This is a genomic window from Aeromonas bestiarum (genome assembly GCF_028751155.1).
Taxonomy (GTDB): Bacteria; Pseudomonadota; Gammaproteobacteria; order Enterobacterales; family Aeromonadaceae; genus Aeromonas; species Aeromonas bestiarum.
The window spans coordinates 272,501-329,404 of sequence record NZ_CP064746.1 but is presented as its reverse complement, the minus strand read 5'-3'; the positions used below and the strand labels follow the sequence as shown (position 1 = coordinate 329,404).

Below are 56,904 nucleotides of genomic sequence, written 5' to 3'. Positions count from 1 at the left end.
GCGTACCGCTTTGAGCTCTTTCGGATAGGCGCGGATGGTGACCAGGCCCGCCTGCGGGCTGGTGATGACGGCACGGCCATCGCCACTGCCGATCAGCATCTCCAGCGAGGTGCGCAGATCGGTCCAGTAGTCGCTGTTGGTGTCTGTCTCTATGCGGGTGCCGTTGCTGTTATTGGAACCGGCATTGCCGTTGGAGGCATTGCTGCTACTGCTGTTGTTACTGCCGCCGTTGGCGTTGTCGAAGCTGCTGTTGTTGCTGTTGTTGCTGTCGTTAGAGGTCACCCCCCCCGTGCTGACCGAGGTACGGGACAGGCCACGACGGGACATCATCAGGTAGTTGACCGGTATGGTTTCGGTGCGCAGCCCAGCCGGATAGACGTGGAACACATTGCCCTTGCGCTGCACGTCGAAGCCATACATGTCACCCACCACCGCCAGCACCTCGGGCAGGGTCACGTCCTTGAGCTCGACGGAGATCTGGCCGGCCACGCCGGGATGCACGGCCACGCTGTAGCGGGAACCCTTGAACAGGGAACCGAAGAACTCCACCGCATCCACATCGTGGGCGGCGATGCGCAGCCGCTGTTCCGGCATGCTGAGGGCCTGGGGCGGCCGGTTCATCTGCAGCAGTTCGCTCTGTACCGACTTGGGCACGGTCGCCAGTGCCCCGACCTTGTTCTGCTCGGTCATGGCGTGCTTCAGTGCGTCCTTGGCCTGCACGGGTTCGGGGTGCCGGTAGCTGGTACAGCCTGCCGCCAGCACGGCCACAGAGATCAGGCAGAGATGATTTTTTTTCATGTAATGAGTGCACCCTGACTTGCAATTAAACTCGACAAACCTTGCCCTACCCATCCCGGGCGGGGCGCGTTCAGATACGGACCTTGCTGGCGAACAGGGTCAGCGCCTGGCGCTTGCCCCCCTTCTCCAGCACCACGGCATCTGCACTGATGGCCACCAGTCGATATCCCTCGACCTGCTGGCCCACCCGGTAACTTTTCCCGTTGAGCACCGCCAGTGCCGGGCCATTGCCCAGCATCACGCTCTGCAATGTTGGCAAACCTGCGCTCTGGCTGGCGGTAGCCCCCGCCTGACTGTTCATCCCGTCCAGCGGTTCCGTGGGATCCTGCAGCACCTCGGCCTGGGCCACCGAGCCCAGCAGACAACACAATAGCGTCAGCCATCTAACCACGAATAAACTCCTTGCTGGTGCTCAGGGTGTAGATTTCCATCTCCACCACGGCCTTGGGATGCTCCTGCACCTGGTAGTCAAACTGCTTCCAGTAGAAGTGGCGGGGCAGCGCCTCCAGCGCCTTCAGGTACTGATAGACATCAAAGTAGCCGCCCTCCAGCTTGAGGCGGATACCGTGCTTGAACAGGTTGATGCGCTGATCCCCCGCCATCAGCGGCTGGGGGGCGAGGGAGGTCAGCGCCAGCATGTGCAGATTGGTGGAGCGTGACAGCAGGGCCTCCAGCACGGCCGGCATCTCGTGGGCCTGGATCAGGTCCACCGTCTGGGCCTTGAGCTCGGCATCCAGCTTGCCGATATCCCCCTCGACCCGCACCAGCTGCTCGCGCACGTTCTGATCGGGATCCCGCGCCAGCCTGGCCTGCTTGCCCAGGTTCTCGAGATCCATGATCTCCAGATCCCGCTGGGCCGTGGTCAAGGCCACCCTGTCCTGCTCCAGCCGCAGGGCGGCGCCATCCAGCCAGCCATAGATGGCGCCGGCACAGACCAGCACCAGACCGGTCAACAGGATCAATACCCGCTCGCGCTGGCTGAGGGCGGCAATCTTGTCCGCCCATGCCTGCCATTGTGCTTTCAGGCTCATCAGGGCTTCTCCCGCTCGATGCCGCTGAGCTGGAAGGCCAGCCGGCCCTCCTTGTCGCGGCTCAGGGTCAATTCACCAAACTGCTTGCCCGCCAGCGACGGGGTCTGCTTGAAACGGTTTACCCAGGCGGGCACATCCTGGCTGCGGCCGGCAAAGCCGGACAGATTGATCCGCCCCTCGGCGATCTCGATCCGCTGCAAGGAGAGCTGCCTGTCCCGAATGCGGGAGAGATCGGCCATCAGACCGGCGTAGCCCTGGGATTTTTGCAACGCCAAACTGCCCAGCTGGCGCATCAGCCCCTGCTTGGCGGTCAGCTCCTCTTGCCGGGTGGCAAGCTGCTGTTGCAGCAGGGTATTGGCCTGGTGACGGGTCAACTCGGCATCCAGCCGCTGGGCCTCGCCCCGCTTGACCTCCAGCGCCGCGCGCACCTGCGCCAGCTCGCGGCCGACCCCTTGTTGCTGCCAGCCGTAGAAGGCGGCCATGCAGAGCAGCAATGCCACGCAGCCACCCCACACCAGCGCCATCTGGTTGAGGCTGGCCCACTGGCGTCTGGGGCGAAATTCGGCGCCATAGAGGTTGATCTGACGTTTCATCAGGCATCCTCCCCGAGAGCGGCGGCATAGGCCGAGAGATATTCAACGCCAGAGAGGATCGCCTTGTTGGCCATGGCGGAGACGGCGAAGCCGAAGGTCTGCTCCATGTGGCGCACCAGGGTACCGATGAAGGAGGAGGCGATGGCGAGCTGCATCTGACCCAGCTCCGGCAGCTTGAGCTGGCCGACCAGGTAATCGAGAGAGCGCTGGATCTCCAGCGCCAGGGAGTCGAGCAGCATGCTGTCCGGCTCATGCTCGCCGGTGAGGGCGGTGAAGCCGCGCAGCTGGCGGGAGAAGCAGAGGCCGCCCTGATGGAAGACCAGCAGTTGCAGATCCTGCCCCCTGGGTTGCCACAGCAGCATGCGCACCGTGTTATCGGCCTCATAGAGCGCCGTCATGGCCAGCTCGTCGCTGACGATGGCATCCAGGCTGGCGATGCCGTTGACCGCATCCGCCAGCTGTTGCACCCGCGCCTTGGGCACGCAGATCACGCTGATGCGCGGCCGGCCGGCAGGCGGCGTGGGCAAATCCACGTAGTCCATGGCGAGCTGCAACACGGGTTCATTGACGTAATCCTTGACCGCCCATGGCAGGGCGCCGGCCATTTCGGCCTCGGGCACGGCGGGCTTGTCGATCTGGACTTGCTGATAAAGGCTGGCGGCGAGGGCGACCCGCACCTTAGACTTGGCGAGGCCATGGCGGCTGAACAGCTCGCTCATGGCAGGCGACCACTCCTGCGGGCCATTGATGGCGCGGGTAGCGAACACTGGCTGGGGCCCCAGCGAGGCCAGCATGATACGATCGCTGGCCAGCAGGATCCCTACCTGACGGCTCGGGGTCGAACGTCTGAAAAGTTGTTTCATTGAAACCCGCACCTGGCTGCATAAAACGGATTAAACCTTAGCATAAACAGGGTATTAGCCTCCAGATAAATGATGGATCACTCATTGCAACCCAACTCGACCCGCTCGCAGGTGCTTGCCCTGCAGCCGACCCGGCTTCCCTCGCCGCTCCAGGCCATCTCGCACCCTCTGCTGACCGAGCATGGCGTCACGCTCTGGTGCAAGCGGGATGACCTGATCCACCCGACCATCTCGGGCAACAAGTGGCGCAAGCTCAAGTACCAGCTGCAACACGCCCGGGCGCAGGGCATAAAGCACCTGATCTCCTTTGGTGGTGCCTACTCCAACCACATACATGCACTGGCGGCGGCAGGGTGCCAATCCGGCCTTAACACTACCGGCATCATACGCGGTGAGCCGGAGGCTGCCAGCAATTCCACCCTGAGCGCGGCAAAAGGCTGGGGCATGGATCTCATTTTTGTCGACCGCCAGAGTTACCGGCGGCGGCAGGATCCGGAGTGGCTGGCCCAGTTCGCGGCACCCGATACCCTGATAGTGCCGGAAGGGGGCAGCAGCCCGCTCGCCCTTCCCGGGGTGGCCGAGCTGGTCGACGAGGTGCCCTTCTCGCCGGATCTCTGGGTGCTGCCCTGCGCCAGCGGCGGCACCCTGGCGGGCCTGATCGCCGGCAAGCGGGATCAGGAGCGGATCCTCGCCATCGCGGTACTGAAAGGCGCAAGCTTCATCGCCGACGAGGTGTGCCGCCTTCACCCGGCCGCGGCCACCACCCCCGGCTGGCAGATAGCGCTGGATTACCATGATGGCGGCTATGCCAAATTCAGCCCGGCACTCTGGCAGTGGGTGCAAGCCTTCAGTGCGCAGACAGGCCTGCCGCTGGAGCCCATCTACAGCGGCAAGGCCATGTGGGGGCTGTTTCGCGAGCTGGCCGCCGGGCGCATCCCCCGCGGCAGCAAGATAGTCTTCATCCACACGGGTGGCATGCAGGGACTCGCGGGTTTGCAAGAGCAGGGCCGGATCTGAAGGCGGCCCTGCGGTCACAGGATCAGGCGCCGGCCGGTTCCATCACCAGCCGCTCCGGTTCGGCGAACCAGGGCCCCTGCCCGGCATGGACGCCGAGGTGGCGCAGCATCTTCCACTCGTCACCGCTCTCCACCCCCACGGCTATGACCCGGGTGCGGGTGTTGGCACAACCCCCCACCAGGCTGCGCACCGCCATCTGGTTGACCTGACGGGTGTGGATCTCCCGCACCAGACTTGGATGGAGCTTGAGGAAGTTGATCTCGAACTCCTTGATATATTGGGTGCTCACCACATCCTGACCGGCATGATCGATGGCCAGCTGGCAACCCAGCATGCGCAGCGCCCGCAGCGGCCGCTTGAGTGCCTCGTAGTGGCGGGTCACCTGGGCCTCCGACAGTTGCAGGACCAGCCGCTCGTTGGTGCTGCGTGGCAGCTGGAACAGATCGAAGAAGAGCCAGCGCTGGAACTCGCGGTGCAGCAGGCTCTGGGCACAGAGGGTCAGGCTGATGGGGCAACTCTGCTCTGAGCGCTGACGCAGCAGCCGCAACGTCTGCTCCGCCACCAGCCGATCCAGCGGCAACAGCAGCCCCGCCTTCTCCGCCATCGGCATGAAGACACCGGCCTGCAACTCCCGCCCCTGCTCGTCGTGAATGCGGATCAACAAGTCCTGCTGCAACACCACCTGATCCCGCTCCTGCTGCACCGGCTGGACGTAGAAGTCGATGCCGTGCTCCTCGATGCGACGGCCGATCAGGGTGCGCCAGCGTACCGTGCCCTTGCTGCTCTGCTCCTCATCCAGCTGCTTCTCGTAGAGGAACCAGCCGGTGTGACCCTGCAGCCGTGCGCTCTTGAGCGCCAGCTCGGCCTCTTCCTGCACCTTGAGCAGGGAATCCTGCGCCTGATAACAGACGGCGCCGAGGTAGACGGCGGTCTCGACGTTGACCGCCTCGGGCCAGTGCAGCCGCTGCAGGCTCTTGTGCAGCTGGCCGGCGCCATCCACCATCTCGCTCTCGGACATGTTGGGCAGCAGCACGGCGAACACCTGGCCGGCGTAGCGGGCCTGCAGGGCACCGTTGTGCTTGCGCACGAAGGCGGTGATGGAGGCGCTCGCCTCCATCAGCAGATCCTGGCTCTGGCGCCCGCTCAGCTCGGGATCCAGATCCTCCAGCCCGGCCAGCTCGATCAGCAGCACGCCGCCGCTCATCACGCTCGCCTCCATGATGGCGCTCTCCAGCCGGTTGTCGAAGAACAGACGGTTGCCTATGCCGGTCATCTTGTCGACGAAGGCGTTGCTGCGGATGAAGTTGTCGAAACGGCTGCGCTCCTTGCGGGCATCCGCCAGCTCGGCCAGCAGATAGTCGAGGGCCTGGCTGGCGGAGACAGGCCACTCATCGGCCGGATCGTGCGCCAGCTTGGTGAGCTTGTTGTCGAGGATCAGCTGGGCGCGCTCGGCCAGCAGCTCGGCGCCCCGCAGTTGCAGCCGCAGCCAGCGAATGGAGTACCAGAGTCCGAAGATGACGATGAAGACGCCGAGGGAGATGCCGGACATGGCCCGCATGGAGTATTCAAACTCCTTGAACGGCCGCTCCAGTTTGAAGTCGGCCTGCATGCCGGCCTGATGGGAGATGGGCTGGCTATAGGGGATCAGCAGGCTCTCGTCGGTCTGCTGCTGCACGTCGCGAAACCAGTAGACCCGCTGCTTGCCCTGACGGATCTCCAGCTCCACCACATGGGCCGAACGCAGCAGGGTCGGCAGCCAGCGGGTGAGATCCTGATGGTCGTCGGCCACCTCCAGCTGCTTGTCGATGATCTCGACCAGGGAGTTGACCTTCTTCTGCTGCAGCTCCATGCCCAGCTCGCGAAAGCTGAATACCCCGCCGAGCAGCACCATGGCCATGGCGGCGATCACGCACAGGGTAATAAACGAGACAAGCTGAGTAGTCAGTTTCATGTGCCTTTCCGTATGCCCGACAACATCCATGTGGCCTCATCGTATCAGCCAACGCCGAAGCGCGCCTATGGACGAAGATCCCGCTTCTGGAATTAAGCGGGCGAGCATAACCAAATGGGCACCTGAACACCAAGCCTGACGGCAAGCCAGCCATGAAAAATGGCCACAGCGGCAGGAAACGGGAGATGGGCAACGGGAGCAGGGAATTTCAGGCAGAAAAATGGTCCCACTAAGGGGACCAAAAGAAACACTCATATCAAAACTAACACTCTGTGCTACTGACAAAAAAACAGATACAGGAGTATTGAACACACGGTGAGTCAAACCGCACCGCTACTCTAGCCACTTCAGATAAGCTGGACAATTGTCATTTATGACAGGTCAGCGATTGAATCTTCAACAGCTCATTTTATAAAACCATTATTTATCAGCACATTATAAATTCGCGCCACAAGTGTGATCGGCCCCGCTCAAATCGATTCAGCTAATGCACTATGATGATGCCACCCATATGCATCCCATCCGCACACCAGGCAGGTGCACCATGCGACCCATCCCCCCCCCTCTGGCTCAGCCTGTTGCTGTTCTGCCTGCCCCTGCTGGCCAGCCTGCCTCTCAGTCAGCTGCTCGGCGGCCCGTTGGCCCACCAGCTGTTGCAGGAGAAGAAGGAAGAGATCGAGACCGCGCTGGCGGAACGTCACCGTCTGCTGGACAACAACGTCCGTAGCCAGCTGACCCAGTTTCGGTTCGATTGCGGCGAGCAGGACATGGCGCTGCTGCGGGATCCCCGCTTCTACAACGGCCATATCCGCATTCAGGGGATCCTGCTCGCTAGCGGCGGTGGCTGTTCCAGTCTGGGGGTTGACCTGCCCTTCACCCCGATCGAGCTGCCCCCCTACGCCAACCAGGAGCCGTTCGGGATCGCCGCCACCCAGTCCCGCTTCCACACAGAGCAGGAGCTGGTCGCCTACTACCGCACCGGCGGCAACATCGTCTACTGGGTGCTGAGCAACAGCTGGAGCCATTCTCTGCTGCAATATCCTTGCACCGACTGTTTCTATCTGGAACTCGACCAGCAACCGGGGACATCGAGCCAGACCTTTCCCCGCGGCGACAGCAGCATCAAGCAGGAGGTCGGCAACCAGAGCATAGGTCTGAGCTTCCGCGATCCCGATGAACAGATCAGGCAGACGCTATGGGCGGGCAAGGCGCTGGAGCGCTATGCCCGGCAGCAGGCACGGCACTATGGGCTCTGGTATGGCGGCGCACTGGGAGCCCTGCTGGTTGCCGCCTACTGGGGGCTGCGCAACTATCGACGCTCTCTCAAGGGATTGCTGCAAGCCGGGCTGGCCCGGCGGGAGTTTGTCCCCTTCTATCAACCCATAGTGGATAACCGCAGCCAGCAGGTGGTTGGCTTCGAGGCGCTGCTGCGCTGGCAGCGGGGGCGCGAGCTGGTGCCGCCCGGCGCCTTCATCGACTACGCGGAGGAGCAGGGGCTGATCCTGCCGATGACGGAGCAACTGCTGGAGCGGATCATGACGGATCTTCCCCGGCTGGCACCGGCGCAGTGGGTCAGCGTCAACATAGTGGCCACCCACCTGGAGCAACCCCATCTGCGCACCCTGTTGCAGCGGCACGGCTGGCCCTCACCGACCCGGCTCACCTTCGAGCTGACCGAGCGCAAGCCGATCACCGATATCAAGGCGGCGATCGGCGAGATCACGGCGCTGCAGCAGTTGGGCTATCACTTCAAGCTGGATGATTTCGGCACCGGCTATGGCGGCTTCGCCTACCTGCAGCGACTCGGCATCCGCCAGATCAAGATCGACAAGATGTTCGTCGACACCATAGGCACGGACGACCTCAAGCGGACGCTGCTGGACTCCATCATCGCCTTCGGTCACGAATCCGGCATGGAGATGATCGCCGAGGGGGTCGAAACCGGGGAACAGGTCGAGTATCTGCGCCAGCACGGCGTGCATCTGATCCAGGGCTATGTGTACGCCAGGCCCATGGCCCTGGCCCGGCTGCAGATCTGGCTGCTGGCATGGCGACAAAACCATGCCGGAGAAGGCTGACACCGGTGAGAAAGGTCAACGCCGGTATTGCAGTATCTGACCGCGAAAGGGCTGGCTCAGATAGCTCACGTCCAGCGGCTTGTGCTGACTGTGCGCATAGCCCAGGCCCATCATCAGCTTGCTGAAGCGGCCCTGCTGGCCACGCCCCGGATCCACCAGGATCACCTCGCAGTGCGACTTGGCGTGCTGCTCGATAAAACCGGCCAGGGTCTCGACCTGGCCGCGCTCATAGAGCAGATCGCTGCCTATGATGAGATCGAAGCGGCCCAGCTCGGTGACGGCATCTTCCCAACCGGTACGGATGAAGGGGATCAGCGCCCCCTTGTTGAGCAGCACGTTGGCCGCCAGAAAGGCCCCCGCCTCCGGGTGATAGTCGGTGGCAGTGATGTCCGCCAGCCTGTGGTTGAGCACCAGACTCGCCAGGGCTATGCCGCACCCCACCTCCAGGATCCGCAGATCCGCCACCTCGTGCTCCACCATCAGGTGGGCCAGCACATTGCCGGAGTCCCAGACGATGCCAAACAGCGGCCAGAACGCCGAGGAGATGCCGAGCGCCTCAGCCTCTCCCTCGTCATCGGAGAACTGCTGGTTGTCACGCAACGTGCGCAGGTGGATGTCGAGTTCGCCAAACTCTATGGTGTGATAACGCAGACGCACAACAGACATGGGAGTCCCTGGTCAGGATGCCGCCAGATCCACGGAAGCATGAATTCGACCGGCATGCCCCCATGCTACGCAGTAAGCGGGCAGATACCTATCTATATCCCGACCCGACGGGGCAGCTGCGGCAGATTACATCCTGCAACAAAATGATTTTCCCCTGGCGGTACAACTCCCTTTATCATTAGCAGGCCCGCCACACCCGTAGCGGCGCCGTTTTGCCTCCATACCCCGTCGGCCCCGGCCGCTCCGAGATGAGAACCATTGCCTATGAAGTCATTTATCCGGCAAGAGATTGCCCTGTCCATTGGCCTGCTGACCCTGCTGTTTTTCAAGACGCTGGGCAGCGACCTGCTGACAGAGGCCACTCCGCTTGCGATTTATCTTCCTGTCTCGGCGGCGCTGCTTGCCATCGTCACCTGGGCCATCTTCTCTGTGGTACGCCACTCGGACGCCCTCGCCATCAAGCTGGGTGAACCCTTCGGCACCCTGATCCTGACGCTCTCCGTCATCTCGCTGGAAGTGGTGATGATCTCCTCCGTCATGCTGACCGGCGACCCCAATCCCGTGATGGCCCGTGACACCATGTTTGCGGTGGTGATGCTGGTCACCAACGGCCTGGTGGGCTTCACCCTGCTGTTCGGCGGCTGGCGCTACCACACCCAGAGCTTCAATCTGGATGGGGTCAAATCCTATCTGGTCGCCATCATACCGCTGGCCCTGCTCTGTCTGGTGCTGCCCAACTTCACCCGGGGCGGTACCATTGGCAGCATGTCGAGCCCCATGTCCTGGATGCTGATCATCATCTCCATCCTGCTCTACGGTATCTTCCTGCTGATCCAGACCCGCAGCCACAGCCACTTCTTCGTCGACAGCGACCACGAGGATTACGAAGAGCACCACGGCCCGCTGCAGAGCAACCTCTACCACACCCTCTTGCTGCTCGCCTATCTGGTGGTGGTGATCCTGCTGGCCAAGACGCTGGCGATCCCCATCAACTACGGGGTCAAGGTGATGGCTGCGCCGCCTGCGCTGGGTGGCTTCATCGTGGCCTGTATCGTGCTCGCACCGGAAGCCGTGGGCGCCATCAAGGCAGCCTTCAACAACCAGTTGCAGCGCGCCATGAACCTCTACTTCGGCTCTGTGCTGGCCACCATAGCCCTGACAGTGCCCGCCGTGCTGTTCATCGGTGCCATGCTGGGCCAGGAGGTGCGCCTCGGCCTCTCCGCCGCCGACATGGTGCTGCTCGTCACCACCCTCATGGTCTGCAAGGTCACGTTCAGCAGCGGCCGCACCAATGTGCTGCACGGAGCTACCCACCTGGTGCTGTTCGTGGTCTACCTGTTCCTGATGTTCGAGCACGAATAACGGTTCACGCTACCGCAGCAACGAAAAGACCGCCCCTGAGGGCGGTCTTTTGCTATGGAGCGAATGGGGCTTAGAGGCTGGGCAGCACACCGGCCGGGATCAGGTCGTTGTAGCTCGCCTGAGCCAGCAGCTCGGCAGCCGCTTCGATGTCCGGCGAGAAGTACCTGTCCTTGTCGTAGAAGCTGACCTTGCTGCGCAGCCTACCCTTGGCCAGCTCCAGCAGCTCAGTGGTGCGCAGGGGAGCGCGGAAATCCAGGCCCTGGGCGGCGGCCAGCAGCTCCACCGCCAGGATGCCGCGGGTGTTCTCCGCCATGTCCGCCAGCCGGCGCGCAGCGAAGGTGGCCATGGAGACGTGATCCTCCTGGTTGGCGGAGGTGGGCAGGCTGTCCACCGAGGCGGGATGAGCCAGGCTCTTGTTCTCGGAGGCGAGCGCCGCCGAGGTGACCTGGGCGATCATGAAGCCGGAGTTGACGCCACCGTTGTTGACCAGGAAGGCGGGCAGACCCGACATGCGCGAATCGATCAGCAGCGCCATGCGACGCTCGGACAGCGACCCGATTTCGGCGATGGCCAGTGCCAAGTTGTCGGCAGCGAAGGCCACCGGCTCGGCGTGGAAGTTGCCGCCGGAGAGGATCTCCTCATCCTCGGCAAACACCAGCGGGTTGTCGGAGACCGCATTGGCCTCGCACACCAGCACCTCGGCAGACTGACGGATCTGGGTCAGGCAGGCCCCCATCACCTGGGGCTGGCAGCGCAGGGAGTAGGGATCCTGCACCTTCTCGCAATTGTGGTGGGACATGCCGATCTCGCTGCCATCCACCAGCAGCTGGCGATAGCAGGCGGCGGCATCGATCTGGCCGAGCTGACCGCGCACCTCATGGATGCGGGCATCGAACGGACGACGACTGCCCAGCGCCGCCTCCACGCTCATGGCACCTATGGTGATGGCGCCGGCGAACAGATCCTCGGCGTGGAACAGGCCTTCCAGCGCAAACGCCGTGCTGGCCTGGGTGCCGTTGAGCAGGGCCAGTCCCTCCTTCGGTGCCAGAGAGATGGGCTCGAGACCCGCGATCTTCAGCGCCGTGGCAGCGTCCATCAGCTCGCCCTTGTGGCGCGCCTTGCCTTCACCAATCAATAAACAGCTCATATGGGCCAGCGGCGCCAGATCGCCGGAGGCACCGACGGAGCCCTTCTTCGGCACCACAGGATAGACTTCGGCATTGATCAGGGTCATCAGCGCCTCAAGCACAGTCAAGCGGATGCCGGAGAAGCCCCGCGCCAGCGAGTTGACCTTGAGCACCATCATCAGCCGCACAGTGGCGTCATCCATGTAGGTGCCGATGCCGGCCGCGTGGGAGAGCACTATGGAACGCTGCAATTCGTCCAGCTGCTCCACCGGGATGCGGGTGTTGGCCAGCAGGCCAAAGCCGGTGTTGATGCCGTACACCACGCGATTCTGCTCGATCACCTTGGTGACCACGGCAGCGGAGGCGTGGATCCCCGGCAGCGCGGCCGGATCCAGGCTGATATGCACCGGCTCGCGGCTGACGCGGCGCAGGGTATTGAGGCAGAGCTTGCCCGGTAACAGATTGAGTTCAAACATCTTATTTAACCCCTTTGCCCGTTGCGGTCAGCATCGGCAGATCCAGTTTCGCCTCATGGGCGCAGTTGATGGCAATCTCGTAGCCTGCGTCGGCGTGACGCATCACACCTGTGGCCGGGTCGTTGCGCAGCACCCTACCGACGCGCCTGGCGGCGTCATCGGTGCCGTCACATACGATCACCACGCCCGAGTGCTGGGAGAAGCCCATGCCCACACCGCCACCGTGGTGCAGCGACACCCAGGTCGCACCGCCGGCGGTGTTGAGCAGGGCGTTGAGCAGCGGCCAGTCGGAGACGGCATCGGAGCCATCCATCATCGACTCTGTCTCGCGGTTCGGGCTGGCCACAGAGCCGGAGTCCAGGTGATCCCGACCTATGACCACGGGCGCCTTCAGCTCGCCATTTTTCACCATCTCGTTGAAAGCCAGGCCCAGGCGTACCCGATCCTTGACCCCGACCCAGCAGATCCGCGCCGGCAGGCCCTGGAAGGCGATGCGCTCGCGGGCCATGTCGAGCCAGTTGTGCAGGTGGGGATCGTCCGGGATCAACTCCTTGACCTTCTGATCCGTCTTGTAGATGTCTTCCGGATCGCCGGACAGCGCCACCCAGCGGAAGGGGCCTATCCCCTCGCAGAACAGCGGACGGATATAGGCGGGCACGAAACCGGGGAAGTCGAACGCATTCTTGACCCCCTCCTCCAGCGCCATCTGGCGGATGTTGTTGCCGTAATCCAGCGTGGCTGCGCCACGGGATTGCAGGGTCAGCATGGCTTCCACCTGGCGGGCCATGGAGTGACGAGCGGCCTGGTTCACCTCCTGGGGCGCGGATTTTTGCAGCGCGCGCCACTGGGCCACGCTCCAGCCCTGGGGCAGGTAGCCATGGATAGGGTCGTGGGCCGAGGTCTGGTCGGTCACCACGTCCGGCGTGATGCCGCGGGCCACCAGTTCGGCAAAGACATCGGCAGCGTTGCCGAGCAGGCCGACGGAGACAGCGGTGCCGTTGCGTTTGGCCTCCTCGACCATGGCCAGCGCCTCATCCAGGCTGTGGGCCTTCTTGTCGACGTAGCGGGTCTTGAGACGGAAATCGATGCGGGTCTCGTCGCACTCGACGGCGATCATGGAGAAGCCGGCCATGGTGGCGGCCAGCGGCTGGGCGCCGCCCATGCCACCCAGACCGCCGGTCAGGATCCAGCGGCCCGCAGGTTCGCCGTTGAAGTGCTGGTTGGCCACCGCGAAGAAGGTCTCGTAAGTGCCCTGCACTATCCCTTGAGTGCCTATGTAGATCCAGGAGCCGGCCGTCATCTGGCCGTACATCATGAGGCCTTTCTTATCCAGCTCGTTGAAGTGCTCCCAGTTGGCCCAGTGTGGCACCAGGTTGGAGTTGGCAATCAGCACCCGAGGCGCATCCTTGTGAGTCTGGAACACCCCGACCGGCTTGCCGGATTGCACCAGCAGGGTCTCGTCTTCCTCGAGCCGGGTCAGCACCTCGACTATCTTGTCGTAGCAGGCCCAGTTGCGGGCGGCGCGGCCGATACCGCCATACACCACCAGGGATTGGGGATGCTCGGCTACTTCCGGATCCAGGTTGTTCATCAGCATCCGCAGCGGCGCCTCTGTGAGCCAGCTCTTCGCGGTCAACGCGGTACCACGGGGGGCACGGATGACCCGGCTCGGATCCTGACGGGGATCCAGGTGTTGCTCAGACATACACACTCCTTGTTTTATCAATGCAGCAGCATGGCGACCTGCCCTCGGCAGAGCGCTACTTGGTTAACTGATGGACCAGCCGGGCGGCCACGCGGGCGCTGCGGTTATCCTGATCCAGGTTCGGGTTGTACTCGGCCAGATCGGCGAGCCGCAGCTTGCCGCTGGCTCGGATATGGGCAATCAGGGGTTCGATGACCGCCAGCTCGACACCGCGGGCGGCGGGGGCGCTCACCCCCGGCATGACGGCGCCGGGCAGCACGTCGAGATCGATCGTCAGATAAAGGTGATCACAACGGGCGATAAAGGCATCCAGCCCGTTTAGAAGCTCTGGCAGTGCGGCCTGGGTCATGGCCTCGTCCAGCGCATACCAGACCCCCAGTTCATCGGCGCGGGCAAACAGCGCCTGGGTATTGGCTGTCTCGGCCACCCCGAGGCAGGCGTAATGAAACCCTGTGCCTTGGGCGGCGCACTGCTCGGCGATCTGGAAGAAGGGGGTGCCCGAGCTGGCCTGCTCCACCTTGCGACGCAGATCGAAGTGGGCATCGAAGTTGATGATGCCGACCCGACCCTGACCGGCCAGATGGCGGTTGAGGCCGCTCCAGCTGCCGAACGCCACCTCGTGACCGCCCCCCAGCACCAGCGGGAAGTGACCCTCATCCAGCAGGCTCGCCACCCGCTCGGCCAACCGGCCGTGGGCGGCATCGAGATCGCCGTCGTCACAGCACAGATCGCCGCTATCAAAGACGGGACGGGTCAGATGCCAGGCACTGTTGGCCAGCAGCTTGCGGATCGCCAGCGGTGCGCCGGCCGCCCCCGTGCGCCCCTTGTTGCGGCGCACCCCCTCGTCGCAGGCAAAGCCCACCAGGGCGACGCCGGGTTCGGCTGTCCCGATCAGCGGCCAGGCCTGCACCTTGTCGTGCCAGCGCAGGGCAAGCTCGCCATCTTCCGGATCCTGGCGCCCCTGCCAGACCGACATATGGGGCAGGCTGAACTTATCCATGCAGCGTCTCCTCGCCGTTGACGATACGGCTCACCAGCTGATCGACGCCGATGAGGTAACTGAGCTCGGCCGGGTGCCCGCAGTTCCAGACCAGGAAGTCCGCCAGCATGCCTACTCTCAACTGCCCCAAACGCTCCTGCTCGCCGAGCGCGCGGGCGGCGTTGCGGGTCACCCCGACCATGGCCTCGACCGGGGTCAGACCGAACAGGGTACAGGCCATGTTCATGGCCATCCGCAGCGACACTATGGGGGCAGTGCCCGGGTTGATGTCGGAGGAGACCGCCATGGGCACATGGGCCTTGCGCAGGGCGGCGACCGGGGGCAGCCTGGTCTCTTTCAGGAAATAAAACGCGGTGGGCAGCAGGGTGGCGACCACGCCACGGTGTGCCAGCGCCTGGATCCCTTCCTGATCCAGATGTTCCAGATGATCCACCGAGAGGGCGCCAAAGTTGGCGGCGAGCGCACTGCCACCTAGGTTGGAGAGCTGTTCCATGTGGCCTTTCACCGCCAGACCGTATTGATCCGCAGCCAGATAGACCTGCTCGGTCTGGGCCAGGGAGAAGCCGATGTGCTCGCAGAAGACGTCCACCGCATCGGCCAGGCCCGCCTCGGCAGCCGCCGGAATGATCTCCTGACAGATGGTCTCGACCCAGGAGTCGGGATCGTCGCGATATTCGGGCGGCACCGCATGGGCCGCCAGCAGGGTGGTCTTGACCCGGATCGGCAGCGCCTCTCCAAGCCTGCGGGCAACCCGCAGCATCTTGAGCTCGTCATCCAGCGTGAGGCCGTAGCCGGATTTGATCTCCACAGTGGTGACCCCTTCCCGGATCAGGGATTTGAGCCGCGGCAGTGCCAGCTCAAACAGCTGATCCTCGCTGGCGGCACGGGTGGCCCTTACCGTGCTGAGGATGCCGCCACCCTTGCGGGCGATCTCGGCATAGGGCACCCCTTTCTGGCGCAGTTCAAACTCTTCGGCCCGGCTGCCGGCGAAGATCAGATGGGTGTGACAGTCGATGAGGCCGGGGGTCACCAGCTTGCCCTTCATCTCCTGCCAGTGGGCCGGATAAGGGCCCTTGAGATCCTGCATGGGCACCAGGGCGTGGATCTTGCCTTCATGCACGCCGAGGGCGTGGGGCTCCAGCAGACCGTAGTCAGCCAGATCGGGGCGCAGGGTGGCGGGTGTCACGTTGAGCCAGACCCGCTCGCAGTTCAACAGTTCCTTGTTCATACCGACCTCTAAATGTATATACATTAATTTATATCCGATCTCTGGCAGGAAAGAAAGGATCAAATTCACATCTTGATAACAGCGCTGTGATTAGAGTTTAAGCACAAAAAAGCCCACCATGAGGTGGGCTCTGTTAAAAACAATATGTATATACAATCAGCTGAGGCTGGTCTTGGAACTCAGCTTGTAGCGGGAACCAGGCGAAAGCAGGCGGGCGTAGGAGACCAGGTGACCTTCCGACCAGGTACGGCGGTGCAGCAACAGACAGGGGGTGTCGACCCGCACCTGCAGCAGACCGGCCTCACCTGCGCTCGGCAGCACGGCTTCCACCACGTGCTCCATCTCGGAGAGGGGACAGACCTCCATCAGATAGCGGTTCGGCGTCTGCTGGGTGAAGTCCTGCTCGCCGTAGTCCGGCAGGCGCTCGGCATCGACGAAGCGCTCCTCCAGCTGCAGCGGCTCTCCATCGGCCTGATGGACGATGAGGCTGTGAAAGATGGGGGCGCCGACCCGCAACCCGAGCTGGACCGCCACCTTCTCGTCGGCGGCCTGGCGTTGCAGCCGGATCACCCGGGCGCTGTACTCGCTGCCGCGCTCGGCGATCTCGTCGGCTATGTTGCGAATGGCCAGCAAGGGCGACTCGGTGCGCCTGTCCGCCACGAAGCTGCCGGAGCCGGCGGTGCGCACCAGCCAGCCCTCAGCCACCAGCTCACGCAGCGCCTTGTTGACCGTCATCCGGCTCACGGTGAACAGCTCGCACAGGGCGGCCTCGGTCGGGATCCTGTCCCCCGCCTGATAGTGGCGTTCGCGGATCCCGTCCAGGATGTGCTGCTTGATCTGAAGATAGAGGGCTGGCGCCAACGGCAGGTTCCTCAGCGACGGCGGTGGGGCGGACGCATGTCCGGCCAGGCGCGGTAAACATCGGGGATCTGATCCGGCCCGCTGATGCAGAGATCCAGATCGTGCAGCAGACCGTCCTTGATGCCATAGATCCAGCCGTGCACCGCCAGCTCCTGCCCCTTGCGCCAGGCATTCTGGATGATGGTGGTGTGGCAGACGTTGGCCACCTGCTCGGCCACGTTCAGCTCGCACAGGTAATCGAAACGCTCGTGCTCATCTTCGATGGCATCCAGCTGTTCGCGATACTTGAAGTAGACATCCTTGATGTTGCGCAGCCAGTTGTCGATGAGCCCCAGCTCCTGGTTCTGCATCGCCGCCTTGACGCCACCGCAGCCATAGTGGCCGCAGATGATGATGTGCTTCACCTTGAGCACCTCGACCGCGTATTGCAGCACCGAGAGGCAGTTGAAGTCGGTGTGTACCACCAGGTTGGCGACGTTGCGGTGGACGAACACATCCCCCGGCAGCAAGCCCATCAGCTGGTTGGCGGGAACCCGGCTGTCGGAGCAACCGATCCAGAGGTATTCGGGGGCCTGCTGGGCGGAGAGGGTAGCGAAGAAATTCGGGTCCTCGGCCTTGATCCGTTCCGCCCACTCGCGGTTGTTGGTAAACAGGTCGTTCAAGAGTTTCACTATCTGCTCTCCCTACTGTGGCAGTGGCGGCAACATAACATAGACAAGGGTAACCAAGGCAAGGCCGACCAGATGCTCATGAAACAAAAACAGGGCCATCAGGCCCTGTTTTTGTGAGGGAGGCATCAGGCCTCCATGGCGTCTTTCAGCTTCTTGAGTGCGTTTTTCTCAAGCTGACGCACCCGTTCGGCAGAGACACCATAGGTATCGGCCAGCTCCTGCAGGGTGGTCTTGCTGTCATCATCGAGCCAGCGGGCGCGGATGATATGCTGGCTGCGCTCATCCAGAGTGGCGAGGGCCGAACTCAGGCGACGGGTCGCATGATCGTCCCAGTTGTCATTCTCTATGGTGGCCGCCAGATCGGACGATTTGTCTTCCAGATAATGAACCGGGGCGAAGCCGCCTTCATCTTCATCATCACCGACCAGATCGAACGCCTGATCGTAGTTGCTCATGCGTGCTTCCATCTCGGTCACATCGGTCGGGGAGACCCCCAACTCGGCTGCGACGGCCTGCACTTCATCGTGGCTGAACCAGCCCAGACGCTTCTTGGATTTGCGCAGGTTGAAGAACAGCTTGCGCTGGGCCTTGGTGGTCGCCACCTTGACCATGCGCCAGTTGCGCAGGACATATTCGTGGATCTCGGCCTTGATCCAGTGCACGGCGAAGGAGACGAGTCGCACCCCGACGGTCGGGTCGAAGCGCTTGACGGCCTTCATCAGGCCGATATTGCCTTCCTGCACCAGGTCAGCCTGGGGCAGACCGTAACCGGCATAACTCTTGGCAACGTGAACGACAAAACGCAGATGCGACATGACCAGCTGACGGGCAGCCTCGAGATCGCCGCCCTGCTGCAAACGCTCAGCCAGCTCACGCTCTTCCTCTGCGGTCAGCACAGGAATCGAGTTAACTGCCTGGATATAGCCTTCCAGACTACCTTGCGGAATCAGAGCCATAGTGCGCTGCAATGAAGTTCCCATGTTCTACCTCTTTCTTTTCAATCGAATCAGTCTAACACCCTGAGAGGGTCTGTCTACTGACCGGACGCCATTCTGCGGCCTGTATCAAACATCATAGTGAGCATGTCTGAACCGGGGTTATCTTAGGCCGGCAGGATGAATCATGAATGAACAGTCAAAAAAAGGGGGTCACAATCAAGGACCCCCGAAAAGTAGCATGCTAAGTCCATTGTTGCGGAGCTCGCAACCTTCACATGCTTGCCAAGTCAGACGAGCAAGGCAGAGGGGCCACACCCGTATAAGTTCTTCAGCACTTGTAGACTGCTTATAAATCAGAAGGTTCACAGGATCCAGAGAAGATCCCGAAGATCGGTACCGTTCAGATTACTCTCAGAACGCTGGCCGTGCCAGAAACGGCCCCTCTTTTACTTGATCCGTGTCTCAAAATCCAGCGCTTTAAAACGCTGATAAATCAATCAGGATGGTTCTATGTCGCGAATGTGGCGATGGACCGAGAACCAGGAGGCGATCAGCCCCAGCAGAGCCCCCAGCAGAATCAGATTAATCCCATCCACCGCCCCCATGCCGACCAGCCGGAAATTGCTGTTATACAAGCCCGCCAGCTCCTTTACCACACCCTCGCTCCAGATCACCATCACCTCGGTCAGCCACCAGGCCAGCATGCCGCCGATGACCCCGAACCAGATGCCGGTATAAAGGAAAGGACGGTGAATGAAGGCATCGGTCGCCCCCACCAGCTTGAGCACTTCGATCTCGGATCGCTGGTTGAGTATGTTGAGGCGCAGGGTATTGCCGACGATCAGCAGCACGGCGGAAAGCAGCAGCACGGCTATGCCGGTAATGGTGTGGCGCAACAGGTTCATGATCCCCTGCAAGCGGGTCAGCCACTGCAGATCCAGCTTGCCCTGTTCGACGCCATCCTCGTTGTTCAGCTTGTTGAGCAGCTCGGCGGCCCCTTCCGGATTCTGCCAGCGGGGATCGGGAATAACGCTCAGCACAGGCGGCAGCGGGTTGCTGTCGAGGTAGTCAAGCGCATCGCCGAAACCGGAGATCTCGCGAAACTCCTTGAGCGCCTCATCCCGGCTCATGTAGGTGACGGACTCCACCTCGGGATAGAGCAGGATCCGCTGCTTCATGTCGAGAATGCTCTGCTCGGGCAGATCCTTGCGCAGATAAAGGGAGATCTGGGAACTGGTCTGCCAGCTCCCCTCCACCACCTCGGCATTTTTCAGCAGCACGTGAAAGCAGGAGGGCAGCGCCAGGCTGACGCCAAGCACCGCCAGCGTCATCAGGGAGGCGAGCGGATTGCGCCACAGCTCGCCCAGACTAGAGAAGGCCTGACGGGCGTGGTCGACCCAGTACATCATGAACCGGCGCAGCGGCGGTTGTTTATGACGAACGATAGCCATCAGAGCATCTCCCCTGGCAAGTGGCTGACGGGCAAGCGGGCATGATCCTCACCCCACGCCAGCATAAAGCGGCACTGTGGTGGCTGCTTGTGGCGGAAAATAGCCATCAGAGCTCCTCCCCTGCCGAATACATGCGCCCCGCCTTGAGGGTCAGGGTGCGATAGCGCATGCGGGCGATCAGCCCCAGATCGTGGGTGGCAATCAGCACGGAAACGCCGAAGCGGTTGAACTCCTCGAACAGCCGCATGATATCCATGGAGAGCTGGGGATCCAGGTTGCCGGTCGGTTCATCCGCCAGCAGCAGCGGCGGCTTGTTGACGATGGCGCGGGCGATGCCGACCCGCTGCTGTTCACCACCTGAGAGCATGCGCGGCTGGTAGCGCTCCTTGCCGAGCAGCCCCACCTTGTCCAGCGCCGCCGCTACTCGCTTGTTGATGTCGGCATGGCTGTAACCGTCGATCACCAGCGGCAGTGCCACGTTGTCGAACACGGTTCTGTCCATCAGCAGCCGGTGATCCTGAAAGATCATGCCGATCTGGCGCCGCACATAGGGGATATCTCCCCGCTTGATATGACTGACATCGTCGCCGTGGAAGAAGACACGCCCGTCGGTCGGCCGCTCCATCACACTGATGAGCTTCAAGAGGGTACTCTTGCCCGCCCCTGAGTGCCCGGTCAGGAAGGCCATCTCCCCCTTGCGCAGGTGAAAGCTGACCTTCTGCAACGCCTGATGGCCGCCGCTGTATACCTTGCTGACCTTATCGAAACGAATCATAACGGATCCCTGACAGTGACAAGCCCCGACCTGGGTCGGGGCATGTGGCGCTTACCATGGCGCCTGAGCTTACTCATCGCGACTGAACAGTGCCTCGATAAAGTCGTTGGCGACGAAGGGGCGCAGATCGTCGATCCCCTCGCCCACCCCGATATAGCGGATCGGGATCTGGAACTTGTCGGCCACCGCGAAGATGACGCCGCCCTTGGCGGTCCCGTCCAGCTTGGTGAGGACGATACCGTCCAGCCCCACCGCCTCGCTGAACAGCTTGGCCTGGCTGAGGGCGTTCTGGCCTGTGCCCGCATCCAGGGTCAGCATGACCTCGTGGGGTGCCTCTTCATCCAGCTTCTTCATCACCCGCACGACTTTCTTGAGCTCTTCCATCAGGTTGCTCTTGTTTTGCAGGCGGCCGGCGGTGTCGGCGATCAGTACGTCGGCTCCGCGCGAGCGGGCAGCCTCGATGGCATCATAGATGACGGAGGCGGAGTCGGCGCCGGTATGCTGGGCGATCACTGGGATGTTGTTGCGCTGACCCCATACCTGCAGCTGCTCGACCGCAGCGGCGCGGAAGGTATCGCCGGCGGCCAGCATGACGCTCTTGCCTTCGGCCTGGAACTGCTTGGCCAGCTTGCCGATGGTGGTGGTCTTGCCGACACCGTTCACGCCCACCATCAGGATCACGTAGGGCTTCTTGCTGGTGTCGATCACCAGCGGCTGCTCGACCTGGGCCAGCATGGCACCCATGTCCTGCTTGAGCAGACCGTAGAGCGCCTCGGCATCCTTGAGCTGCTTGCGATCCGCATGCTGCACCAGGCCATCTATGATGCGGCGCGTGGTATCGACCCCCAGATCGGCGGTCAGCAGCTGGGTCTCCAGCTCTTCGAACAGCTCATCGTCGATCTTCTTGCCACTGAACAGGCCGAAGAAGCCGGAGCCAATATTCTCCTTGGTGCGCACCAGACTGCGCTTGAGACGGGCAAAGAAGCCTTCCCGCTGCGGCTTGTCCTGGGTATCGTCGTCCACCTTGGCGGCCAGCGGCAGGGCAGCCAGTGCGGCGGCTTCAGCTTCCATCTCGGCGACCAGGCGAAGATCTTCCGCTCTCTGGGCCTCTTTGGCGATACGAGCCTCTTCGGCAGCCTGCGCCTCGGCAGCGATACGGGCGGCTTCGGCAGCCTGTGCCTCGGCGGCGATACGAGCAGCTTCGGCAGCCTGTGCCTCGGCGGCGATACGAGCAGCTTCGGCAGCCTCTGCCTCGGCGGCGATGCGGGCGGCTTCGGTAGCCTGCGCCTCGGCGGCGATGCGAGCGGCTTCGGCAGCCTCTGCCTCGGCGGCGATACGGACAGCTTCGGTAGCCTGCGCCTCGGCAGCGATACGGGTGGCTTCGGCAGCCTGTGCCTCGGCGGCAATACGAGCAGCTTCGGCAGCCTCTGCCTCGGCACTCTCCTGCTCGATCAGCAGTTCATTGACGATGACGGGCTCCAGCTCGGAGGCACACTCTTCCACCACCAGCGGACCCGCGTCCAGATCGGTGGGGACACAGCAATCGTCATCGTGCGCAGCGCCAGCGGGCAGGAGATCATTCTGTGCGCTGACGGGCAATTCAGTGGGCACTACCGGCGTAGTATCGGAAACGGGGTGAGCGACGACCTCAGGCTCAACGATAATGGGGGTGGCTTGGGGTGTCTGTGGTTGGACAGCCTCAGCCTCTTCTTTCTTGCGGCCGAAACCCAGCCAGGAAAACAAACCTTTTGCCATCTAAAAAATACTCACTTCGTTGGCTGACTGCTAAGATAGCCGTCCCTCGGCGGGTCGGCATAAAAATGAACCGCCTTATACTACCACTTTATTTTCTGACGACGAAACGCGATGCCCAGAGTGAAATCCAGCCATAACAGCCCGAGCAAGAGCCCAGCCCCACAGGGGAAATCAGGCTTTGTCAGAATCATCAGCGGCCAGTGGCGAGGCCGCAAATTGCCGGTCAAGGATGTGGAGGGGCTCAGACCCACCACGGATCGCGTCAAGGAGACCATTTTCAACTGGCTGGCCCCCCATGTCCGTGGCACCCGCTGTCTGGACCTGTTCGCCGGCAGCGGCGGCCTGGGGCTGGAGGCGCTGTCGCGCTATGCCGAACAGGTGACCCTGATCGAGATGGACAAGGGCGCCGCCGACCAGATCAAGAAGAATCTGGCCGCCCTCGGCAGTAGCCAGGGCCAGGTGATCCAGTCCGATGCCGTCAGCTGGCTGCAAGGCCCGGCCACGCCGTTCGATCTGGTGTTCCTCGATCCGCCGTTTCGGCGCGAGCTGCTGCCCCAGGTATGCGAACTGCTGGAGCAGCGCGGCTGGCTGGCACCGGACGCCCTCATCTATCTGGAGCGGGAGAAGGAGATGGCCGATCTGCCGCTGCCGACCAGCTGGCAACTACTCAAGGACAAACAGGCAGGCCAAGTCTGCTATCAACTCTATCTGCGGGAGGTAAACGATGAAGCGGGTATTTAATCTATTGGCGATGGGGCTGATCCTGTTCTTCTGGTTCGGCGTGCTGGTCAGTCTGCTCGCCCCCCTGCCAGGCAAGCTCAACGGTTTTCTGCCGGTCTGCGGCGTGATCGTGATCCTGATGCACTGGGTGCAGGCCAGCATGGTCAAGGCCGCCTGCAAGCCCTACTTCGCGGTGAGCCGGCTCGAATTCGTTCAGGTGCTGGTGTTCGGCGTGTTCGGCATGGTGGAGATCCGGGCCCGACTGCAGGCCATAGTGGACGCCAAGCAGCGCGGCACAGACAACAAAGCCGGATGAACCCGGCTCTGTCATGATTTATCAGGAAGGAGTGCGCGTCACTCCTTCTCTTTTTTCCCCACGCTGATGCCCAGCTTGATCGACAGCACGGCCAGCAGCAGCAACATCATGATGAGCGAGAAGAAGTTGCTGCCAAGCTCGGGGTACTGCACCTTGACCAGCGCCGAGTGGCCGAAGCCGCCGATGAAGAGGCAGAGCAGCATGCAGAGCGGGGTATTGCCCTCCAGCGAGACGTGACGATAGTGCTGGTAGAGCTGATAGGCCGCCAGCACCAGGGCAATCATGGGGAAGAAAGAGAAGGGGATCACCGACTCGGTCAGCACCGACAGGGAGGCATCCCCACAGATGCCGATGAGCAGGGCCAGCAGCAGGGGTTTCTTCGGGATCGGATTCTGATCATGCATGGAAGTGTCCATCCTTTGACTTAAGAAAGAGGTTGGCGGCGCTTCTGGTTCTGAACCTCGGCGCCCATGGCGATCATGCGCAGCTGGCTTATGGTGCGATCGGACAGGGCCCGGCACTCTTCGCTGGTCATGTCGAGGGCATCGGCACCGGCGCTGAAGACGATGGTCACCATGGCTTCGGCCTGGATATAGGCCTCTTCCCTCGGCGCCCCCGTGGTAGCTTCGAGGTAATCGGTCAGCTCGGCGATGAAGTGCTGTATCTCCCGCGCCACCGCCTGCCGAAATGCCGCCGAGGTGCCGGAACGCTCACGCAGCAGCAGCCGGAAGATGTTCGGGTTGTTCTCGACGAACTCCATGAAGGTCTGCACCGAGGTGCTGATGACGCTGCCGCCACCGGCGATGCGCTGGCGCGCCTGGCGCATCAGCTGGCGCAGGGTCAGGCCCCCTTCATCCACCAGAGTCAGCCCCAGCTCCTCCATGTCGCGAAAGTGACGATAGAAAGAGGTCGGCGCTATGCCCGCCTCCCGCGCCACTTCCCGCAGGCTGAGGTTGGAAAAGCTGCGATTGGCGCACAGTTGGCTGAACGCCGCATCGATCAGTGTACGCCGGGTTTTTTCTTTTTGTTGCGCGCGAATACCCACGAAAACAGTCACCTTCAGGTTATCGAGGCCAAATGATAACCCGAAGGCCGAGCCGGGATCAGGTTTGTCTCCTACTTTTTTACCATTGACCCGAATTCTGGCTGCGTGGAGAATGGCGCACAGCTGTTCGCTGAAAGGAACCGAGTGAGATGGAACGCCCACCGATCATCATGACCAATACCCTGCTGTTTGCCCTCTCCGGGCTGACCGCACTGATAGCCGTGCCCTGGTACGGCATGACCCATGGCTATGACCTCTGGCAGTGGAGCTGCTTCCTGCTGCTGTTCTGTTACAGCGGCATCTCCATCACGGCCGGCTACCACCGCCTCTGGTCGCACAAGGCCTACAAGGCCCACCCTATCCTGCAGTGGATCTTCGCCATCGGCGGGGCCCTCGCCTTGCAGAACTCGGCCCAGCACTGGTCTTCCGATCACCGTCGCCACCATCGCCACGTGGATGACAACCTGAAGGATCCCTACAGCGCGGGTCGCGGCTTCTGGTACTCCCACATCGGCTGGATGCTGCGCGAGTATCAACGCGATATCTACAACGATTACAGCAACGTGCGGGATCTGCAGAACAACCCCGTCGTCGTCTTCCAGCACAAACACTATCTGGCGCTGACCCTGGCTACCAACATTGGCATCCCGCTGCTGCTGGGGCTCGTCCACGGTGATCTGCTCGGCATGCTGCTGCTGGCCGGGGTACTGCGCATGGTGATGACCCACCACACCACCTTCTTCATCAACTCCCTGGCCCACATCTGGGGCAGCCAGCCGTTTACCGACCGCAACACGGCGCGGGACAACGGCATCCTGGCCTTCTTCACCTTCGGCGAGGGCTATCACAACTTCCACCACCTGTTCGAGAACGACTATCGCAACGGCATCCACTGGTGGCAGTTCGATCCCACCAAGTGGCTGATCCGCAGCGCCTCCTGGTGCGGGCTGACCCGGGATCTGAGATCCTGTCCGGAAGAGCTGATCGAACAGGCCAGACTGGAGATGCAGCTCAAACGGGCGCAGGCCAAGTTGCGCAAGCAGGAAGACAGGGAGCTGTGGCAGGCGCTGTTGCAGGAGGAGTACGACAAGCTGAGCCAGCAGTTGCAGCACTACTACGCCAGCCGCAAACGCCTGCTGGAACAACGCAAGCGCAAGGCACTGGCCCGCTATGACAAGTTGAAGCTGCAGCTGGAGTATCGCAACCTGCACGATGGCTTCGTTGCCAGCAAGCGCAACTGGAGCCGGCTGCTGGCGGGCATCGCCTGACCATGAGCCATCGGGCCGAACAGAGAAAAAGACCGCCAACCGGCGGTCTTTTTCTGGGCGCCGCTCCGTCAGCGGGCCATAAAAAATGGGGTGACATTTCCATGTCACCCCCTCGCAAATAGCATGTTCCATATTGGAATCCGGTCCTGTCGGGTGCCTGTCCTGTTTCCTGAGTTTCCGCTACCCATCCGAAGCAGGCGCCTGCTGGAGCAATCCAGTCGGCCAGTACCCTTCACAACCCCCTTCCGCACGGCAGACAAGCCACCGTGTTTGTCCTTGCAACTGAAATATTACGCAGTTAAATAAAATAAAAAACCGTTTTATTCAGTGGAGTATGCAAGTGACTGGGCGCTCCCAGGATTCCTACATCTGAACAAACTGATTAAAAACAATACGATAAAGAAATTCATCGCCTTTAGATGGCAAACGTTATCCTCGAAGGCGCACAAGGCTTTGCGAGATCTCGCACAAGAAATGACCCGCTCACAACCAGCGCTGCAGCGGCAGCCAGTCGCTCACCCTAGCCAGCAGTCGACGCAGGGTCGACTGTGGCGCGGCAACGGAATGGGACGACCGCTGCTGCCATCCCGCCAGCCACAGCTGCAACTCGGCGCAGAGTGCTGGGCACGCCAGGTGCAGCATCAGCTCGGTGTTGAGCATCAGGGAGCGGGGATCCAGATTGAAGCTGCCGAGCAGCGCCTCTTCTTCCCCGATCAGGATCAGCTTGGCGTGCAGGCTGAGCGCCTCCCCTTCCAGCTCCGACAGGGCGATGCCCTGCCGTATCAGCCAGGGGCGATGACGCCGGTAGGCGCCATACACCAGGGGCACATCCGTGCTGGCCAGGGAGTTGGTAAGAATCTCTATGTTCACCCCCGCCTGGCGCTGTTGCCTGAGTCGACGGCGCAGCCCCCGGGTCAGGATAAGGTAAGGGCTCACCAACTTCAGGCTCCCCAGGTTGTCGGCCAGCTTGCGCCAGAGCAGGGGCGCCGTGGTCGGCCGCGACACCAGCCCCTTGCCGGGCCGGTCGAACCACACCTCAGCCTCTCCCGGATGCCAGTTCAGGGCAACAGGCTCGGCGTCAAACAGGCTGGCGGGCAGATCATAGACGGCCGCCACCTGCGGCTCGGTCAGGGTGAGCAGAAAGTCGTTCACCGCCGTCACCTCGGCCCGCAACAAGGGGCGACGCAGCAGACGGCGGATCGGGTGACTCCAGCGGCTGCGCCAGAATTGATCGAAGCCCTGCTCGGCCTGCTGGCAGAGCGGGCCACGGCAGGCGAGATCCAGATCGACGAATCGGGGCGTACCGCCCAGCCCGAAGTAGCGGTCACCTATGTTGCGACCGCCGATCACCGCCTGGCTGCCATCCACCAGCAGCAACTTGTTGTGCATGCGGTGATTGATGCGGCGAAAGCTGAACATCCCCTCCAGCAGCAGAGTCAGCGGACGCCAACCCCGCAGCCAGAAGGGGTTGAACAGCCGTACCTCTATGCCGGGCTGATGGGCCACCATCTCCAGGAAGCGGTTGTCGCCGGCATAGAGGTCGTCGATGAGCAGTTGTACCCGTACTCCGCGCCGGGCCGCATGCAGCAACTCGGACAACAGCAGCTTGCCGCTGCTGTCCTCCTCCCAGCTGTAGTACTGGGCCTGGATCCGGCAGCGGGCGCTGCGGATCAGCTGGCAGCGCACCTTGAGCGCCAGCTCGGGTTGATCAATCAGTGCAAATTCGCCGGGGATCATGGCGTCATCTGCCTGTCATGGGGAAATGGCATAACGCTGGCTACAGGCCTCGTTGGAATGTGGATGAAGGAATTTACCATGGAACTCACGGATCGCCCCGCCATCAGCCATCGACCGCAAGCCAGTCAGCCGGATCCCTCGCCGACCGGCCAGCTGGCCCCCTGGTATCTGCAACACAGGGATCAGGGTTGGGAACCCTTTGCGCCACCCGCCCAGCCTGTCTAGACGGGCCAGAAAATATCAGGGCTGGGCCACCGCCTCGATGGCTGCCGCCTTGCCCTCCAGCTGCGGCAGGCTGAAGCGATAGGCCACGTAGTACTTGTAGATGGTGCTGACGTAGTTGATGGGCCCCTGGCCGACCTCGTTGGCCACCAGCTGCTCCACGTTGCCAAACCAGACGTTCGGATCCAGCCCGGCGGCCTCCGCCTTGGCCCTGATCGCCTGCACCCGATTCGGGCCGGCATTGTAGGCCGCCAGCGCAAACAGGTGGCGGTTGAGCACATCCAGCCCGGGATCGTTGAAGTAGGTATACAGGATCAGTCGCATGTAGCGGCAGGCCGCCTCCACATTTCCCTCCAGGCTGGCGAGCCTGGCACCGCGAATGCCCACCTCGCCCCCCGTGCTAGGCAACAGCTGCATGATCCCCACTGCCCCCCGCTCTGAGCGCACGCCGGCATTGAGGCCCGACTCCTTGTAGGCCAGCGCCGCCAGCATCAGCCAGTCCAGCCGGTACTTGTCAGCCTGCCGCTCCAGCACCTGGCGTATGGTCGACAGCCGCCCCAGAGGATCCGGCGCCAGAATATTGCTCATCTGATCGCTGCGGGCCAGCAGGCGGCGCAGGGTCATGTCGCTGTAGAGGGTGCGCTTGCCCGCATCGGCCAGATAAGCGTTGACCGCCTTGAGCAGCTCGGGACTGTTGTTACGCAGCGCCCAGGCACTGCGGCCCTTGTCCCGCAGCGGGATCAGCTTGTGGGCTCTCAGGCCGCTGATCATGCCGAGCCAGATGCGCCCCTTGAAGCTGTCGGTTACCGTGAGCGGTATGATGCCGGCCGCCACCATCTCCAGCAGATCCCCGTCCTGCAGGTATTCGGGGACCGTCTCTATGTAGATGGGCGGCAACCCCAGCTCGCGAAACAGCCAGTTGAGCTGGCGCAGGCTCTCGTAATAGCTGGAGCTGGCCCGCACCCAGACCCGCCGCCCCGACAGCTGGGTGATGCGGTTGAAGGTCGGCAGGGAATGCTGGCTCACCAGCCACTCTTCGATGGGGGCGATCACCGGATCCGAGAAGGTCACCTGCTCGCGCCGGGTCGGCGTCACCGTCATGTTGGCTGCCACCAGATCGCCGCGCCCCTCGCTGAGGTAGTCCAGCAGCTTGTCCTGACGCACCGGTATGTAGATGATCTTGAGCTTGATCTTCTCCTTGGCGAGATAGATCTGGTTCAGCCAGCGCTCGAACCCCTGCAGCTGATTGACCAGGATGCCGTGCTGGGTCCCCTTGTCGAGGAAAAAGAAGCCCCGCTCATAGACCACCAGGGCCCTGAGTTCTTTCTTTTGCAATATGTGTTCGAGGTCCCCGGGTTGGGGCAGGCGCTGTGGCTTGAGATCCGCCGCCAGCAGAGGAAGACACCAGAGGGCCAGCAGGCCCCAGATCCATCGCAGCCTCATTATGTGGTCGCCTTCTGTTGGCCGACTCGCGTCGGGCAAAGCCATCTGTGGGATAACTAACTATAGAACGCAGACCCACAGCAGAAGGGTCAACACGGCAGGCGAACCCGCCGTGTCATCACTGGGCTCAGATAGAGCGGGCACGCATCTCGAAAATCAATTTTTCGGCGGTGCAGGTGAATTGCAGGCGGGCTTTCAGGATCACGCCGTTGGCGCCCTGGCTCAGCTCGCTGCTGATGCTGGCTTCGGCGGTCACCTGTTTGGCCAGCGCCTCATAAGCGGCCAGCTTGGCGCGGGCATCGGCTTCTGCCGCCGCCTCGATCACCAGATCCATCACATCGTCACCTTCACCTATGATGGTGCCGATCTCGGCGAAACAGCCGCAGCTGTCACAGGTTTCATTCAATTCGACTTTCTCGTCTACAGACATCACTCAACTCCCACTTATTTCGGCTGTACTTCATCGTCACGCAAGGCTTTACGAAAATCCTTGATGGCGGTGCCCAGATCCTCACCGGCGCCGGCCAGGCGTTTGCTGCCAAACACCACGACCACGACCACGAGCAGGATCAACAAATGCCAGATATGAATTCCACCGAGTCCCATAGGGATGCTCCTGACTGATAGATACCGATTGTTTGTATCAAAAGAAGGCGCAAAGATTGTTGGGCAAAATCAAGGCAGGTGCAAGTTTGCAAATAAATCACGCAAAAAATACGGCGACCCAGGGTCGCCGTATCACTTGATGCTACTTGTCCCCTCAACCACTACATCCTGTACCAGCCGCCATCGAAGGCGAGAGACAGTTCGAGCATAGGTTCGCCAAGATATGAAAACAAATGGTATAAATTCATCTGAGAATTGAAGGAGATTCATATCATGTTGCTGGAACAGCTGGGGCGTATCGACCTCAATTTATTGATTATCCTGCAAGTTTTGCTGGAAGAACGGAACGGCAGCCGGGCGGCCCGCCGCCTGCACCTGAGCCAGTCTGCCGTCAGCAAGGCCCTTGGCCGCCTGCGGGAAACCTTCGATGACCCCCTGTTCGTGCGCTCCGCCTACGGGCTGGAGCCCACCGCCCGCGCCCTGACGCTGCAGCAGCAGCTGCACCCCATACTGCTGTCGCTGGACAACCTGATCCAGCCGCCGGATTTCGATCCGGCCAATACCGAGCGGGAGTTCGTCATCGCCAGCATGGACAGCGCCTTCACCCTGTTCGCCCCGCTCTACCTGAGCGAGCTGAAACGGCAGGCGCCTGGCATACGGCTGCGCTATGAGGAGTGGACCGAGAACAGCCTGACCGAGATGAGCCAGGGCCAGGTGGACATCGCCTTCACGGTGCGGGAGAACTGCATCAGCTCGGATTTTCGGCTCGACACCCTGCCCAACGCCATCTGCCAGCGCTTGCTCGCCATCGATGACCTCACCTGTCTGGTGCAGCACGATCACCCGGCCCTGCACGAGCCCAAGTGGGATCTCGCCCGTTACCTGGCCTATCCCCATGTGCAGACCTATTGCGAGGGGCGGGACCGCTGGATGCTGGATCACAAGCTGGCGGGGATGGATCTCTACCGCCGGATCGAGGCGACCGTGCCCTCGTTCGAGGCGGCGCTGCGGATGGGCATGCACTCGGACATGATAGTGACCCTGTCCAGGCTCTACGCCCGTCACGCCACCCAGGTCTATCCGCTGGTGCCGCTGCCGCTGCCCATAGCGCTCGACAGCATCTCCCACCTGCTGATCTGGCATCAGCGCCACGAGGAAGATCCGGGCCACCGCTGGCTGCGGGAAACTCTGCTCGCCCTCATCATGAGCAAGCTGGAACCCTCCACCATAGAACAAGCCTGATCATGCGGCTGGCTGCGGGAGACGCGCTTCATCTTCGGCATCAGCAAGCCGGTGTCTTCCACCGCAGAACAAGCCTGATCATGCGGCTGGCTGCGGGAGACGCGCTTCATCTTCGGCATCAGCAAGCCGGTGTCTTCCACCGCAGAACAAGCCTGATCATGCGGCTGGCTGCGGGAGACGATCTTCATCTTCGGCATCAGCAAGCCGGTGTCTTCCACCGCAGAACAAGCCTGATCATGCGGCTGGCTGCGGGAGACGCGCTTCATCTTCGGCATCAGCAAGCCGGAGTCTTCCACCGCAGAACAAGCCTGATCATGCTGCTGGCTGCGGGAGACACGCTTCATCTTCGGCATCAGCAAGCTGGAAGCCGGGGCTGGCAGACAGCCCTGACAGCTAGCCCTGGCCGGTCACTGCCAGATAGTGGTGGACGCCGTCCAGCAGCATCTGCACCGAGATCATCACCAGCAGCATGCCCATCAGCCGCTCCACCGCCGTGAGTCCTCGCTCACCCAGCAGCTTGTTGAATACCTCGTAGAACATCAGGATCACGGCGCTGGCGCCCCAGGCCATCAGCAGGGCCAGCGACCAGTCCGCCATCCGGGTCGGCTCCTGGTTGGCCAGCAGCAAGAGGGAGGCGAGAATGGAGGGGCCGGCGATCATGGGAATGGCCATGGGCACCAGGAAGGGCTCCTCGCCCGCCGCCAGCCCGGTCACCCCGCCTTCACTCGGGAAGATCATCTTGATGGCGATGAGGAACAATATGATGCCGCCCGCTATGCTGACCGCCTCCTGACGCAGATTGAGGAAATTGAGGATCTGCTGACCGGCGAACAGGAAGGCCATCATGATGGCGAGGGAGAACAACAGCTCCCGCATCATCACCTTGCGCCGCCGCTTGGGATCGATATGACGCAGGATCGACAGGAAGACCGGCAGGTTGCCCAGCGGATCCATGATCAGAAACAACATGACGGCAGCGGAGAAAGTGTCCATACAACGCCCAGGCTAAGCCTTCAACAAGGAGGGGAAAGAGGGCGAAATATAACAAAGGCGACGGGATTCGGCGAGCGTCACAGACCGCTCGCCGCAGGGGATCACCCGTGGTTGCAGATCTTGTCGGCGTGGGTCTGGAAACCCTGCTCCGATTCGATGAATTTGCCGCGCTGGGCCAGGAAGGCGATCAGCGCATCAGCATCCATCTCGCTGGCGCTGCAGGTATGGAAACGGGCGTCGGCACCGAAGCGCGCATCGATCGCCTGCTTGAGGCTGGCCCGGGTAAATTGGCCACCCTGTGCCAGCATCATCTCCATCACCTCGTGACCGTGTACCGATTGAGTCATTGCAAACCTCATTAATGAACATATTTAATGTCCATTAAATCCCGCACCGCCGCTGACGACCTTGATATAGGCCAATAAATTGCTGATTTCCTGCAGGACCTGCTGGTTGTGAGGCGTGCTTTGCCGATAATGTGGCAACCTGACAAGGGGATGGCTACACTAACGCCCCTTTTTGCCATCGCAGACCGAATATAAGGACATTGGCGTCATGCTGTTCCATGGATTGGCTTTCAAGCCCTGGCGGATCTGGACCCGCCGTCCCCTCTGGTTGAAGACCCTGATCGGCATGCTGACCGGGATCGGACTGGGACTCGGTTTCAGTGAACAGGCGTTGCAGCTCAAACCCATTGGCGTCCTGTTCGTCAACACCATACAGATGCTGATGGTGCCCCTCATCTTCTGCTCGGTCATCGCCGGCCTCACCTCATTGCTCAAGGGCAAGAGCCTGGATCGGATCGGCAGCAAGGCCATAGGCCTCTATCTCTTTTCCACCGCCATCGCCATCTGCATCGGCCTCATGATGGGCTGGCTGCTGGAACCCGGCATGGGCGCCAACATGGGGCCCTATGAGCGCATCGGCATGCTGGAACAGCCTACCCTGGCCAGCGTACTGAGCCATCTGGTACCGCGCAACCCGGTGCAGGCCATGGTGGATGGCAAGATACTGCAGGTGATCGTGTTCGCGGTGGCCCTCGCCCTCGCCCTCAACGCCACCGGCCGGCGCGGCCGCCCCGCCATCCTCTTCTTCACCTCGCTGGCGGAAGGCATGTTCAAGCTGACCCAGATGGTGATGGCGCTGGCCCCCTACGGCGTCTGCGCCCTGATGGCCTGGATGACGGGCAAATACGGGGTGAGCCTGCTGCTGCCGCTGCTCAAGGTGATCGGCGCCGTCTATCTCGGCTGCCTGCTGCACGTGCTCGGCGTCTACAGCAGCCTGCTGATCCTGCTGGCCCGGCTCAACCCGCTGCACTACTTCAAGAGCATCGTCGATGCCCAGGCGGTGGCCTTCACCAGCAGCTCCAGCAGCAGCACACTGCCCATCAGCCTGGCCTGCGCCGAGCGCCGGCTCGGGGTCTCCCCCGCCATCACCGCCAAGGTGCTGCCCATAGGCGCCACCATCAACATGGACGGCACAGCCCTCTATCAGGGGGTGACGGCACTGTTCGTGGCGCAGGCCTTCGGCGTGGATCTGCACATGGTGGACTACCTGACCATCATCAGCATCGCCACCCTGGCCAGTATCGGCACGGCAGGCACACCGGGCACAGGGCTCATGCTGCTGACGCTGACGCTGACCGCGGTGGGATTGCCGCTGGAAGGGGTGGCGCTCATCGCCGGGATCGACCGGATCCTCGACATGGCGCGCACCACGGTCAACGTCTCCGGCGATATTCTGGTGTCCGTGCTGATCGCCCGCAGCGAGAAAGAGCTGGATCTGGCGACCTATCACGACGCCAGCGCGGGGGAGGATATCGACTTCACCCTGCGCTGAGGCAGGGTGAGCGATTAATTATCGTGGGGATCGTGATGACAGCGCCAGCAGACCTCGAAGTTGGCGCCGTTCTCCTCCCCGCATTGACCACAGAGCCAGCCATTGCCCTGCCGCTGCTGATAGCGCTCTATGACGCGCCCCGCCTTGCTGCGATCCTGCTCGCGCACCATCAGGGTCACCTGCAACATATCCACCGGCAGCTCACCCAGGGCGCCGGACAGCGCCTCCCCGTTGAGCCGTACCAGTACCCCTTCCACTTCCAGTGCCCCCTTCAGGGCATGGGCCTCCAGCGAATGGGAAGCCCGATAAAGATTGATCCATTGATCCATGCCTTCCCCCTGCAACCGGTTGTCGATGCCACCTGTAACCGGCACCATGCCCCTCTTCCATCCTGGAGATCAAACCTGGATCCCGTGATCCAGACCTCCCCCTTTTCCTATCCATCTATCACAACAGATTGTCGATGCCGTAATCGGCCCCCTGCGCCACCATGAAATCGATAAAGGTCCGCAACTTGCGCGGCATCAGTCGCCGCTCCGGAAACAGCAGATAAATCGGTACCTTGGGCTGCTGCCACTCCGGCAGCAGGGTCACCAGCGCCCCGCTGGCCAGCTCCTCATGGCAGAGCATGGCGGGCAGAGAGGCCAGCCCCAGCCCCGCCTTCGCCGCCTCCCTGGCACAGGTTATATTATTAACCCGAAAGCGGGAGGGAGGGTCAACCAGCACCTCTCTGCCCTCGCGCTCGAAACACCAGTGAGAGGCCAGAAAACCGCTGCTCACCGCCACCCGCTCGTGTAAAAGCAGATCTTCCGGCCGCGTGATGGCCGGGCTGCGCGCCAGATAATCCGGGCTGGCACACAGCAGCCGCTCCGTGCTCCACAGTCGCCGCGCCGCCAGGTTGGAGTCGCTCATGTCACCGATGCGCACGATCGCATCCAGTCCCTCGTTGATAGGATCCACGATGCGATTGGTCAGCTCCAGCTCAACCTGCAGGCCCGGATAGACCTGCAAGAATTTGGCCACCAGCCGGCCGACCACCAGTTGCCCCGTCTCGATAGGCACCGCCAGCTTGAGGGTACCTGTCACCTCCTGCTGGCTGGCACTCACCATCAGCTCGGCCTGGGCCAGCTCGTCCACCGCCTTGCTGCAGCGCAGATAATACTGCTCGCCGGCCTCGGTCAGGGTGAGCTGCCGGGTGGAGCGGTAAAGCAGCCGCACGCCGAGGCGCTGCTCCAGCTCGGCAATGCGGCGACTCACGGTCGCCTTGGTCATGCCCAGCTCCTGGGCGGCCGCGGTGAAGGAGCCCTTGTCGACGATCCGCACTAAAATCAATGCAGCGTTCAGATCCATTGTTGCACCAGTGAAACTGTATATCTCATAAATGGATACTAATCGAAACAGTTGGCCGGTGTTAGCCTGCGTCTCTTAAGTTCAGGAATCCCCCAAAAATGAGTCAACACAAGAAGATCCCCCTGCTGGCCGCCATGGTGCTGGCCCTGCTCGGTCTGCTGTTCGCCGGTTACTGGTATCTGCATGGCCGCTATTTCGAGAGTACCGACAACGCCTACCTGCAGAGCGAGGTGACCGGGATCGGCTCCAAGCTGCCGGGCTACATCAGCGAGGTGCTGGTCACCGACAACCAGGCGGTGAAGGCCGGCCAGCTGATCGCCCGGCTGGACGATCGGGAGTACAAGACCAAGGTGGCCGAGGCCGAAGCCGACCTGCGCCTCAATCAGGCGACGGCGGAGAATCTGGCCGCGACCCGCACCCAGCAGTTGAGCCTGATCCGTCAGGCCGAGGCCAAGGTCAGCTCTGCCAATGCCGAGCAGGTGCGCGCCCGGCAACAGGTGCAGCGCGTCAGCCAGCTCAACCAGCGCCACTACAGCTCGCAGGACAGTCTGGACGAGGTGCGGGCCGGACTGCAGGTCAATCTGGCCCAGGAGCAGGAGACCAAAGCCGCCCTGCAAGCCGCCCGCGAACGGCTGCTGGTGCTGGACGCCGAAGCCAAGCAGAACCAGGCCAGGCTGGCATTGAGCGCCGCCCAGCTGGAGCAGGCCAAACTTGAGCTGACCTATACCGAGTTGCGGGCACCGGCCGACGGCATCATAGGCAAGCGCAGCCTGCGGGCCGGACTCTACGTCCAGTCAGGCATGCAGGTCGCCAGCCTGGTGCCGCTGCAACAGGTGTGGGTCGAGGCCAACTTCAAGGAGACCCAGCTGCTGCACATGCAGCCGGGCCAGAAGGTGAAGGTGATCCTGGATGCCTATCCGGATCAGCCGGTCGAGGGGATCATCGACAGCCTGGCCCCCGCCACCGGCGCCAGATTCGCCCTGCTGCCACCGGAGAACGCCACCGGCAACTTCACCAAGATAGTGCAGCGGGTGCCGGTCAAGATCCGCATCCCCGAGCCGGGCACCCTGGCCGGCAAGTTGCTGCCTGGCCTCTCCACCGAAGTGATAGTGGATACCCGGGATCCTGAACCTCTGGTCGCCGCCCACTGATGGAACCCATTCCACGTCGCAACTGGATTGCGGTCATGGGGGGCCTCATCGGCGCCTTCATGGCCATCCTCGACATCCAGATCACCAACGCCTCCCTGAAGGACATTCAGGGGGCCCTGTCGGCCACCCTGAGCGAGAGCTCCTGGATTTCCACCTCCTATCTGGTGGCGGAGATGATCGCCATCCCCCTGAGCGGCTGGCTCAGCCGGGGCCTGAGTGTGCGCCGTTACCTGCTGTGGACCACGGGGGCCTTCATCGTCGCCTCCGTGCTCTGCTCGTTCAGCTGGAACCTCACCAGCATGATCGTCTTCCGGGCGTTGCAGGGCTTCACCGGCGGCGCGCTCATTCCCATGGCCTTCTCCCTCATCGTCAGCCTGCTGCCGCTGCACAAGCGGGCCACCGGCATGGCGCTGTTCGGCCTGTGCGCCACCTTCGCCCCCGCCATAGGCCCGACCCTGGGCGGCTGGCTGACGGAGCAGCTCTCCTGGCACTACATCTTCTATCTGAACGTGCCACCGGGACTGCTGGTGATGGCCATGCTGGCCCACGGGCTGGACAAGAAGCCGGTGGACTGGGAGGTGATCAAGCGAGTGGATCTCATCGGCATAGTCACCATGGCGATGGGGCTGGGCCTGCTGGAGGTAGTGCTGGAAGAGGGCAACCGGGAGGACTGGTTCGGTTCCAGCTTCATAGTGCGGCTCACCGTCATCTCTGTGGTGGCCCTGGTGTTCTTCGTCATCAGCCAGCTGCTCAGACGCCACCCGCTGGTCAACCTGCGGCTGCTGCACAACCCGCGCTTCGCGCTGGCCTGCTTCGCCTATCTGGTGCTCGGCATGGCGCTGATGGGCTCCATCTATGTGCTGCCGCTCTACATGGCGCAGATCCACAACTACAACGCGCTGGAGATCGGTGAGGTACTGATGTGGATGGGGCTGCCACAGCTGCTGGTGTTGCCGCTGGTGCCCAAACTGACCCACAAGATAGATCCGCGCTATCTGGTGAGTTTCGGCTTCCTGGTGTTTGCCATCAGCTGCTTCATGAACATGAACATGAGTGCCGACTACGCCGGCCCCCAGCTGATCCAGTCGCTGATAGTGCGGGCGCTGGGCCAGCCCTTCATCATGGTGCCGCTCTCCCTGGTGGCGACCGCCAGCCTGACCCATGACGAGATCCCCTCCTCCTCGACCCTGCTCAACGTGCTGCGCAATCTGGGGGGGGCCTTCGGCATCGCCATCATAGCGACCCTGATCGACAACGACACCCGCGTCCATGTCAACCAGATCAGCAGCACCCTGGCCGCCAGCAGCATAGAGGGGCAAAGCTACCTGCTGCAGCTGGCCCAGACCATGATGGCGCAAGGCTCGGGTCCCGAGCTGGCTCAGCAGCAGGCCCAGGCCATGCTGTCGAACACCATCAGCCGCGAGGCGGCCATCATGGCCTACAACCAGGTGTTCTACGTGATGGGCATCTTCCTGCTGATCGCCAGCGCCCTGATGCTGCTGCTCAAGCAGCCGGCCCCCAGAGCCGCCGATGCCGAGCCGATCGAGGCATAGCAAGGCTGCTGAAAACAGACAATAAAAAATGGGCCAACAGGCCCATTTTTTATTGTCATGGATCTTCACCCGTCGGCAAAGATCAGGATCCAGGTCCGCGCGATGAAAGAGAGCGGCGCCTCTTCACCCCGCCAGCGAAGCGGCGATCAGGAACTGGGCGGCAAAGTAGCTGCTCATCACCCAGGCCGTGGCATGGGGGAAGGGGCGGCGGAAGCGGTCCAGCGCCAGCATGCTGTCGGAGAAGAGGAACATCAGCGCCCCCACCAAGGCGGCGGCACTGCCTGCGGTCAAGGAGGCGTGCCAGGCACCGGCAGCCACCCAGGCCATGCCGATGATCACCAGCATGTAGCAGAGCACGGGGATCTTCATCTCCCCGAGCTTGCCCCACAACAGGCCGAACACCATGCCTGCCACCAGCAGCAACAGCAGGCCATCCACCAGGTTCAGCACCAGCGGCCCCTGGGCGAAACCGACTATGTAGCAGAGGTGCGCGACAAAAAATGCCGCCAGCCCCTGAATGAAACGATCGCTTGGCAGCATCAGCAGCACGTCACCGGCCAGCGACAGGCAGAGGCCAAGCAGGATCCAGGCGTGGGATCCGTCGTGGTCATAGCCCTGATAGCCGAACGCCAGCGCTATGATGAGCAGCATGGTCAGCGGCTTGCTGATGTAGAACTGACGGGAGTCTGAGCCATAGGCCGCACGAATGTGCCACCAGCCCGATGCGATGATCAAGAAACTCAATAACATGCCCTGCTCCTCACGTGTTGCTCGCAGTCATACGGCAACATCTTCTTGCTGACAAGCAGAGTAACAAATTCCCCCGCCCAGTGGCAGGGGCGCTCAGCAAATGAGCAGCCTACGCCTAAAGTCTAATTGTCCGGCCCACCCTGTTCGGGCATAAGGAACGGGTCCGGAGGATCACTATGGAAGACGCAATGAAAAACTATCTGCCCGCCATCGATATCATGATGTGCCACCTTGGCATCAGCTTCGAGCAAGCCTGCGAACAGCTGGGCCTGAGTCCGGTGGAACAACAGACCCTGAGCCTGCTGCAGGAACAGGATCCGCAAGAATAAGCCCTCCCGGTTATGGATATCATGATGTGCCACCTTGGCATCAGCTTCGAGCAAGCCTGCGAGCAGCTGGGCCTGAGCCCGGTGGAACAACAGACCCTGAGCCTGCTGCAGGAGCAGGATCCACAGGAATAAGCCCTCCCGGCATCGACATCATGATGTGTCGTATCCAGGGATCAGCGTCGAGCAAGCCTGCGAACAGCTGGGCCTGAGTCCAGTGGAACAACAGACCCTGAGCCTGCTGCAGGAACAGGATCCACAGGAATAAGCCCTCCCGGTTATGGATATCATGGTGTGCCACCTTGGCATCAGCTTCGAGCAAGCCTGCGAACAGCTGGGCCTGAGCCCGGTGGAACAACAGACCCTGGGCCTGCTGCAGGAACAGGATCCGCAAGAATAAGCCCCGACCGGGAAGATGAAAACGGCGCCTCTATGGCGCCGTTTTTATTGACCCTTGTTAGGCTCGCACCGCCCGTCGCCGTTGCAGCCCGACGATCAGCGCAAACAGCAGGAAGCCGGGCAGCCACATCAACTCCTTGCGCCAGCGCTCGGTGGGCGCCTTGACCACCAGGATCTCCTGATCGAACTCCATGCCGGCCGCGGCGGCCGGGCTGCCGAAGGTGACGCTGTCGATCAGGGTCTTGCCATCCTGTTCATACAAGGCCAGCCCCAGGCTGGCGAGGCGGGCCTCCCCATCCTCTCCTGCCGGCACCGCCAGCAGCACGGTCGACTGACGCAACTTGCCCACCGCATCTTCACCCTGGACGCGCAGCCGCAGTGTGCTCTCCGCCTCCACTTCGCCCAGGGTCTGGGCCAGCTGGGCTGGCGCAGTGTCGCGATAGGGATCGTGCACCATGTCCATCCAGAAACCAGGGCGGAACAGGGTGAAGGCCACCAGCAGCAGCAGCACGCTCTCATACCAGCGACTCTTCACCAGGAAATGGCCCTGGGTCGCGGCGGCGAAGATCAGCATGGCGACGGTGGCCACCATGAAGATCAGCACCCCGTGGGCGAAGTCCACGTCGATCAGCAGCAGATCCGTGTTGAAGATGAACAGGAAGGGCAGCGCGGCGGTGCGCAGGCTGTAGTAGAAGGCTGTGATGCCGGTCTTGATGGGATCGCCCTTGGAGACAGCCGCCGCCGCAAACGAAGCCAGCCCCACCGGCGGGGTCACGTCCGCCATGATGCCGAAGTAGAAGACGAACAGGTGCACAGCGATGAGCGGCACTATCAGGCCGTTCTGCTGCCCGAGCGTCACCACAACGGGCGCCAGCAGGCTGGACACCACTATGTAGTTGGCGGTGGTGGGCAGCCCCATGCCGAGGATCAGGCTGAGCAGGGCGGTAAGCAACAGCATCAGCAGCAGGTTGCCCATGGAGAGCATCTCCACCAGATCCGCCAGCACCAGACCAACCCCGGTCTGGGAGACGGCACCCACTATGATCCCCGCCGTGGCGGTGGCAATGCCGATGCCGATCATGTTGCGGGCACCGGCCACCAACCCCTCCCGCAGATCGACCATGCCATCGTTGAAGGTGCCGTAGTCGTGCTTGCCATCGCTGCGCAGCCAGTTGAGCAGCGGCCGCTGGGTCAGCAGTATGATCACCAGCATGACGGTCCCCCAGAAGGCCGACAGCCCGGGCGAGAGCCGTTCCACCATCAGGCACCACACCAGCACCACCACCGGCAGCAGGAAGTGCAGACCGGAGAGCAGCACGGCGCGGGTGTTGGGCAGCTCAATCAGCGGCTTGTCCGGATCCTCCGCCGCCAGCGGCTCATGGCTGGCCGCTATTTTCAGCAAACCCAGATAGGTGATGGCCAGCAGCAGGGCTATGCCTGGCAGGGCGTACTCACCCAGCGCCGGCTTGAGCCAGCCCAGGCCGTAGTAGACCCCCATCGACAGCCCGCTGATGAGGGCAGCGCCGAAGGCGAAGCCGGTCAACCGGCGCAGCCAGGGCTTGGGCTGATGACCACCTATGGGCTGCATGCCGAGCTTGAGCGCCTCCAGATGCACTATGTAGAGCAGCGCTATGTAGGAGATGGTCGCCGGCAGGAAGGCGTGCTTGATGATCTCGACGTAGGGAATGCCCACGTACTCCACCATCAGAAAGGCGGCAGCCCCCATCACAGGCGGCATGATCTGGCCGTTGACCGAGGAGGCCACTTCCACCGCCCCCGCCTTCTCCGAGCTGAACCCCACCTTTTTCATCATGGGAATGGTGAAAGTGCCCGTGGTCACCACGTTGGCGATGGAGGAGCCGGAGATGAGGCCGGTCAGGCCGGAGGCCACCACAGCCGCCTTGGCCGGGCCGCCGCGCAGGTGACCGAGCAGGCTGAAGGCGAGCTGGATGAAGTAGTGGCCGGCACCGGCCCGCTCCAGCAGGGCACCGAACAGCACGAACAGGAACACGAAGCTGGTGGAGACGCCGAGGGCAATCCCGAATACCCCTTCCGTGGTGATCCACTGGTGGTTGGCCAACGCGGTGAAGCTCACCCCGCGATGGGCCAGCAGCCCCGGCATCCAGGGCCCCGCCAGGCTATAGGCGAGAAACAGCAGGGCGATGACCGCCAGCGCCGGCCCCAGGGCGCGGCGCGCCGCTTCCAGCAGCAGCGGGATGCCGATGCAGGCGGTGATCAGATCCTCTGTGGTCAGACTGCCCGGCCGCAGGGCCAGCGCCTGGTACATCACGAACAGGTAGCTGGCGGCCCCGGCGGCGATGAGCCCCAAGGCGATGTCGCCGAGCGGCACCCGATCCCGTGGCGATGAACGAAACGCCGGAAACACCAGATAGGCCAGCAGCAGGGCGAAGGTGAGGTGAATGGCACGGGTCTCGGTGTCATTGAGCACGCCAAAGCCCAGCATGAAGGGTAGCGGCGAGGCGATCCAGAGCTGGAACAGGGACCAGGCCAGCGCCAGTGTGGTGATGAGCCCGCCCATGAGGCCGAACGGCAGGCGAGCGCCCACGTCCTGGGCGATCAGTTCCTCGGTAGAGAGTTGTTTATCTTGCATAGGGTTAACTTGTGCCAACGAGTACAACAAGAGCGACACCCGCCCCCGCAACCGGGCAGCGGCTGACGGGTGTCGAAGAGAGTGACCTGGGCCCTTGGGCCTTCAATCAGAGCCAACCGCGCTCTTTGTAGTAGCGGGCGGCCCCTTCATGCAGCGGCGCCGAGAGCCCCACCTTGATCATGTCGGCCTCTTTCAGATCGGCGAAAGCCGGGTGCAGGCGCTTGAAGCGATCCAGGTTGTCGAAAACGGATTTGACCAGCTGATAGACCACTTCCGGATCGGCCTTGGCACTGGTGGAGAGCACCGCCTTGCCACCGATGGACGGGGTCGGCTGATCGCTGCCCTTGTAGATGCCGCCCGGGATCTCGGCCTTGGTGTAGTAGCTCTTCTCTGCCAGCAGCTTGTCGATGTCGGCACCGGTCACAGGTACCAGCACGGCGTCTGTGGTGGTGGAGGCTTCCTGGATGGCGCCGTTCGGGTGGCCGACGAAGTAGCTCATGGCGTCTATGTTGTTGTCGCCAAGGGCGGAGGCCTGCTCGGCCGGTTTCAACTCGGAGACCAGACCGAAGTCACTCTTCTTCCAGCCCTTGACCGCCATTATCTCTTCCATGGTGTCGCGCTGGCCCGAGCCCGGGTTGCCGATGTTGACGCGCTTGCCCTTCATGTCGTCGAAGCTGGCGATCTTGGCATCGCGGCGCGCCAGTATGGTGAACACCTCGCTCTGCAGGGAGAAGACGGCGCGCATGTCGCCCATGGCCCCCTCGGTCTGGAACGGCGGCAGCCCCTTCATCGCCTTGTACTGATGGTCGGACTGCATGATGCCGAAGTTGAATTCACCGCTGCGGATGCCGTTGACGTTGGCCACACCGCCACCGCTGGCCGGGGCGTTGCACTTGATCTGGTGATCGGCGGCGCCGCGATTGAGGAAGCGGCAGATGGACTGGCCCGCCACGTAGTAGACGCCGGTCTGACCGCCTGTGCCTATGGTCACGAAGCGCTCCTGCGCCTGCAGCGGACCACCAAACGAGACACCGACCAGGGCAGCCGACAAGGCACACGCCAGGGATAATCCTTTCATGTTGTTCATCCTTTTTGATTGATTCAGCTCGCCCGTTCCACGGGCGAATGCCGGACAAACCACCGTTCTGCGTCGGTGGTCATCCATGACCTCGATATGAGGAATCGGGTGAACGGCGAGCGTTCCCCAAAAAGCCACCAGCATCCTGTGGTGAGACAGTCGGCTTCATGCCAACCGAAGATAATTGGCCCGGAAGGGACCAATCAAAGCGTCATAACGGCTTCGATTAAGCACATGGCGCCAACATAAATCAAACAAAAACACAAAATGATGGATATGGATGACGAGAAATTTGAAGCCGATCATTAATTTACTGATCAGGGATTAATTGGAGTGTGCTACCGGTTGGCAGGCGGGGGATATAGACGAGATTCTTTTGCAGCCCTTGACTGGCAAGGGCTGCAACCTTGGTGACTTATGCTTTCGGCTTGGCCAGATCCAGGATAAACGCAAACTCCAGCGCGATATCCTCGTAGGCCTTGAAGCGACCCGACTTGCCGCCGTGGCCGGCATCCATGTCGGTATTCAGCAACAACTTGTTACCATCCGTCTTCAGCTCGCGCAGCTTGGCCACCCACTTGGCGGGCTCCCAATACTGTACCTGGGAGTCATGCAGCCCTGTGGTCACCAGCATGTTCGGGTAGGCCTGCGCCTTGACCTGATCGTAGGGGCTGTAGGCCTTCATGTAGTCGTAGTAGCGCTTCTGGTTCGGGTTGCCCCACTCGTCGTACTCCCCCGTGGTGAGGGGGATGGACTCGTCCAGCATGGTGGTGACCACGTCGACGAAGGGCACCTGGGCCACCACGCCGCGATAGAGCTGGGGCGCCTGATTGATGACGGCCCCCATCAGCAGGCCGCCGGCGCTGCCGCCCATGGCGTAGACCTGATCCCTGGCGCCATACCCCTGCGCCACCAGCGCCTCGGTCACATCGATGAAGTCGTTGAAGGTATTCTGTTTTTTCAGCAGCTTGCCATCTTCATACCAGTGGCGGCCCAGCTCCTCGCCACCCCGGATATGGGCGATGGCATAGACGAAGCCCCGGTCCAGCAGGCTCAGGCGAGCCGTGCTGAAATCGGGATCCATGCTGGCGCCGTAGGAGCCATAGCCGTAGACCAGCAGCGGATTTTTTGGCGACCCGGCACTCTCTTTCTTGAACAGATCCTTGCGATAGACCAGAGACACAGGCACGGCCACACCATCACGGGCGGTCACCCAGAGCCGCTCGCTGGCGTACAGCTCCGGCTTGAAGCCCGCCACCGCCTGCTGCTTGAGCAGGGTGCGCTTGCCGCTCGCCATATCCAGCTCATAGGTGGACGAGGGGGTGGTCATGGAGGAGTAGCCGTAGCGCAGCTGGCTGGTCTCCGGCTCCGGATTGTAGGCGAGCCAGGTGACATAGGCGGGATCGTCGAAGGCGATCTCCTTCTCGTCACCGCTCTGCCAGTTGATCTGGCGCAGCCGGGTCAGCCCCTGATTGCGCTCCTCCAGCACCAGCCACTCCTTGAACAGGGCATAGCTCTCCAGCAGCACGTCCGGATTGGGGGCGATCACCGCCTTCCAGCGCTCGACCGGGCTCTCCTTGGTCTCGTACAGGCCGAAGTTCTTGCCGTCCTTGTTGGAGCGCACATAGAAGCGACCACGGTAGTGATCCAGGCTGTATTCGTGATCCACCTGACGGGGCAGGAACAGCCGCGGTGCCTGAGTCGGCACGTTGGCGTCGATGAGGCGCGCCTCGCCCGTGGTGGTGCTGGAGAGGGCAATGACGATGAAATCTTCCGAGGTGGTGGCATAGAGGCTGACGTAGAAGGTGTCGTCCTTCTCCTCATACACCAGGGTATCTTTCGCCGGATCCGAGCCAAGCTCGTGGCGATAGACCTGATAGGGCAACAGGGTCTTGGGGTGCTTGCGCACGTAGAACACCGTCTTGCTGTCATTGGCCCACACCAGGTTGCCGGAGGTGTTCTCGAGCTTGTCGGCGGCCCATTTGCCGCTCTCCAGATCGAGGAACTGGATCTGGTACTGACGGCGCGAGAGGAAATCTTCCGCCACCGCCAGCCAGCGATTGTTGCGGCTCACCTCCAGGGCGCCAAGGGAATAGAACTCGTGCCCCTCTGCGCGCTGGTTGCTGTCCAGCATCGGCTCGGGCTCCTGCGGCCCGTCCACTTTGCTGCGGGAGTAGATGCCGTACTCCTTGCCCGGCTCATAGCGGGTCTGGTAACGGTAGCCGTTCTTCACATAGGGGACGGACTCATCCTGCTGGGGAATGCGGGCCACCATCTCCTGGTAGAGCTGGTCGCGCAGCGGCCGGGTCGGCTTGAGCATGGCCTCGGTATAGGCGTTCTCCGCCTCCAGGTAGGCCAGTACCTCGGGTTTCTGGCGCTCGTCATCGCGCAGCCAGTAGTAGTTGTCGACCCGGACGTCGCCGTGTTTCTTGATGGTATGAGGGTGTTTGGTGGCCACGGGAGGCTGGATAAGGGTGTCGCTTGTGGGCATGGCGGACTCATCATTGGCATATGAACAGGGAACGGCAACCAGGCAAGCCAGCAGCAGAAGCCCTCGGGGAAAGGTGAACATGTCGCATCCTTTGCGCTTTAAAAGGGTTAGCAGACCTGAGCCTTGGCTCCTTGGATAGGGGATCAATCTGCCCCTTGTCGCCCCCAGTTGCAAGTTATCACCCTGCAAAACCCGCAAGAACAGGTAAAAGGGCCACTATCTCGCGATAGCGGCCCTCAAACCTGACCATGAGCGACACAGGTTCGCTCAGGTGTGCCTCACATGATGGAGTCGTGCCTGCTCATGGCCAGTTTGCGTCAGCCGGGGTAGCTCGACCAGACCCTGGTCGCGCCCTCGTTGCTGATGCTCAGCACCTGGTAGGGCTGACCCGGAATATCCATGCCTGGCGCACTCTGGGGCATGCCCGGAATGGTCAGGCCGCGGATCGCCGGTTTTTCCTTGAGCAGCTTCTGCACGTCGGCGGCGGGTACATGCCCCTCCACCACATAGCCATTCACCACGCCCGTGTGGCAGGAGGCCAGCTGCGGTGTGATGCCGTACTGCTGCTTGATGGGATCGAGCTGCTCGGTTTCGACGACCTTGACCTCAAAGCCGTTCTCTTCCATGTGCTTGATCCAGGTCTTGCAACAGCCGCAATACTGGGACTTGTAGACGGTCATCTGCTCGGCCGCGAGGGCGGAGAAGCTGACGGTACCGGCCAGCAGGGCCAGTAACAGGGACTTGTACATAACTCACCTCAGATAAGAAGAAATACCCAAAAAAACAGGGGAACTCGACTCAACCTGGATGACGGGGAGGACGCTCGAGCCGCTCGAGCGGCACCTCAGGCGTGAACAGGGAGGGGGAGAGAAACTGTGGCATGTCCGGTTCCAGTACGGCCACCGTCAGGCTGTCGCTGGTGAGCACCGTCATGGCCAGCGCCGAGGTGAAGCTGCCACATGGCATGGCCTTCTCCAGGGTACGCTCGCTCTGGCTGCAATGGGGCGTCAGGGTACAGAGATCGGTCGCCGCCCGGCTGCCAAACGACATCAGCACCATCAGCAGACTCCACAGGGGGAGCCAGCGGCGGGCGCGAGCGAGTTGGCGACGGGTCAGAACCATGACATGACTCATTGATCGGAGGAGCCCTATGGTAACCCTTGGCCCAGGGGGAGGGTCAAGCCCTCCCCTCATGGCCAGTCCGGATCAGGGTTGCTGACGGGTGGCCGCCAGCACGATTTCGCGTACGCAGACGTTGGCGGGCTGATGCCAGGCATAGAGCACGGCCTCGGCGATCACCTCGGGCGCGATCACGCCGCCCATCTGATCCTTCCAGTCGTGATAACCGGCCTTGATGCTCTCGTCCGTGGTGTGACTGAGCAGGTCGGTCTCGACCGCGCCAGGGGCTATGGTCACCATGCGCACGCCGACGTCGGCCACCTCTTCCCGGATATTTTCGGTCAGGGCGTGCACCGCGAACTTGGTGGCACAATAGGCCGCATGGTTCGGGAAGGTCTTGCGACCGGCGATGGAGCTGATGTTGACTATGGTACCGCTGCGGCGAGCCTTCATCCCGGCCAGCACGGCATGAACGCCGTTCAGCACCCCCATCACATTGATGTTGAGCATCTGCTGCCACTCGGCGGGATCCTGCACGTCGGCCTGCCCCAGCAACATGACGCCGGCATTGTTGACCAGGCAACCCACAGGGCCGAACCGGGTCTCTGCCTGCTGGATGGCGGCCTTCATGGCGGCCGTGTCGGTGACATCGACGCTGACACACAAGGCGTTGGGCAGACCCAGCGCCTGCATGGGCTCGACCCGGCGGGCCAGCAGCAAGAGCGGATGACCGGCGGCCGAGAAGGCGCGGGCGATGGCGGCACCGATCCCGGCGGAGGCACCGGTGATCACGACGAGGGACTTGGACATGGTATTTCCTTTTGATTCGATGAGAAACGGGATCACACAAGCGGCTGGCCAGCACGGAACTCAGTCACTATAGTCGCAGCATCCATCAGTGATAAATATTGTTTTCCGCTGGTTATCATCTGAAAAAACTATGGTTGGGCTCATGCTGGATCTGAGATTGCTGCGCTTCTTCATCGCCATCTATGAAGAGAAAAACATCACGGCGGCGGCACTGCGCTGCCACGTCAGCCAACCCTCCCTCTCGGCCGGCCTGCGCCAGCTGGAAGAGGCGCTCGGCGACAGCCTGTTCACCCGGGGCAAGAAGGGGGTTGAGGCAAAGGATCCGGCCCATTACCTCTATCCCCATGCGGTCAAGCTGGTGGAAGAGGCACGCCGCCTGCCGGAGCTGTTTCGCCAGAAGGCGACGCGCGCACGACTCAACATGGCCATCATGCCGGATCTGAGCCGCCACCGGCTGGCCGGCTTGCTGCAGCGGGTGCAGGGCGTGCTGCCCGAGCTGGATCTCACCCTCTCCGACTACACCAGCCCCGCCGACTGCCGGCTGACCCTGGATGCGCTGCGCCGGGAGGACGAGATCTTCCTGCCCCTGTGGGAAGAGGACTATGTGCTGTGCATGCGTACCGACCACCCCCTCGCCAGCCGCGCCCGCATCGCGCTGACTGAGCTGCAGCATTATGATTTTATTGAGTGCCCGCCCTGTGAGGCCCATCAGCAGACCATAGGGCTGCTGGCCTGCGACCGGCTCACCCTCAACCTGGTGGCCAAGGCCGAAAGCAAGGGGCTGGTGATGGCGCTGGTGCTGGCGGGCGTCGGCATCAGCTTCCTGCCCGACGGCCTGGTGGACGACGAACCCGGCCTGTGCACGGTCGCGGTGAGCGGGCCGCGGATGTTTCGGCGCATCGGACTCTGCTATCCCGCCCATCAGACCCTGAATCCGGCGCTGCGCGATCTGATCCCGGAACTGGCGGGCTATTGCGCTTCTTGATAACGTCGCAGCTCAATGCATCTTCTTTTCACCGGTATCAGGCCCATCTTCAGGTTATGACTTCATGAAACGCATTCTGGTTCTCTTTTCACACCCGGCCCTGCAGAGCTCCCGGGCCAACAAGCAGCTGCTGCAGGCCGTCTCCGATCTGGAGGGGGTCACGGTGCACGACCTCTACCAGCACTACCCGGACATGTTCATCAACGTGAAGCGGGAGCAAGCCCTGCTGTCGGAACACGACATCATCGTCTTTCAGCACCCCTTCTACTGGTACTCCTGCCCCGCCATCATGAAGGAGTGGATGGATCTGGTGCTGGAGTATGGCTACGCCTACGGCCCCGAGGCCCACGCCCTCAATGGCAAGCAGTGGCTGAGTGCCATCACCACGGGGGGCGCCCCCGACTCCTATTGCAGCGAAGGCTACAACCGCCGCCCGCTGCTCGACTTCCTGCTGCCGTTCCAGCAAACGGCGCAGTTGTGTGGCATGCGCTGGCTGCCGCCGTTCGTGCTGCACTCCTTTCACAAGATCAAGGATCCGGAGGCGCTGCGCCGCTGTGGCCAGGATTATCGCCAGCTGTTGTGTGCCCTGCGCGACGAGCAGCTGACCCCGGCCCAACTCGGCGGCAGCCCCTATCTGCGGGATCTGCTGGAGGTGCTCTCATGAAACACTGTCAGTCATTTGGCCGACCCTGTGAGTCGGGCCAGACATGCGAACGGAGGGCCGGCTGATGGGTCACGGATTACTGTTTGATGCGCTTATCTACCTCTCGGCGGCGGTGATCGCCGTGCCGCTGGCCAAGCGCTGGGGGCTGGGTTCCGTGCTCGGCTACCTGCTGGCGGGCATCATCATAGGCCCCTTCCTGCTGGGGCTGGTGGGAGAGCAGAAGGATGTGATGCACTTCGCCGAGTTCGGCGTGGTGCTGATGCTGTTTCTGGTCGGACTGGAGCTGCGCCCTGCCCTGCTGTGGCAACTGAAGGGGCCCATACTCGGCACCGGTGGCCTGCAAGTGCTGCTCACCACGGGGGCCCTGACCGGAGTCGCTCATCTCATCGGCCTGCCCTGGCAACAGGGACTGGCCATAGGTCTCATTCTGGCGCTATCGTCCACGGCCATAGTTCTGCAGAGCCTGCAGGAGCGCAAGCTGATGCAGAGCGAGAGCGGCCGCTCCGCCTTTGCGGTGCTGCTGTTCCAGGATATCGCCGTCATTCCCATACTGGCGATCCTGCCACTGCTCGCCATAGCGCCGGTGGCCAGCAATGGCAGCTCCGAGCTGGCCGGCTGGCAGCATGGCCTGCTGGTGGTTGCGGCCATCTCCGGCATAGTGCTGGGTGGCCACTACCTGATGCGCCCGGTGTTTCGGGCCATAGCCCAATCCCACATGCGGGAGATCTTCGTCGCTGCCGCCCTGCTGCTGGTGATCGCCATCGCAGTGCTGATGGAGTCGGTGGGGCTCTCCCCGGCCCTTGGCTCCTTCCTCGCCGGTGTGGTGCTGGCCGACAGCGAGTATCGCCACGAGCTGGAGGCGGACATAGAGCCGTTCAAGGGCTTGCTGCTCGGCCTCTTCTTCATGTCGGTGGGCGCCGGCATCAACTTCAGCCTGTTTGCCGAACACCCCTTGCTCATCCCGACCCTGGTGGTCGGCCTGATGGCGCTCAAGTGGCTGGTGCTGATGGCGCTCGGCTTTGTGATTCGCATCTCGCCGAGCCAACGCTGGACCTTCGGGCTAGCGCTGGCGCAAGGGGGAGAGTTTGCCTTCGTGCTGTTCTCGTTCGCCGCCCAGAACAAGGTGCTGCCCGGCGACACCATCTCGCTGCTCACCCTGGTGGTGGCCCTCTCCATGGCGCTGACGCCGCTCTTGCTGATCCTCAACGATCGGGTGATCCAGCCCTGGTTCGATTACCGCACCCACAGCGACACACCGCAGCATGAGCAGCCGGAGCTGGTGGAACACCCGGTGATCATCGCCGGCTTCGGCCGTTTTGGCCAGATAGTGGGACGCCTGCTGCACGGCCACGGCATAGGCACCACCATACTCGAGCAGGATGCCAGCCAGATCGAAATGCTGCGCAAGTACGGCTACCAGGTGTTCTACGGCGATGCCAGTAGGCTCGACCTGTTGCATGCCGCCGGCGCCCACAAGGCCAAGCTGCTGGTGCTCTCCATCAACGATCCGGCCACCTCGCTCGAAGTGATTGAAATGGTGAAGAAACACTTCCCGCACCTTAAGATACTGGCGCGAGCCCAGGACAGACCTCACGCTCACGAGATCCTGCGCCAGGGCGTGGGCAGCGTGTATCGGGAAACCCTGGGTTCCGCCGTGGATCTGGGGGTGGAAGCCCTGACCCAGCTGGGATTTCGGGCCAACCAGGCCTGGCGGGCGGGACAGACCTTCAAACAGCACGACAACTGGTTGCTGCGGGAGCAGGTCAACTACCTGGACGACGAACACACCTATATCAACAAGAGCCTGCAATACCGGGATATCCTCTCCGATCTGTTGCAAGACGATCAGGAAGGACAGGAGCGCATTCACGCTCACAACTGGAACAGCGGTCTGCCCGACAACGACAAGGAAGCAATATGATTGCCTATTACCCCATGCTCAAACATCTGCACATGACCCTGGCCATCGTCAGCCTGCTGCTGTTCGTCTATCGCTGGATGCTCTCTCTCAACGGCAGCCCGCGTCTGCAACAGCGCTGGCTGAAGATAGCGCCCCACGTCAACGACACCTTTTTGCTGCTGTTCGGGGTGCTGTTGGCGGTCACGTTGCAGATGAGCCCGGGGCAGCAACCCTGGCTGATGGCCAAGCTGATCGCACTGGTAGTCTACATAGGCCTCGGCGTCATGGCGCTCAAGCGACCGGCCCGCAACCAGAAGCTGGTGGCCGGCCTAGCTGCCCTGGCGGTATTCGGCTATATGGTGGGAGCCGCCATCAGCAAGTCAGCCTGGTCCTGGCTGGCCTGATAACAGGTCGCCATCTGGTGGAGGGGCCGCGCCCCTCCACATCATCTTCTGCCTCTTCCTGCTATTTTTATTTTTTCCTCTCCCCAAAAACCGCAAGACAGCACTTTCATTTGCGATTTTCTCATCAATTAAAAGCCTCGATTGCTGCCCACCAAAACATGTATTAGCTTTAATATCATGCAGTTAAAGCAGTTTGTATGAAAATGGCGACAGTTGTCGCAGCAAAACTTGCGACATAGACTGTCGCATGTCATAGCTAGGATACACTCAACGCTAAACCAGTGAAGGCATGCACCATGAGTAAGAAGCTGTTACGACAACTGACCTTGGCGCGTTGCATCCCGCACCGCCCTTACAAGCTGACCGCCAGCCAACTCCAGGTAAAACTGGAAGAGGAAGGCATACACGTCAGTCTGCGTACCGTGCAACGGGACCTGGAGGAGATGTCCGGCATGGGGTTGTTCGACCTCACTTCGGATGAACGCAGCAAACCCCACGGCTGGTGCTTTGAGCGCCATGGCCTAAACGACTTCGCCAACATAATGCCGCTGTCGCTGGCGGTGGCCCTGAAAACCTGGAGTGATCAGGCAAGCCAACTGCTGCCGGCAAGTGTGCTGACCGAATTGAACCCGCTGGTCGACAAAGCCAGCCAGGTGATCCGCGACAGCCAGAGTGAACTGGCCGAACGCTGGCTCGAAAGCGTGCATCAGTCACCGCGTCCGTTTGCCGGTAATCCTGAGATCCGTCGCAGCACCTTGATCCGCGATGCCCTCTGGCGCGGTCGCAAGTTCAGTGCCGAGATCCAGCGTGTCATCAAGGAACGTACCGTATGGCTCTGCTATGACCGCATCAATCCCCTCGGTATCCTGAATCAGGCCGACGGTCCGACCCTGCTCTGCACCCTGTCCGAGCTGGATCCCAAGGTGTACGGTATACCTTTCGATCACATCAAGGGCGTGGAGCTGACCAACTTCAGCGCGACCCAGCCGAAGGACTTCAATATCCAGAAGCTGATCCGCGATCAGGGCTACCAGGATGTCAGCGGCCCTATCCGCTTCGTCGGTCGCATAGATGCCAACTGCCCGACTCTGGTCGATGGACAGATCCCGGGCCACAACCCGCGCATGACCCGCTACGATAAGCGCAGCGTAGTCGTGGAGACCGAGGTACAGGACACCCCTGAATTTCGCACCTGGTTGAACAACATGAGCGGCAACCTGGAAGTGTTGGCGCCAGAGTCGTTGCGCAAGGCATATCCCACGCCTGGCAGCCGAGTCAGCTAATCCCAAAAAAGCCGAGCCCAGCCTCGGCTTTTTTGTATTCTTTTTGAGCATATTTATTCAATTAATTTTTAACTCTTGCCCGCTTAATTGAGCCGCGTTGTACCATCGTTTTCCCCCTGTTTTTGCGTGTGAGAGATCCGCCATAGCCGCTGTAAGAGGCCACTGTGTTGAGCCGTACGCGAAGCCATCTTTGAATCCATATGCTTTCCAATGAAACAAACTAAGACAATGATTAGTATGGATTTATCTTGTTAATGGCTGGGTTGAACCAAGCCGGGTCATGCCGATAACCGCCCAACCTCCCTTGTTCCGCTATGCGGTTCCCTTAATATGGGTCTCACAAGGACGGAGCTGGTCCGGCAGGATGCAGGAACAGCGCATAAGCAGGGAATAATCCACAGGACGTGGTCAGGGACACCTCAGGATGAGGCAGGTAACCGGGAAGGTTATCAAATGGATTGAACAGGACGCCACAGGATGTGGTTGTGGACACCTCGGGATGAGGCAGAGCGGTACGGATTGCGCTCTTCAGGAAGAACAGGACCTCGCCGGATGCGAGCAGGACAGCTTCAGGATGAAGCGAGATAACCCGGATGGTTATCTGTCAGGACGACGCAAGGAACACCACGGGATGTGGTAACGGACACCTCCAGGATGGAGAGAGTGCAGCAATCAGGATCGATTGCCAGGCTAGGATGGCCACAGGACACCTCAACGGATTGGGAAGGGGATATTCCGAAGGATCAGGATAAAGTCAGGGATTGCAGGGAGCGTTGCAGTTCATGGACTGGACTAGATGACTTGAGGGGACGGCAGCTGCCGTCCCCTTTTCTTTTGCATCTTTACAGCCTGGCCCCATCGTTCGATAGCCATGCGTGCACACCCCGCCTTAGATCCGCATCCACGACTTATCTGCATTACAAGCCCCCCCGAACGAACGTTTACAAGCGCAGCCTCTCTTAGAGGATATAACAAAGCCATCCATACAAAGTCTGATGGACTTGGCTCAAGTGATGGTGATGGTGATGGTGAGTGAGGCTATCCAGAGTTACACCATGGAGCACCTGCGTCAGTCACTGAGGTACAAAGCTCCAGATAGCGGTTTAAATCGCTAAACGCTAGCTGAACAATCTCAGGACTAGGCAGCCGGTGGCAGGGTAACGAGCACAAGGGGTGACAGACTGGGATAGAGATGCCAGTGGCGAGTCGCAGCCCTACCTAGTATCCCTCACTTCCTTATTTCCGTTCGCAAATGCCAAAAAGCAAAAAGGCCTTCCCGATGGGGAAGGCCTTTCAATTTACTGGCGGAGCGGACGGGACTCGAACCCGCGACCCCCGGCGTGACAGGCCGGTATTCTAACCGACTGAACTACCGCTCCGCTGTCTGGTTAGCTTTTTGCTAAATTGTCTGCCGTTTCAACGAGGTGTCATCCTCTCGGCCAACGTCGTGATGTGCACGGCGCTGTTTAATTGGGTGCCTGGCAGTGTCCTACTCTCGCATGGCGAATGCCACACTACCATCGGCGCTACCGCGTTTCACTTCTGAGTTCGGCATGGGATCAGGTGGTTCCACGGCGCTATGGCCGCCAGGCAAATAACTTCAATCTCGGAAAGCTGACGTGAGTAACGACTGATTGGCTATTGCCTGGTCGTTATCACTGAATTAGGTAAGTAGTCTCGCACTTGCTACAAGTCTCAGAACACTTCTTGGGTGTTGTATGGTTAAGCCTCACGGGTAATTAGTATGGGTTAGCTCAACACGTCGCCGCGCTTACACACCCCACCTATCAACGTTGTGGTCTCCAACGGCCCTTTAGGACCCTCAAGGGGTCAGGGATGACTCATCTCAGGGCTCGCTTCCCGCTTAGATGCTTTCAGCGGTTATCGATTCCGAACTTAGCTACCGGGCAGTGCCACTGGCGTGACAACCCGAACACCAGAGGTTCGTTCACTCCGGTCCTCTCGTACTAGGAGCAACTCCCTTCAATCATCCAACGCCCACGGCAGATAGGGACCGAACTGTCTCACGACGTTCTGAACCCAGCTCGCGTACCACTTTAAATGGCGAACAGCCATACCCTTGGGACCGACTTCAGCCCCAGGATGTGATGAGCCGACATCGAGGTGCCAAACACCGCCGTCGATATGAACTCTTGGGCGGTATCAGCCTGTTATCCCCGGAGTACCTTTTATCCGTTGAGCGATGGCCCTTCCATTCAGAACCACCGGATCACTATGACCTACTTTCGTACCTGCTCGACCTGTCCGTCTCGCAGTTAAGCTGGCTTATGCCATTGCACTAACCTCCTGATGTCCGACCAGGATTAGCCAACCTTCGTGCTCCTCCGTTACTCTTTGGGAGGAGACCGCCCCAGTCAAACTACCCACCAGGCACTGTCCGCGATCCCGATTCAGGGACCTGCGTTAGAACATCAAACATACAAGGGTGGTATTTCAAGGACGGCTCCAGCGCAACTGGCGTCACGCCTTCAAAGCCTCCCACCTATCCTACACATGTAGGTTCAATGTTCAGTGCCAAGCTGTAGTAAAGGTTCACGGGGTCTTTCCGTCTAGCCGCGGGTACACCGCATCTTCACGGCGAATTCGATTTCACTGAGTCTCGGGTGGAGACAGCATGGCCATGGTTACACCATTCGTGCAGGTCGGAACTTACCCGACAAGGAATTTCGCTACCTTAGGACCGTTATAGTTACGGCCGCCGTTTACCGGGGCTTCGATCAAGAGCTTCGCTTGCGCTAACCCCATCAATTAACCTTCCGGCACCGGGCAGGTGTCACACCCTATACGTCCACTTTCGTGTTTGCAGAGTGCTGTGTTTTTGATAAACAGTCCCAGCCATCTGGTCACTGCGACTCCCAACTGCTCCATCCGCAAGGGACTTCACTGTCAAGAGCGAACCTTCTCCCGAAGTTACGGTTCTATTTTGCCTAGTTCCTTCACCCGAGTTCTCTCAAGCGCCTTGGTATTCTCTACCCGACCACCTGTGTCGGTTTGGGGTACGATGACTTGTAATCTGAAGCTTAGAGGCTTTTCCTGGAAGCAGGGCATCAATGGCTTCACCACCGTAGTGGCTTCGTCTCGTGTCTCAGTGTTGTGTCTCCGGATTTGCCTAGAAACACCACCTACGCACTTTCACCAGGACAACCGTCGCCTGGCCCACCTAGCCTTCTCCGTCCCCCCATCGCAATTACAAGTCGTGCAGGAATATTAACCTGCTTCCCATCGATTACGCCTTTCGGCCTCACCTTAGGGGTCGACTCACCCTGCCCCGATTAACGTTGGACAGGAACCCTTGGTCTTCCGGCGAGGAGGCTTTTCACCCCCTTTATCGTTACTTACGTCAGCATTCGCACTTCTGATATCTCCAGCATACCTCTCGATACACCTTCGCAGACTTACAGAACGCTCCCCTACCACTCACACATAAGTGTGAATCCGCGGCTTCGGTGCCTGGTTTGAGCCCCGTTACATCTTCCGCGCAGGCCGACTCGACTAGTGAGCTATTACGCTTTCTTTAAATGATGGCTGCTTCTAAGCCAACATCCTAGCTGTCTGAGCCTTCCCACATCGTTTCCCACTTAACCAGAACTTTGGGACCTTAGCCGGCGGTCTGGGTTGTTTCCCTCTTCACGACGGACGTTAGCACCCGCCGTGTGTCTCCCGGATATTACTTACTGGTATTCGGAGTTTGCATGGAGTTGGTAAGTCGGGATGACCCCCTAGTCCAAACAGTGCTCTACCCCCAGTAGTATTCGTCCGAGGCGCTACCTAAATAGCTTTCGGGGAGAACCAGCTATCTCCGAGTTTGATTGGCCTTTCACCCCCAGCCACAGGTCATCCCCTAACTTTGCAACGTTAGTGGGTTCGGTCCTCCAGTTGATGTTACTCAACCTTCAACCTGCCCATGGCTAGATCACCCGGTTTCGGGTCTACACCTTGCAACTAGACGCCCAGTTAAGACTCGGTTTCCCTACGGCTCCCCTATACGGTTAACCTCGCTACAAAATGTAAGTCGCTGACCCATTATACAAAAGGTACGCAGTCACCCCGAAGGGCTCCCACTGCTTGTACGTACACGGTTTCAGGTTCTATTTCACTCCCCTCACAGGGGTTCTTTTCGCCTTTCCCTCACGGTACTGGTTCACTATCGGTCAGTCAGGAGTATTTAGCCTTGGAGGATGGTCCCCCCATATTCAGACAGGATGTCACGTGTCCCGCCCTACTCGATTTCA

General features: G+C 61.4%; 52 protein-coding genes, 1 tRNA gene and 2 rRNA genes (2 of these 55 only partly in view). 17 read left to right on the top strand and 38 right to left on the bottom strand.

The annotated features are described in order from the left end of the window. From mshL to IU367_RS01580, 5 genes are all read right to left on the bottom strand, one after another. Positions 1-798, bottom strand: partial view of a pilus (MSHA type) biogenesis protein MshL gene (mshL, locus tag IU367_RS01600; protein WP_274453249.1) — the beginning only. 879 nt of this gene lie to the left of the window's left edge; 798 of the gene's 1,677 nt are visible here — the first part of the coding sequence; its start codon is at positions 796-798; its stop codon lies beyond the left edge, outside the window. 70 nt (positions 799-868) lie between these two features. Beyond that, entirely contained in the window at positions 869-1,189 is a 321-nt protein-coding gene (locus tag IU367_RS01595) for a SctD/MshK family protein (protein ID WP_241325973.1), read from the bottom strand. Further along, complete coding sequence (locus tag IU367_RS01590; RefSeq protein ID WP_274453248.1) at positions 1,182-1,829, bottom strand: MSHA biogenesis protein MshJ; 648 nt, start codon at positions 1,827-1,829, stop codon at positions 1,182-1,184. Before IU367_RS01590 ends, IU367_RS01595 begins: the two co-directional genes overlap by 8 nt. Then, positions 1,829-2,422, bottom strand: coding sequence for a PilN domain-containing protein (locus tag IU367_RS01585; protein ID WP_043139728.1), 594 nt, complete (start codon positions 2,420-2,422; stop codon positions 1,829-1,831). The genes IU367_RS01590 and IU367_RS01585 overlap by 1 nt, the downstream gene beginning before the upstream one ends. After that, complete coding sequence (locus tag IU367_RS01580) at positions 2,422-3,285, bottom strand: type IV pilus biogenesis protein PilM (protein ID WP_274453246.1); 864 nt, start codon at positions 3,283-3,285, stop codon at positions 2,422-2,424. The genes IU367_RS01585 and IU367_RS01580 overlap by 1 nt, the downstream gene beginning before the upstream one ends. A gap of 69 nt (positions 3,286-3,354) precedes the next feature. On the opposite strand from IU367_RS01580, the gene IU367_RS01575 reads away from it, so the two are divergent. Beyond that, a complete protein-coding gene (locus tag IU367_RS01575; protein ID WP_420796490.1) occupies positions 3,355-4,302 on the top strand; it encodes a 1-aminocyclopropane-1-carboxylate deaminase/D-cysteine desulfhydrase in 948 nt (315 codons plus the stop codon). Positions 4,303-4,324: 22 nt separating this feature from the next. Here the strand turns inward: IU367_RS01575 and IU367_RS01570 are convergent, their stop codons facing one another. Continuing rightward, on the bottom strand, positions 4,325-6,253 hold the full coding sequence (locus IU367_RS01570; protein WP_172955223.1) for an EAL domain-containing protein: 1,929 nt from the start codon (positions 6,251-6,253) through the stop codon (positions 4,325-4,327). Between the two features lie 500 nt (positions 6,254-6,753). Between IU367_RS01570 and IU367_RS01565 the strand changes: the two genes are divergently transcribed. Then, positions 6,754-8,331, top strand: a complete 1,578-nt coding sequence (locus IU367_RS01565; RefSeq protein WP_274454332.1) for an EAL domain-containing protein — start codon at positions 6,754-6,756, stop codon at positions 8,329-8,331. 15 nt (positions 8,332-8,346) lie between these two features. On the opposite strand, the gene IU367_RS01560 is transcribed toward IU367_RS01565, so the two are convergent. Next, positions 8,347-8,997 (bottom strand): class I SAM-dependent methyltransferase, encoded by a 651-nt coding sequence (locus IU367_RS01560; RefSeq protein ID WP_274453244.1) that lies wholly within the window; start codon positions 8,995-8,997, stop codon positions 8,347-8,349. Positions 8,998-9,261: 264 nt separating this feature from the next. Here IU367_RS01560 and IU367_RS01555 point away from each other — a divergent pair, with 264 nt between their 5' ends. Further along, a complete protein-coding gene (locus tag IU367_RS01555; RefSeq protein ID WP_043139740.1) occupies positions 9,262-10,359 on the top strand; it encodes a calcium:cation antiporter in 1,098 nt (365 codons plus the stop codon). A gap of 70 nt (positions 10,360-10,429) precedes the next feature. Here the strand turns inward: IU367_RS01555 and hutH are convergent, their stop codons facing one another. The 10 genes from hutH to ftsY form a co-directional block, all read right to left on the bottom strand. Next, the gene (gene hutH / locus IU367_RS01550; RefSeq protein ID WP_098980989.1) at positions 10,430-11,962 is read right to left on the bottom strand and encodes a histidine ammonia-lyase; all 1,533 of its coding nucleotides are present in this window, start codon (positions 11,960-11,962) and stop codon (positions 10,430-10,432) included. A 1-nt stretch (position 11,963) separates the two neighbouring features. Beyond that, positions 11,964-13,667, bottom strand: a complete 1,704-nt coding sequence (hutU, locus tag IU367_RS01545) for a urocanate hydratase (protein WP_241280103.1) — start codon at positions 13,665-13,667, stop codon at positions 11,964-11,966. Between the two features lie 55 nt (positions 13,668-13,722). Continuing rightward, positions 13,723-14,667: a formimidoylglutamase gene (gene hutG / locus IU367_RS01540; protein WP_241280101.1), complete on the bottom strand. Its 945-nt coding sequence runs from the start codon at positions 14,665-14,667 to the stop codon at positions 13,723-13,725. Beyond that, positions 14,660-15,895, bottom strand: coding sequence for an imidazolonepropionase (gene hutI, locus IU367_RS01535; protein WP_241280099.1), 1,236 nt, complete (start codon positions 15,893-15,895; stop codon positions 14,660-14,662). The genes hutG and hutI overlap by 8 nt, the downstream gene beginning before the upstream one ends. A gap of 156 nt (positions 15,896-16,051) precedes the next feature. After that, positions 16,052-16,756 (bottom strand): histidine utilization repressor, encoded by a 705-nt coding sequence (hutC, locus tag IU367_RS01530; protein ID WP_274453243.1) that lies wholly within the window; start codon positions 16,754-16,756, stop codon positions 16,052-16,054. A gap of 11 nt (positions 16,757-16,767) precedes the next feature. After that, positions 16,768-17,427 carry a carbonate dehydratase gene (gene can, locus IU367_RS01525; RefSeq protein ID WP_042868573.1) on the bottom strand — a complete coding sequence of 220 codons (660 nt, stop codon included), beginning with the start codon at positions 17,425-17,427 and terminating at the stop codon, positions 16,768-16,770. 125 nt (positions 17,428-17,552) lie between these two features. Beyond that, on the bottom strand, positions 17,553-18,407 hold the full coding sequence (gene rpoH / locus IU367_RS01520; protein ID WP_011899178.1) for an RNA polymerase sigma factor RpoH: 855 nt from the start codon (positions 18,405-18,407) through the stop codon (positions 17,553-17,555). A 455-nt stretch (positions 18,408-18,862) separates the two neighbouring features. Further along, positions 18,863-19,816 carry a permease-like cell division protein FtsX gene (ftsX, locus tag IU367_RS01515; RefSeq protein WP_042868569.1) on the bottom strand — a complete coding sequence of 318 codons (954 nt, stop codon included), beginning with the start codon at positions 19,814-19,816 and terminating at the stop codon, positions 18,863-18,865. 106 nt (positions 19,817-19,922) lie between these two features. After that, positions 19,923-20,591: a cell division ATP-binding protein FtsE gene (gene ftsE / locus IU367_RS01510; protein WP_043139753.1), complete on the bottom strand. Its 669-nt coding sequence runs from the start codon at positions 20,589-20,591 to the stop codon at positions 19,923-19,925. Between the two features lie 69 nt (positions 20,592-20,660). After that, positions 20,661-22,346 carry a signal recognition particle-docking protein FtsY gene (gene ftsY / locus IU367_RS01505; RefSeq protein ID WP_274453241.1) on the bottom strand — a complete coding sequence of 562 codons (1,686 nt, stop codon included), beginning with the start codon at positions 22,344-22,346 and terminating at the stop codon, positions 20,661-20,663. A 111-nt stretch (positions 22,347-22,457) separates the two neighbouring features. On the opposite strand from ftsY, the gene rsmD reads away from it, so the two are divergent. Further along, on the top strand, positions 22,458-23,087 hold the full coding sequence (gene rsmD / locus IU367_RS01500; protein ID WP_274453239.1) for a 16S rRNA (guanine(966)-N(2))-methyltransferase RsmD: 630 nt from the start codon (positions 22,458-22,460) through the stop codon (positions 23,085-23,087). Further along, positions 23,071-23,382 carry a DUF1145 domain-containing protein gene (locus IU367_RS01495; protein ID WP_043139760.1) on the top strand — a complete coding sequence of 104 codons (312 nt, stop codon included), beginning with the start codon at positions 23,071-23,073 and terminating at the stop codon, positions 23,380-23,382. Before rsmD ends, IU367_RS01495 begins: the two co-directional genes overlap by 17 nt. A 38-nt stretch (positions 23,383-23,420) precedes the next feature. On the opposite strand, the gene IU367_RS01490 is transcribed toward IU367_RS01495, so the two are convergent. Then, on the bottom strand, positions 23,421-23,786 hold the full coding sequence (locus IU367_RS01490) for a YijD family membrane protein (protein ID WP_122974306.1): 366 nt from the start codon (positions 23,784-23,786) through the stop codon (positions 23,421-23,423). A 20-nt stretch (positions 23,787-23,806) separates the two neighbouring features. After that, the gene (fabR, locus tag IU367_RS01485) at positions 23,807-24,427 is read right to left on the bottom strand and encodes an HTH-type transcriptional repressor FabR (protein ID WP_043139764.1); all 621 of its coding nucleotides are present in this window, start codon (positions 24,425-24,427) and stop codon (positions 23,807-23,809) included. A gap of 149 nt (positions 24,428-24,576) precedes the next feature. On the opposite strand from fabR, the gene IU367_RS01480 reads away from it, so the two are divergent. After that, the gene (locus IU367_RS01480; protein WP_043557047.1) at positions 24,577-25,695 is read left to right on the top strand and encodes a fatty acid desaturase; all 1,119 of its coding nucleotides are present in this window, start codon (positions 24,577-24,579) and stop codon (positions 25,693-25,695) included. 483 nt (positions 25,696-26,178) lie between these two features. Here IU367_RS01480 and IU367_RS01475 read toward each other — a convergent pair whose 3' ends face one another. Then, positions 26,179-27,432, bottom strand: a complete 1,254-nt coding sequence (locus tag IU367_RS01475; protein WP_043557048.1) for a phospholipase D family protein — start codon at positions 27,430-27,432, stop codon at positions 26,179-26,181. 78 nt (positions 27,433-27,510) lie between these two features. On the opposite strand from IU367_RS01475, the gene IU367_RS01470 reads away from it, so the two are divergent. Then, on the top strand, positions 27,511-27,657 hold the full coding sequence (locus IU367_RS01470) for a hypothetical protein (protein ID WP_167336115.1): 147 nt from the start codon (positions 27,511-27,513) through the stop codon (positions 27,655-27,657). Between the two features lie 15 nt (positions 27,658-27,672). On the opposite strand, the gene IU367_RS01465 is transcribed toward IU367_RS01470, so the two are convergent. The 3 genes from IU367_RS01465 to tatA all read right to left on the bottom strand — a co-directional run bounded on the left by IU367_RS01465 (position 27,673) and on the right by tatA (position 29,703). After that, a complete protein-coding gene (locus IU367_RS01465; RefSeq protein ID WP_274453236.1) occupies positions 27,673-29,097 on the bottom strand; it encodes an MltF family protein in 1,425 nt (474 codons plus the stop codon). Between the two features lie 127 nt (positions 29,098-29,224). Further along, positions 29,225-29,527: a YfcZ/YiiS family protein gene (locus IU367_RS01460; protein ID WP_042868550.1), complete on the bottom strand. Its 303-nt coding sequence runs from the start codon at positions 29,525-29,527 to the stop codon at positions 29,225-29,227. Between the two features lie 14 nt (positions 29,528-29,541). Next, complete coding sequence (gene tatA / locus IU367_RS01455; protein ID WP_043141356.1) at positions 29,542-29,703, bottom strand: twin-arginine translocase TatA/TatE family subunit; 162 nt, start codon at positions 29,701-29,703, stop codon at positions 29,542-29,544. 273 nt (positions 29,704-29,976) lie between these two features. Here tatA and IU367_RS01450 point away from each other — a divergent pair, with 273 nt between their 5' ends. Then, on the top strand, positions 29,977-30,945 hold the full coding sequence (locus IU367_RS01450) for a LysR substrate-binding domain-containing protein (RefSeq protein WP_043557050.1): 969 nt from the start codon (positions 29,977-29,979) through the stop codon (positions 30,943-30,945). Here the strand turns inward: IU367_RS01450 and IU367_RS01445 are convergent. From IU367_RS01445 to IU367_RS01435, 3 genes are all read right to left on the bottom strand, one after another. Beyond that, positions 30,846-31,289, bottom strand: a complete 444-nt coding sequence (locus tag IU367_RS01445) for a hypothetical protein (RefSeq protein WP_274453235.1) — start codon at positions 31,287-31,289, stop codon at positions 30,846-30,848. The genes IU367_RS01450 and IU367_RS01445 overlap by 100 nt on opposite strands. A 49-nt stretch (positions 31,290-31,338) precedes the next feature. Further along, positions 31,339-31,938: a YhgN family NAAT transporter gene (locus IU367_RS01440; protein WP_042868544.1), complete on the bottom strand. Its 600-nt coding sequence runs from the start codon at positions 31,936-31,938 to the stop codon at positions 31,339-31,341. A 101-nt stretch (positions 31,939-32,039) separates the two neighbouring features. Next, on the bottom strand, positions 32,040-32,285 hold the full coding sequence (locus IU367_RS01435; protein WP_043141360.1) for a YecH family metal-binding protein: 246 nt from the start codon (positions 32,283-32,285) through the stop codon (positions 32,040-32,042). Between the two features lie 208 nt (positions 32,286-32,493). Between IU367_RS01435 and IU367_RS01430 the strand changes: the two genes are divergently transcribed. Further along, positions 32,494-33,777, top strand: coding sequence for a dicarboxylate/amino acid:cation symporter (locus IU367_RS01430; protein WP_274453234.1), 1,284 nt, complete (start codon positions 32,494-32,496; stop codon positions 33,775-33,777). Positions 33,778-33,791: 14 nt separating this feature from the next. Here IU367_RS01430 and IU367_RS01425 read toward each other — a convergent pair whose 3' ends face one another. Further along, the gene (locus IU367_RS01425) at positions 33,792-34,106 is read right to left on the bottom strand and encodes a putative signal transducing protein (RefSeq protein WP_241280253.1); all 315 of its coding nucleotides are present in this window, start codon (positions 34,104-34,106) and stop codon (positions 33,792-33,794) included. 118 nt (positions 34,107-34,224) lie between these two features. After that, entirely contained in the window at positions 34,225-35,127 is a 903-nt protein-coding gene (locus IU367_RS01420) for a LysR family transcriptional regulator (protein ID WP_043557051.1), read from the bottom strand. Between the two features lie 98 nt (positions 35,128-35,225). On the opposite strand from IU367_RS01420, the gene IU367_RS01415 reads away from it, so the two are divergent. Both IU367_RS01415 and IU367_RS01410 read left to right on the top strand, forming a co-directional pair. Next, entirely contained in the window at positions 35,226-36,278 is a 1,053-nt protein-coding gene (locus tag IU367_RS01415) for an HlyD family secretion protein (protein WP_043141368.1), read from the top strand. Beyond that, positions 36,278-37,831, top strand: coding sequence for a DHA2 family efflux MFS transporter permease subunit (locus tag IU367_RS01410; protein ID WP_274453233.1), 1,554 nt, complete (start codon positions 36,278-36,280; stop codon positions 37,829-37,831). Before IU367_RS01415 ends, IU367_RS01410 begins: the two co-directional genes overlap by 1 nt. Positions 37,832-37,954: 123 nt before the next feature. On the opposite strand, the gene IU367_RS01405 is transcribed toward IU367_RS01410, so the two are convergent. Continuing rightward, positions 37,955-38,581 (bottom strand): lysoplasmalogenase, encoded by a 627-nt coding sequence (locus tag IU367_RS01405; protein WP_042868534.1) that lies wholly within the window; start codon positions 38,579-38,581, stop codon positions 37,955-37,957. Between the two features lie 188 nt (positions 38,582-38,769). On the opposite strand from IU367_RS01405, the gene IU367_RS01400 reads away from it, so the two are divergent. Beyond that, a complete protein-coding gene (locus IU367_RS01400) occupies positions 38,770-38,910 on the top strand; it encodes a hypothetical protein (protein ID WP_162489544.1) in 141 nt (46 codons plus the stop codon). Between the two features lie 454 nt (positions 38,911-39,364). Here IU367_RS01400 and IU367_RS01395 read toward each other — a convergent pair whose 3' ends face one another. From IU367_RS01395 to IU367_RS01370, 6 genes are all read right to left on the bottom strand, one after another. Next, positions 39,365-41,917, bottom strand: coding sequence for a TRAP transporter permease (locus IU367_RS01395; protein ID WP_274453232.1), 2,553 nt, complete (start codon positions 41,915-41,917; stop codon positions 39,365-39,367). A gap of 106 nt (positions 41,918-42,023) precedes the next feature. Continuing rightward, positions 42,024-42,995: a TAXI family TRAP transporter solute-binding subunit gene (locus tag IU367_RS01390; protein WP_274453231.1), complete on the bottom strand. Its 972-nt coding sequence runs from the start codon at positions 42,993-42,995 to the stop codon at positions 42,024-42,026. 415 nt (positions 42,996-43,410) lie between these two features. Beyond that, entirely contained in the window at positions 43,411-45,567 is a 2,157-nt protein-coding gene (locus tag IU367_RS01385; RefSeq protein WP_274453230.1) for a S9 family peptidase, read from the bottom strand. A gap of 236 nt (positions 45,568-45,803) precedes the next feature. Further along, positions 45,804-46,235 (bottom strand): DUF411 domain-containing protein, encoded by a 432-nt coding sequence (locus tag IU367_RS01380; protein ID WP_098981008.1) that lies wholly within the window; start codon positions 46,233-46,235, stop codon positions 45,804-45,806. Positions 46,236-46,284: 49 nt separating this feature from the next. Further along, a complete protein-coding gene (locus IU367_RS01375; protein ID WP_274453229.1) occupies positions 46,285-46,608 on the bottom strand; it encodes a hypothetical protein in 324 nt (107 codons plus the stop codon). 84 nt (positions 46,609-46,692) lie between these two features. Then, entirely contained in the window at positions 46,693-47,415 is a 723-nt protein-coding gene (locus IU367_RS01370; RefSeq protein ID WP_274453228.1) for an SDR family oxidoreductase, read from the bottom strand. A 142-nt stretch (positions 47,416-47,557) separates the two neighbouring features. On the opposite strand from IU367_RS01370, the gene IU367_RS01365 reads away from it, so the two are divergent. From IU367_RS01365 to IU367_RS01345, 5 genes are all read left to right on the top strand, one after another. Then, on the top strand, positions 47,558-48,400 hold the full coding sequence (locus IU367_RS01365; protein ID WP_274453227.1) for a LysR family transcriptional regulator: 843 nt from the start codon (positions 47,558-47,560) through the stop codon (positions 48,398-48,400). Positions 48,401-48,464: 64 nt separating this feature from the next. Further along, positions 48,465-49,064 carry a glutathione-regulated potassium-efflux system oxidoreductase KefF gene (gene kefF / locus IU367_RS01360; RefSeq protein ID WP_043141385.1) on the top strand — a complete coding sequence of 200 codons (600 nt, stop codon included), beginning with the start codon at positions 48,465-48,467 and terminating at the stop codon, positions 49,062-49,064. Positions 49,065-49,128: 64 nt separating this feature from the next. Further along, positions 49,129-50,985 carry a monovalent cation:proton antiporter-2 (CPA2) family protein gene (locus IU367_RS01355; RefSeq protein WP_274453226.1) on the top strand — a complete coding sequence of 619 codons (1,857 nt, stop codon included), beginning with the start codon at positions 49,129-49,131 and terminating at the stop codon, positions 50,983-50,985. Continuing rightward, entirely contained in the window at positions 50,982-51,368 is a 387-nt protein-coding gene (locus IU367_RS01350; protein ID WP_241280075.1) for a SirB2 family protein, read from the top strand. The genes IU367_RS01355 and IU367_RS01350 overlap by 4 nt, the downstream gene beginning before the upstream one ends. A gap of 296 nt (positions 51,369-51,664) precedes the next feature. Then, positions 51,665-52,651, top strand: a complete 987-nt coding sequence (locus IU367_RS01345; protein WP_042868514.1) for a helix-turn-helix transcriptional regulator — start codon at positions 51,665-51,667, stop codon at positions 52,649-52,651. A 1,302-nt stretch (positions 52,652-53,953) separates the two neighbouring features. Here the strand turns inward: IU367_RS01345 and IU367_RS01340 are convergent. The 3 genes from IU367_RS01340 to IU367_RS01330 all read right to left on the bottom strand — a co-directional run. Then, positions 53,954-54,030: transfer RNA gene (locus IU367_RS01340), tRNA-Asp, on the bottom strand. A gap of 97 nt (positions 54,031-54,127) precedes the next feature. Then, positions 54,128-54,242: ribosomal RNA gene (gene rrf / locus IU367_RS01335) — 5S ribosomal RNA — on the bottom strand. A 127-nt stretch (positions 54,243-54,369) separates the two neighbouring features. Further along, a 23S ribosomal RNA gene (locus IU367_RS01330) occupies positions 54,370-56,904 on the bottom strand (it continues 355 nt past the right edge of the window).

Coding starts and splice junctions, on each gene's coding strand:
- IU367_RS01410 (WP_274453233.1), top strand. CDS start 36,278: ATGGAACCCATTCCACGTCGCAACTGGATTGCGGTCATGGGGGGCCTC.
- IU367_RS01565 (WP_274454332.1), top strand. CDS start 6,754: ATGCCACCCATATGCATCCCATCCGCACACCAGGCAGGTGCACCATGC.
- IU367_RS01495 (WP_043139760.1), top strand. CDS start 23,071: ATGAAGCGGGTATTTAATCTATTGGCGATGGGGCTGATCCTGTTCTTC.
- IU367_RS01560 (WP_274453244.1), bottom strand. CDS start 8,997: ATGTCTGTTGTGCGTCTGCGTTATCACACCATAGAGTTTGGCGAACTC.
- IU367_RS01580 (WP_274453246.1), bottom strand. CDS start 3,285: ATGAAACAACTTTTCAGACGTTCGACCCCGAGCCGTCAGGTAGGGATC.
- IU367_RS01435 (WP_043141360.1), bottom strand. CDS start 32,285: ATGACTCAATCGGTACACGGTCACGAGGTGATGGAGATGATGCTGGCA.
- IU367_RS01370 (WP_274453228.1), bottom strand. CDS start 47,415: ATGTCCAAGTCCCTCGTCGTGATCACCGGTGCCTCCGCCGGGATCGGT.
- IU367_RS01390 (WP_274453231.1), bottom strand. CDS start 42,995: ATGAAAGGATTATCCCTGGCGTGTGCCTTGTCGGCTGCCCTGGTCGGT.
- ftsY (WP_274453241.1), bottom strand. CDS start 22,346: ATGGCAAAAGGTTTGTTTTCCTGGCTGGGTTTCGGCCGCAAGAAAGAA.
- IU367_RS01375 (WP_274453229.1), bottom strand. CDS start 46,608: ATGGTTCTGACCCGTCGCCAACTCGCTCGCGCCCGCCGCTGGCTCCCC.
- IU367_RS01470 (WP_167336115.1), top strand. CDS start 27,511: ATGGAACTCACGGATCGCCCCGCCATCAGCCATCGACCGCAAGCCAGT.
- IU367_RS01405 (WP_042868534.1), bottom strand. CDS start 38,581: ATGTTATTGAGTTTCTTGATCATCGCATCGGGCTGGTGGCACATTCGT.
- IU367_RS01590 (WP_274453248.1), bottom strand. CDS start 1,829: ATGAGCCTGAAAGCACAATGGCAGGCATGGGCGGACAAGATTGCCGCC.
- IU367_RS01350 (WP_241280075.1), top strand. CDS start 50,982: ATGATTGCCTATTACCCCATGCTCAAACATCTGCACATGACCCTGGCC.
- IU367_RS01365 (WP_274453227.1), top strand. CDS start 47,558: ATGCTGGATCTGAGATTGCTGCGCTTCTTCATCGCCATCTATGAAGAG.
- ftsX (WP_042868569.1), bottom strand. CDS start 19,816: ATGGCTATCGTTCGTCATAAACAACCGCCGCTGCGCCGGTTCATGATG.
- IU367_RS01475 (WP_043557048.1), bottom strand. CDS start 27,432: ATGATCCCCGGCGAATTTGCACTGATTGATCAACCCGAGCTGGCGCTC.
- IU367_RS01400 (WP_162489544.1), top strand. CDS start 38,770: ATGAAAAACTATCTGCCCGCCATCGATATCATGATGTGCCACCTTGGC.
- hutH (WP_098980989.1), bottom strand. CDS start 11,962: ATGTTTGAACTCAATCTGTTACCGGGCAAGCTCTGCCTCAATACCCTG.
- hutU (WP_241280103.1), bottom strand. CDS start 13,667: ATGTCTGAGCAACACCTGGATCCCCGTCAGGATCCGAGCCGGGTCATC.
- IU367_RS01345 (WP_042868514.1), top strand. CDS start 51,665: ATGAGTAAGAAGCTGTTACGACAACTGACCTTGGCGCGTTGCATCCCG.
- IU367_RS01460 (WP_042868550.1), bottom strand. CDS start 29,527: ATGTCTGTAGACGAGAAAGTCGAATTGAATGAAACCTGTGACAGCTGC.
- IU367_RS01420 (WP_043557051.1), bottom strand. CDS start 35,127: ATGGATCTGAACGCTGCATTGATTTTAGTGCGGATCGTCGACAAGGGC.
- kefF (WP_043141385.1), top strand. CDS start 48,465: ATGAAACGCATTCTGGTTCTCTTTTCACACCCGGCCCTGCAGAGCTCC.
- IU367_RS01425 (WP_241280253.1), bottom strand. CDS start 34,106: ATGGATCAATGGATCAATCTTTATCGGGCTTCCCATTCGCTGGAGGCC.
- IU367_RS01490 (WP_122974306.1), bottom strand. CDS start 23,786: ATGCATGATCAGAATCCGATCCCGAAGAAACCCCTGCTGCTGGCCCTG.
- IU367_RS01575 (WP_420796490.1), top strand. CDS start 3,355: ATGATGGATCACTCATTGCAACCCAACTCGACCCGCTCGCAGGTGCTT.
- IU367_RS01555 (WP_043139740.1), top strand. CDS start 9,262: ATGAAGTCATTTATCCGGCAAGAGATTGCCCTGTCCATTGGCCTGCTG.
- IU367_RS01450 (WP_043557050.1), top strand. CDS start 29,977: ATGTTGCTGGAACAGCTGGGGCGTATCGACCTCAATTTATTGATTATC.
- rsmD (WP_274453239.1), top strand. CDS start 22,458: ATGCCCAGAGTGAAATCCAGCCATAACAGCCCGAGCAAGAGCCCAGCC.
- IU367_RS01385 (WP_274453230.1), bottom strand. CDS start 45,567: ATGTTCACCTTTCCCCGAGGGCTTCTGCTGCTGGCTTGCCTGGTTGCC.
- tatA (WP_043141356.1), bottom strand. CDS start 29,703: ATGGGACTCGGTGGAATTCATATCTGGCATTTGTTGATCCTGCTCGTG.
- rpoH (WP_011899178.1), bottom strand. CDS start 18,407: ATGGGAACTTCATTGCAGCGCACTATGGCTCTGATTCCGCAAGGTAGT.
- IU367_RS01480 (WP_043557047.1), top strand. CDS start 24,577: ATGGAACGCCCACCGATCATCATGACCAATACCCTGCTGTTTGCCCTC.
- ftsE (WP_043139753.1), bottom strand. CDS start 20,591: ATGATTCGTTTCGATAAGGTCAGCAAGGTATACAGCGGCGGCCATCAG.
- IU367_RS01395 (WP_274453232.1), bottom strand. CDS start 41,917: ATGCAAGATAAACAACTCTCTACCGAGGAACTGATCGCCCAGGACGTG.
- IU367_RS01430 (WP_274453234.1), top strand. CDS start 32,494: ATGCTGTTCCATGGATTGGCTTTCAAGCCCTGGCGGATCTGGACCCGC.
- IU367_RS01380 (WP_098981008.1), bottom strand. CDS start 46,235: ATGTACAAGTCCCTGTTACTGGCCCTGCTGGCCGGTACCGTCAGCTTC.
- IU367_RS01440 (WP_042868544.1), bottom strand. CDS start 31,938: ATGGACACTTTCTCCGCTGCCGTCATGTTGTTTCTGATCATGGATCCG.
- IU367_RS01465 (WP_274453236.1), bottom strand. CDS start 29,097: ATGAGGCTGCGATGGATCTGGGGCCTGCTGGCCCTCTGGTGTCTTCCT.
- IU367_RS01355 (WP_274453226.1), top strand. CDS start 49,129: ATGGGTCACGGATTACTGTTTGATGCGCTTATCTACCTCTCGGCGGCG.
- IU367_RS01585 (WP_043139728.1), bottom strand. CDS start 2,422: ATGAAACGTCAGATCAACCTCTATGGCGCCGAATTTCGCCCCAGACGC.
- IU367_RS01570 (WP_172955223.1), bottom strand. CDS start 6,253: ATGAAACTGACTACTCAGCTTGTCTCGTTTATTACCCTGTGCGTGATC.
- IU367_RS01415 (WP_043141368.1), top strand. CDS start 35,226: ATGAGTCAACACAAGAAGATCCCCCTGCTGGCCGCCATGGTGCTGGCC.
- hutI (WP_241280099.1), bottom strand. CDS start 15,895: ATGAACAAGGAACTGTTGAACTGCGAGCGGGTCTGGCTCAACGTGACA.
- hutG (WP_241280101.1), bottom strand. CDS start 14,667: ATGGATAAGTTCAGCCTGCCCCATATGTCGGTCTGGCAGGGGCGCCAG.
- IU367_RS01445 (WP_274453235.1), bottom strand. CDS start 31,289: ATGAAGCGTGTCTCCCGCAGCCAGCAGCATGATCAGGCTTGTTCTGCG.